This window comes from Kitasatospora terrestris (genome assembly GCF_039542905.1).
In the GTDB taxonomy this organism is placed as follows: domain Bacteria; phylum Actinomycetota; class Actinomycetes; order Streptomycetales; family Streptomycetaceae; genus Kitasatospora; species Kitasatospora terrestris.
This window is the reverse complement of the sequence record NZ_BAABIS010000001.1, coordinates 3,393,540-3,449,144: the sequence shown is the minus strand read 5'-3', so window position 1 is coordinate 3,449,144 and position 55,605 is coordinate 3,393,540. Positions and strand designations below refer to the sequence as shown.

56 protein-coding genes (2 of these 56 running past the window's edge) are annotated in these 55,605 nt (G+C 73.2%); 24 read left to right on the top strand and 32 right to left on the bottom strand.

The features are described 5' to 3' along the window. On the bottom strand, positions 1–238 hold the beginning of the coding sequence (locus ABEB06_RS15700; RefSeq protein WP_345697483.1) for a D-alanyl-D-alanine carboxypeptidase family protein. Its footprint begins 920 nt before the window's first position; only the first 238 of its 1,158 coding nucleotides appear in the window; the start codon lies at positions 236–238; its stop codon lies off the left edge, out of view. 107 nt (positions 239–345) lie between these two features. Here ABEB06_RS15700 and ABEB06_RS15695 point away from each other — a divergent pair, with 107 nt between their 5' ends. From ABEB06_RS15695 to ABEB06_RS15685, 3 genes are all read left to right on the top strand, one after another. Further along, complete coding sequence (locus ABEB06_RS15695) at positions 346–606, top strand: SCO4848 family membrane protein (protein WP_345697482.1); 261 nt, start codon at positions 346–348, stop codon at positions 604–606. Positions 607–674: 68 nt separating this feature from the next. Continuing rightward, positions 675–2,201: a hypothetical protein gene (locus tag ABEB06_RS15690; protein WP_345697481.1), complete on the top strand. Its 1,527-nt coding sequence runs from the start codon at positions 675–677 to the stop codon at positions 2,199–2,201. Positions 2,202–2,369: 168 nt separating this feature from the next. Beyond that, positions 2,370–3,704 carry a hypothetical protein gene (locus ABEB06_RS15685; protein ID WP_345697480.1) on the top strand — a complete coding sequence of 445 codons (1,335 nt, stop codon included), beginning with the start codon at positions 2,370–2,372 and terminating at the stop codon, positions 3,702–3,704. A gap of 45 nt (positions 3,705–3,749) precedes the next feature. On the opposite strand, the gene ABEB06_RS15680 is transcribed toward ABEB06_RS15685, so the two are convergent. Genes ABEB06_RS15680 through sdhC form a run of 4 tightly spaced genes read right to left on the bottom strand, consistent with a single transcriptional unit; the run spans position 3,750 to position 7,160 of the window. Further along, a complete protein-coding gene (locus ABEB06_RS15680; protein ID WP_345697479.1) occupies positions 3,750–4,523 on the bottom strand; it encodes a succinate dehydrogenase iron-sulfur subunit in 774 nt (257 codons plus the stop codon). Further along, entirely contained in the window at positions 4,523–6,265 is a 1,743-nt protein-coding gene (sdhA, locus tag ABEB06_RS15675; protein ID WP_345697478.1) for a succinate dehydrogenase flavoprotein subunit, read from the bottom strand. Before sdhA ends, ABEB06_RS15680 begins: the two co-directional genes overlap by 1 nt. A 23-nt stretch (positions 6,266–6,288) precedes the next feature. Next, positions 6,289–6,774 (bottom strand): succinate dehydrogenase, hydrophobic membrane anchor protein, encoded by a 486-nt coding sequence (sdhD, locus tag ABEB06_RS15670; RefSeq protein ID WP_345697477.1) that lies wholly within the window; start codon positions 6,772–6,774, stop codon positions 6,289–6,291. Positions 6,775–6,779: 5 nt separating this feature from the next. Then, positions 6,780–7,160, bottom strand: a complete 381-nt coding sequence (sdhC, locus tag ABEB06_RS15665; protein ID WP_345697476.1) for a succinate dehydrogenase, cytochrome b556 subunit — start codon at positions 7,158–7,160, stop codon at positions 6,780–6,782. A 211-nt stretch (positions 7,161–7,371) separates the two neighbouring features. Between sdhC and ABEB06_RS15660 the strand changes: the two genes are divergently transcribed. Further along, complete coding sequence (locus tag ABEB06_RS15660; RefSeq protein WP_345697475.1) at positions 7,372–8,067, top strand: hypothetical protein; 696 nt, start codon at positions 7,372–7,374, stop codon at positions 8,065–8,067. A gap of 56 nt (positions 8,068–8,123) precedes the next feature. Here ABEB06_RS15660 and ABEB06_RS15655 read toward each other — a convergent pair whose 3' ends face one another. The 3 genes from ABEB06_RS15655 to ABEB06_RS15645 form a co-directional block, all read right to left on the bottom strand. After that, the gene (locus ABEB06_RS15655) at positions 8,124–8,564 is read right to left on the bottom strand and encodes a 2-oxo-4-hydroxy-4-carboxy-5-ureidoimidazoline decarboxylase (RefSeq protein WP_425559777.1); all 441 of its coding nucleotides are present in this window, start codon (positions 8,562–8,564) and stop codon (positions 8,124–8,126) included. 327 nt (positions 8,565–8,891) lie between these two features. Continuing rightward, a complete protein-coding gene (locus ABEB06_RS15650; RefSeq protein WP_345697474.1) occupies positions 8,892–9,635 on the bottom strand; it encodes an SDR family oxidoreductase in 744 nt (247 codons plus the stop codon). 95 nt (positions 9,636–9,730) lie between these two features. After that, positions 9,731–11,770 carry a S53 family peptidase gene (locus tag ABEB06_RS15645; RefSeq protein ID WP_345697473.1) on the bottom strand — a complete coding sequence of 680 codons (2,040 nt, stop codon included), beginning with the start codon at positions 11,768–11,770 and terminating at the stop codon, positions 9,731–9,733. Positions 11,771–12,149: 379 nt separating this feature from the next. Between ABEB06_RS15645 and ABEB06_RS15640 the strand changes: the two genes are divergently transcribed. The 7 genes from ABEB06_RS15640 (at position 12,150) to ABEB06_RS15610 (ending at position 20,711) form a co-directional block, all read left to right on the top strand. After that, positions 12,150–13,340, top strand: coding sequence for an amidohydrolase (locus tag ABEB06_RS15640; protein ID WP_425559776.1), 1,191 nt, complete (start codon positions 12,150–12,152; stop codon positions 13,338–13,340). Positions 13,341–13,607: 267 nt separating this feature from the next. Beyond that, complete coding sequence (locus ABEB06_RS15635; RefSeq protein ID WP_345697471.1) at positions 13,608–14,678, top strand: BMP family lipoprotein; 1,071 nt, start codon at positions 13,608–13,610, stop codon at positions 14,676–14,678. Positions 14,679–14,722: 44 nt separating this feature from the next. Next, positions 14,723–16,528 (top strand): ABC transporter ATP-binding protein, encoded by a 1,806-nt coding sequence (locus tag ABEB06_RS15630; RefSeq protein WP_345697470.1) that lies wholly within the window; start codon positions 14,723–14,725, stop codon positions 16,526–16,528. Positions 16,529–16,532: 4 nt separating this feature from the next. After that, on the top strand, positions 16,533–17,687 hold the full coding sequence (locus ABEB06_RS15625) for an ABC transporter permease (RefSeq protein WP_345697469.1): 1,155 nt from the start codon (positions 16,533–16,535) through the stop codon (positions 17,685–17,687). Further along, positions 17,684–18,949: an ABC transporter permease gene (locus tag ABEB06_RS15620; protein ID WP_345697468.1), complete on the top strand. Its 1,266-nt coding sequence runs from the start codon at positions 17,684–17,686 to the stop codon at positions 18,947–18,949. The genes ABEB06_RS15625 and ABEB06_RS15620 overlap by 4 nt, the downstream gene beginning before the upstream one ends. Beyond that, positions 18,946–19,335 carry a cytidine deaminase gene (locus ABEB06_RS15615; protein WP_345697467.1) on the top strand — a complete coding sequence of 130 codons (390 nt, stop codon included), beginning with the start codon at positions 18,946–18,948 and terminating at the stop codon, positions 19,333–19,335. Before ABEB06_RS15620 ends, ABEB06_RS15615 begins: the two co-directional genes overlap by 4 nt. Positions 19,336–19,433: 98 nt before the next feature. Beyond that, positions 19,434–20,711: a thymidine phosphorylase gene (locus tag ABEB06_RS15610; RefSeq protein ID WP_345697466.1), complete on the top strand. Its 1,278-nt coding sequence runs from the start codon at positions 19,434–19,436 to the stop codon at positions 20,709–20,711. Here the strand turns inward: ABEB06_RS15610 and ABEB06_RS15605 are convergent. The 3 genes from ABEB06_RS15605 to ABEB06_RS15595 are packed head-to-tail and all read right to left on the bottom strand — an operon-like array spanning position 20,674 to position 23,010. Next, complete coding sequence (locus ABEB06_RS15605; RefSeq protein ID WP_345697465.1) at positions 20,674–21,156, bottom strand: hypothetical protein; 483 nt, start codon at positions 21,154–21,156, stop codon at positions 20,674–20,676. The two genes, ABEB06_RS15610 and ABEB06_RS15605, sit on opposite strands and share 38 nt — an antisense overlap. 3 nt (positions 21,157–21,159) lie before the next feature. Further along, positions 21,160–21,714: a Uma2 family endonuclease gene (locus tag ABEB06_RS15600; protein WP_345697464.1), complete on the bottom strand. Its 555-nt coding sequence runs from the start codon at positions 21,712–21,714 to the stop codon at positions 21,160–21,162. Positions 21,715–21,723: 9 nt separating this feature from the next. After that, positions 21,724–23,010 carry an MFS transporter gene (locus tag ABEB06_RS15595; protein WP_345697463.1) on the bottom strand — a complete coding sequence of 429 codons (1,287 nt, stop codon included), beginning with the start codon at positions 23,008–23,010 and terminating at the stop codon, positions 21,724–21,726. Positions 23,011–23,073: 63 nt separating this feature from the next. Here ABEB06_RS15595 and ABEB06_RS15590 point away from each other — a divergent pair, with 63 nt between their 5' ends. Continuing rightward, positions 23,074–24,030, top strand: a complete 957-nt coding sequence (locus ABEB06_RS15590) for a LysR family transcriptional regulator (protein WP_345697462.1) — start codon at positions 23,074–23,076, stop codon at positions 24,028–24,030. Positions 24,031–24,431: 401 nt separating this feature from the next. Here ABEB06_RS15590 and ABEB06_RS15585 read toward each other — a convergent pair whose 3' ends face one another. After that, entirely contained in the window at positions 24,432–24,839 is a 408-nt protein-coding gene (locus ABEB06_RS15585) for an SRPBCC family protein (protein ID WP_345697461.1), read from the bottom strand. Further along, a complete protein-coding gene (locus tag ABEB06_RS15580) occupies positions 24,836–25,171 on the bottom strand; it encodes an ArsR/SmtB family transcription factor (RefSeq protein WP_345697460.1) in 336 nt (111 codons plus the stop codon). Before ABEB06_RS15580 ends, ABEB06_RS15585 begins: the two co-directional genes overlap by 4 nt. A 113-nt stretch (positions 25,172–25,284) precedes the next feature. Between ABEB06_RS15580 and ABEB06_RS15575 the strand changes: the two genes are divergently transcribed. Together ABEB06_RS15575 and ABEB06_RS15570 are read left to right on the top strand one after the other, a co-directional pair. Then, complete coding sequence (locus ABEB06_RS15575; RefSeq protein ID WP_345697459.1) at positions 25,285–26,433, top strand: adenosine deaminase; 1,149 nt, start codon at positions 25,285–25,287, stop codon at positions 26,431–26,433. A 195-nt stretch (positions 26,434–26,628) separates the two neighbouring features. Next, a complete protein-coding gene (locus ABEB06_RS15570; RefSeq protein ID WP_345697458.1) occupies positions 26,629–27,201 on the top strand; it encodes a hypothetical protein in 573 nt (190 codons plus the stop codon). A 107-nt stretch (positions 27,202–27,308) separates the two neighbouring features. Here ABEB06_RS15570 and ABEB06_RS15565 read toward each other — a convergent pair whose 3' ends face one another. Beyond that, positions 27,309–27,491: a PspC domain-containing protein gene (locus ABEB06_RS15565; RefSeq protein ID WP_345697457.1), complete on the bottom strand. Its 183-nt coding sequence runs from the start codon at positions 27,489–27,491 to the stop codon at positions 27,309–27,311. Between the two features lie 309 nt (positions 27,492–27,800). On the opposite strand from ABEB06_RS15565, the gene ABEB06_RS15560 reads away from it, so the two are divergent. After that, on the top strand, positions 27,801–28,580 hold the full coding sequence (locus ABEB06_RS15560) for a hypothetical protein (RefSeq protein ID WP_345697456.1): 780 nt from the start codon (positions 27,801–27,803) through the stop codon (positions 28,578–28,580). On the opposite strand, the gene ABEB06_RS15555 is transcribed toward ABEB06_RS15560, so the two are convergent. The 4 genes from ABEB06_RS15555 to ABEB06_RS15540 form a co-directional block, all read right to left on the bottom strand. Beyond that, positions 28,549–29,205: a VanZ family protein gene (locus tag ABEB06_RS15555; RefSeq protein WP_345697455.1), complete on the bottom strand. Its 657-nt coding sequence runs from the start codon at positions 29,203–29,205 to the stop codon at positions 28,549–28,551. The two genes, ABEB06_RS15560 and ABEB06_RS15555, sit on opposite strands and share 32 nt — an antisense overlap. Positions 29,206–29,331: 126 nt before the next feature. Beyond that, complete coding sequence (locus ABEB06_RS15550) at positions 29,332–29,679, bottom strand: hypothetical protein (RefSeq protein ID WP_345697454.1); 348 nt, start codon at positions 29,677–29,679, stop codon at positions 29,332–29,334. After that, positions 29,676–31,184 carry an ATP-binding protein gene (locus tag ABEB06_RS15545; RefSeq protein WP_425559775.1) on the bottom strand — a complete coding sequence of 503 codons (1,509 nt, stop codon included), beginning with the start codon at positions 31,182–31,184 and terminating at the stop codon, positions 29,676–29,678. The genes ABEB06_RS15550 and ABEB06_RS15545 overlap by 4 nt, the downstream gene beginning before the upstream one ends. 33 nt (positions 31,185–31,217) lie before the next feature. Continuing rightward, the gene (locus ABEB06_RS15540) at positions 31,218–31,895 is read right to left on the bottom strand and encodes a response regulator (RefSeq protein ID WP_345697452.1); all 678 of its coding nucleotides are present in this window, start codon (positions 31,893–31,895) and stop codon (positions 31,218–31,220) included. A 261-nt stretch (positions 31,896–32,156) separates the two neighbouring features. Between ABEB06_RS15540 and ABEB06_RS15535 the strand changes: the two genes are divergently transcribed. Further along, entirely contained in the window at positions 32,157–32,912 is a 756-nt protein-coding gene (locus ABEB06_RS15535; protein ID WP_345697451.1) for a SigE family RNA polymerase sigma factor, read from the top strand. 177 nt (positions 32,913–33,089) lie between these two features. Here the strand turns inward: ABEB06_RS15535 and ABEB06_RS15530 are convergent, their stop codons facing one another. The 4 genes from ABEB06_RS15530 to deoC form a co-directional block, all read right to left on the bottom strand. Beyond that, positions 33,090–33,734 carry an ATP-binding protein gene (locus ABEB06_RS15530; RefSeq protein ID WP_345697450.1) on the bottom strand — a complete coding sequence of 215 codons (645 nt, stop codon included), beginning with the start codon at positions 33,732–33,734 and terminating at the stop codon, positions 33,090–33,092. A 190-nt stretch (positions 33,735–33,924) separates the two neighbouring features. Continuing rightward, positions 33,925–34,827, bottom strand: coding sequence for an aldehyde dehydrogenase family protein (locus tag ABEB06_RS15525; protein ID WP_345697449.1), 903 nt, complete (start codon positions 34,825–34,827; stop codon positions 33,925–33,927). Continuing rightward, entirely contained in the window at positions 34,820–36,298 is a 1,479-nt protein-coding gene (locus ABEB06_RS15520) for an aldehyde dehydrogenase family protein (RefSeq protein ID WP_345697448.1), read from the bottom strand. Before ABEB06_RS15520 ends, ABEB06_RS15525 begins: the two co-directional genes overlap by 8 nt. Positions 36,299–36,303: 5 nt before the next feature. Next, complete coding sequence (gene deoC, locus ABEB06_RS15515) at positions 36,304–37,290, bottom strand: deoxyribose-phosphate aldolase (protein WP_345697447.1); 987 nt, start codon at positions 37,288–37,290, stop codon at positions 36,304–36,306. 126 nt (positions 37,291–37,416) lie between these two features. On the opposite strand from deoC, the gene ABEB06_RS15510 reads away from it, so the two are divergent. Beyond that, complete coding sequence (locus ABEB06_RS15510; RefSeq protein WP_345697446.1) at positions 37,417–38,154, top strand: Clp protease N-terminal domain-containing protein; 738 nt, start codon at positions 37,417–37,419, stop codon at positions 38,152–38,154. Between the two features lie 60 nt (positions 38,155–38,214). On the opposite strand, the gene ABEB06_RS15505 is transcribed toward ABEB06_RS15510, so the two are convergent. Continuing rightward, on the bottom strand, positions 38,215–39,111 hold the full coding sequence (locus ABEB06_RS15505) for a LamG domain-containing protein (RefSeq protein ID WP_345697445.1): 897 nt from the start codon (positions 39,109–39,111) through the stop codon (positions 38,215–38,217). Between the two features lie 114 nt (positions 39,112–39,225). Between ABEB06_RS15505 and ABEB06_RS15500 the strand changes: the two genes are divergently transcribed. The 4 genes from ABEB06_RS15500 (at position 39,226) to ABEB06_RS15485 (ending at position 42,154) form a co-directional block, all read left to right on the top strand. Next, a complete protein-coding gene (locus ABEB06_RS15500) occupies positions 39,226–39,837 on the top strand; it encodes a TetR/AcrR family transcriptional regulator (protein WP_345697444.1) in 612 nt (203 codons plus the stop codon). A gap of 54 nt (positions 39,838–39,891) precedes the next feature. Next, positions 39,892–40,626 carry an ABC transporter ATP-binding protein gene (locus ABEB06_RS15495; RefSeq protein ID WP_345697443.1) on the top strand — a complete coding sequence of 245 codons (735 nt, stop codon included), beginning with the start codon at positions 39,892–39,894 and terminating at the stop codon, positions 40,624–40,626. Beyond that, positions 40,623–41,360, top strand: a complete 738-nt coding sequence (locus ABEB06_RS15490; RefSeq protein ID WP_345697442.1) for an ABC transporter permease — start codon at positions 40,623–40,625, stop codon at positions 41,358–41,360. Before ABEB06_RS15495 ends, ABEB06_RS15490 begins: the two co-directional genes overlap by 4 nt. A 122-nt stretch (positions 41,361–41,482) precedes the next feature. Next, a complete protein-coding gene (locus ABEB06_RS15485; protein WP_345697441.1) occupies positions 41,483–42,154 on the top strand; it encodes a PH domain-containing protein in 672 nt (223 codons plus the stop codon). A gap of 91 nt (positions 42,155–42,245) precedes the next feature. On the opposite strand, the gene ABEB06_RS15480 is transcribed toward ABEB06_RS15485, so the two are convergent. The 3 genes from ABEB06_RS15480 to ABEB06_RS15470 all read right to left on the bottom strand — a co-directional run bounded on the left by ABEB06_RS15480 (position 42,246) and on the right by ABEB06_RS15470 (position 45,467). Then, the gene (locus ABEB06_RS15480; RefSeq protein WP_345697440.1) at positions 42,246–43,946 is read right to left on the bottom strand and encodes a phospho-sugar mutase; all 1,701 of its coding nucleotides are present in this window, start codon (positions 43,944–43,946) and stop codon (positions 42,246–42,248) included. A gap of 123 nt (positions 43,947–44,069) precedes the next feature. After that, positions 44,070–44,900, bottom strand: coding sequence for a purine-nucleoside phosphorylase (locus tag ABEB06_RS15475; RefSeq protein ID WP_345697439.1), 831 nt, complete (start codon positions 44,898–44,900; stop codon positions 44,070–44,072). A gap of 129 nt (positions 44,901–45,029) precedes the next feature. After that, positions 45,030–45,467: a gamma-glutamylcyclotransferase family protein gene (locus tag ABEB06_RS15470; RefSeq protein ID WP_345697438.1), complete on the bottom strand. Its 438-nt coding sequence runs from the start codon at positions 45,465–45,467 to the stop codon at positions 45,030–45,032. Between the two features lie 106 nt (positions 45,468–45,573). Between ABEB06_RS15470 and ABEB06_RS15465 the strand changes: the two genes are divergently transcribed. The 3 genes from ABEB06_RS15465 (at position 45,574) to ABEB06_RS15455 (ending at position 49,477) form a co-directional block, all read left to right on the top strand. Then, the gene (locus ABEB06_RS15465) at positions 45,574–47,031 is read left to right on the top strand and encodes an NAD(P)H-quinone dehydrogenase (protein ID WP_345697437.1); all 1,458 of its coding nucleotides are present in this window, start codon (positions 45,574–45,576) and stop codon (positions 47,029–47,031) included. A gap of 172 nt (positions 47,032–47,203) precedes the next feature. Next, the gene (locus ABEB06_RS15460) at positions 47,204–48,112 is read left to right on the top strand and encodes a DeoR/GlpR family DNA-binding transcription regulator (RefSeq protein WP_345701867.1); all 909 of its coding nucleotides are present in this window, start codon (positions 47,204–47,206) and stop codon (positions 48,110–48,112) included. A gap of 45 nt (positions 48,113–48,157) precedes the next feature. Continuing rightward, the gene (locus ABEB06_RS15455; protein ID WP_345697436.1) at positions 48,158–49,477 is read left to right on the top strand and encodes a condensation domain-containing protein; all 1,320 of its coding nucleotides are present in this window, start codon (positions 48,158–48,160) and stop codon (positions 49,475–49,477) included. Positions 49,478–49,524: 47 nt separating this feature from the next. Here ABEB06_RS15455 and ABEB06_RS15450 read toward each other — a convergent pair whose 3' ends face one another. From ABEB06_RS15450 to ABEB06_RS15430, 6 genes are all read right to left on the bottom strand, one after another. Further along, on the bottom strand, positions 49,525–51,303 hold the full coding sequence (locus ABEB06_RS15450) for an acetyl/propionyl/methylcrotonyl-CoA carboxylase subunit alpha (protein WP_345697435.1): 1,779 nt from the start codon (positions 51,301–51,303) through the stop codon (positions 49,525–49,527). Between the two features lie 230 nt (positions 51,304–51,533). Further along, complete coding sequence (locus tag ABEB06_RS15445) at positions 51,534–52,277, bottom strand: hypothetical protein (RefSeq protein ID WP_345697434.1); 744 nt, start codon at positions 52,275–52,277, stop codon at positions 51,534–51,536. A gap of 1,009 nt (positions 52,278–53,286) precedes the next feature. Then, the gene (locus tag ABEB06_RS15440; RefSeq protein ID WP_345697433.1) at positions 53,287–53,886 is read right to left on the bottom strand and encodes a nucleoside triphosphate pyrophosphatase; all 600 of its coding nucleotides are present in this window, start codon (positions 53,884–53,886) and stop codon (positions 53,287–53,289) included. Positions 53,887–53,933: 47 nt separating this feature from the next. Continuing rightward, positions 53,934–54,059, bottom strand: a complete 126-nt coding sequence (mmpB, locus tag ABEB06_RS15435; RefSeq protein WP_345697432.1) for a morphogenic membrane protein MmpB — start codon at positions 54,057–54,059, stop codon at positions 53,934–53,936. 1 nt (position 54,060) lies between these two features. Continuing rightward, entirely contained in the window at positions 54,061–54,417 is a 357-nt protein-coding gene (locus ABEB06_RS39365; RefSeq protein ID WP_425559630.1) for an acyl-CoA carboxylase epsilon subunit, read from the bottom strand. 17 nt (positions 54,418–54,434) lie between these two features. After that, positions 54,435–55,605, bottom strand: partial view of an acyl-CoA carboxylase subunit beta gene (locus ABEB06_RS15430; protein WP_345697431.1) — the 3' portion only. 419 nt of this gene lie beyond the right edge of the window; the window shows 1,171 of its 1,590 coding nt (coding positions 420–1,590); the start codon falls outside the window, past its right edge; it ends in the stop codon at positions 54,435–54,437.

Sequence of the window (55,605 nt, the reverse complement as noted above, 5' to 3'; positions counted from 1 at the left end):
GCACCTCGCCGGAGTCCGCGTCCGCCACCACCCAGGACTTCCCGGTCAGGTCCGCGGGCAGCGCCGGCGCCCCCGGTCGCGGCGCCACCTGCACGCCCGAGGCGGCCAGCCGGGCCCCGCCGATCACCGGCCGGGCCGGCGGCGGTCCGTCGGCCGTCAGCGCGACGGCCGGGCCCGGGGCCAGCAGACCGATCACCGCGGCGGTCGGCAGGAGTCCGAAGCGACGGAGTAGCTGCATTGGGGGAAGGTACCCGCGGCCTCGGCCGATCCTTGGCATATAAGCGGATTTACCTCGTCCGGGTGCCCGCCGCTGGGCCGCTCGGCGCACCGTCCATACTGGGTGCCATGAAGCTCAGCCGCACCGTGTCCTGGTTCCTCACCGCCTTCGGCGTCTGGTCGCTGTTCATCTGGACCACCTTCGTGAAGAACCTCTGGAAGGACTCCGGCGGGCAGGCCTTCGTGGGCGGCGACCACTCCCAGCCCACCGCCTTCTTCTGGGTCCACCTGCTGCTCGCCGTCACCTCCCTCGCGCTGGGCCTGGCCATCGGCGCGATCGGCGTCCGCGGCCTGCGGGCCCTGCGCCGCCAGGCCGCGGAATCCCTTTGACGCGGCCTCCGGCGGGCTGGCAGAGTCTCCGCTCGTTCGAGTCCGGACGAGTCCGAGGGGGCCCTGTTTTGCCCGTCAACCGCCGTACGCCCGCCGCCGTGCTGGGCGCCGCAGCCGTGGTCCTGCTGACCGTCGCCGCGCCCACCGCCGCGGCCCAGGACGGCCGGTCCGCCACGACCGCCGACTGCCACAGCTGGCTGGCCGCCGGCCCGCCCGCGCTCACCGCGCACACCGACGCGCCCGCCGCCCGCTTCAAGGTCTGGGACGCCACCGGGCAGAAGGTCTTCGACGCCACCGCCGAGACCGGCCCCGACGGCACCGTCAAGGCGCTGCCGACCGGCCTCGCCGAGGCCGTCGGCTACACCTGGCAGGCCTGGCCCGAGTATGGCCCGGGCAGCGGGAAGCCCACCGACACCTGCGGGTTCGGCGTCGACACCACCGCCCCGCGGGTCGCCGTCGCCTCCACCGACTTCCCCGAGTCCGGCAGCGGGCAGATCCCGCAGAAGTACGCCGGCCAGCTCGGCACCTTCACCCTCACCGGCAGCGACACCGGCTCCGGCACCGCGTGCTTCCGGTACGTCCTCAACGGCACCTCGGACGTCGGCGGCGACTGCCAGGTCCAGGCCGGCCCGGACGGCACCGCCACCGTCCAACTGCGGCCGGCCCAGTGGGGCACCAACTTCCTCACCGTCCAGGCCGTCGACCGGGCGGGCAACGTCTCGCAGCCGGTCAGCTACACCTTCTACGCCCCGTGGAACCCCAACCCGCCCCAGGCCCCGGGCGACGTGGACGGCGACGCCGTCCCCGACATCCTGCTCCCGGACACCGCGGGTAACCTGCAGATCATCAGCGCCGCCGCCACGACCACCGTGCCGACCTCGGTGTCCCCCGCCGCGGCCGCGCCGCGCGGCAACGGCTGGGGCGCGCTCCAGGTGGCGCACCGCGGCTGGGACAACCACGCACCGGTCGACGACCTCTTCGCGCACGCGCCTGGGACCGCCTACCTCTACGCGATCCGCAACACCTCCCTGGGCGTCTTCAACGGGTCCGGCATCACGCTGGTCGACCGCCCGGACAGCTGCGGCGACACGGCCTGCCCGGCCGACTACGCCCCGACCTGGTCCAGGGTGGAACAGCTCGTCTCGCTCGGGTCGCTCGACCAGTACACCCAGCCCTCGCTGGCCACCGTGGAGAACGGCGACCTGTGGCTGTTCACCGACCCGGGTTTCCGCTTCCAGTTCTGGAACGTCAAGAAGCTCTCCACCGGCGGGGTCTGGGCCGGCTACGACCTGGTCGCCCCCGGCAAGGCCGCCGACGGGTCGGTCGCGCTCTGGGCGCGCGAGCGGGCCACCGGCACGCTGCGCGCGTACCCGATGCCGGTCGGCGCCGACGGGGTCCGCGACTTCTCGGCGCTCGCCGACCCGGCGTCCGGCACCGTGCTCGGCACCTTCCCGGTCGCCGACTACCCGACGCTGGGCAGCTCCGGCGACGGTGACGGCGACGGCCTGCCCGACCTGTACGCGGTGACCGCCGACCGACACCTGCTGACCTACCGCGGCACCACCGCGCCGAAGGACCTCGGCACGCTGCGCTGATCCCGCCTCCGGCGCGCCCGGGCCCGTCCGATCCCGCGATCGGACGGGCCCGTCCTGTCAGGAGCATGGACGGCGGGGCGGGGGCTGCTGCTAGCCTGCCGCACACACTCGGCCGAACTGGCGGTCGAGGCGCCCGTCCCGGGGTGTGGGGGACGCAGGGGAGGCCACATGTCCGGCAGCGCGACCCTCAGGCCCTCGACCGTGGCCGAACCGGTGCGCTCCCAGGGCCACCGGCGGCACCGGCGGGCCCGCTCACGGGTGCGGATGCCGCTCGCCGTGACCGCCGCCACCCAGGCGGTCTGGCTCTTCTGGTGGGCCGCCACCGATCACCGGGCGCCGGCCGCCGGCTACGGCGGCGCCGACCCGTACGGGCTGTACACGGCGGCGCTCCGCGGCTCCGTCCGGCTGGCCGGCGGCGCCGGGCCGCTCGCCCTCGCGCAGACCACCCTCGCGGCGCTCGCCCTCGGCTACACGGCGGCCGCCCTGGCCCGCCTGGGAACCCGGGCCCGCTGGACCGCCCCGACCGCGCTGCTGCTGGCCGCGGCCCCGCCCACCGGAGCGTTCGTGGTGGCGCTCGCCCCGGACGTGCCCTCCACCGTCTGCGCGGTGCTGGCGACCGCCGCCGCGCTGCGCCTGCTGGCCCGCCGTGCGGACGGCACGCTGGACGGCCGCGGCCCGGTCCTGCGGCTGGACCTGCTGGTGCTGGCCGCCGCCCTGCTGGGCCTGGGCACCCTCCACCCGCACGGCCCGCTGGTCGTCCTGCTGACCGCCGTGCCGCTGCTGCTCCTGCTCGGCGGGGCGCGCCGCCGGATCGCCCTCGCGACGGCGGTGGCCGTGGTGGTCCCGGTGGTGCTCGGCATCGTCCGGATCCCCGGCGTGCACCGCCCGCCCGCCCACACGGTCCACGCGCTGCGCCTCGGCGACCTCGCGGTGGCGTACCACCGCGACCCCGGCGCCTTCACCGCCGCCGAGCGGGCCGACCTGGCCGCCGCCGCGCCGCTCGCCGACTGGGACCTGGCCGGTGAACGCTGCTACCGGGCGCCGGAGTTCACCGGGCCGGCCGACCAGTGGACCACCCTGCTCGGCCGCCGCCCCGACCTGGTGCTGGCCGCCCGGCTGTGCCGCGGCCAGCTGGCCTGGTCGGTCGGACCCGGCCCGGCGGAGCTCGGCGGCGCCACCGGCGTGGCCGCCCCCGGCACCACCGGTGGGCCGCTCGGCCGCGCCGCCGCCTGGCTGCACACCGCGTTCCGCGTCCCGCAGCTGGACTGGCTGCTGTGGCGCGGCGCCACCTGGAGCTGGATCGCCTGCGCCGCCCTGCTGGTGCACGCCCGACGGCACCGGCTGCCCGCCGCCCTCCCGGTCGGGGCGGCCGTGCTGCTCGCCGTCCAGGCCGGCCTGCTGGCCACCGCCACCGGACAGGACCACCGGACGATGGCGCCCGCGCTCTTCCTCGGCCCGCTGCTGCTCACCCTGGTCACCGCACCGCGCCGCCGGAACGCCTGAGGGCCCGTCCGGAGCGAACTCCGGACGGGCCCTCAGGGCGGTGGACTAGAAGCGACGCGTGACGAGCGCGCGCTTCACCTCCTGGATCGCCTTGGTGACCTCGATGCCGCGCGGGCAGGCCTCCGAGCAGTTGAAGGTGGTGCGGCAGCGCCACACGCCCTCACGGTCGTTCAGGATCTCCAGGCGCTGCTCGCCGCCCTCGTCGCGCGAGTCGAAGATGAAGCGGTGCGCGTTGACGATCGCCGCCGGGCCGAAGTACTGGCCGTCGTTCCAGAACACCGGGCACGACGAGGTGCACGCGGCGCACAGGATGCACTTGGTGGTGTCGTCGAACCGCTCGCGGTCCTCCTGCGACTGCAGGCGCTCGCGGGTCGGGTCGTTCCCCTTGGTGATGAGGAACGGCATGACGTCCTTGTACGCCTGGAAGAACGGGTCCATGTCGACGATCAGGTCCTTGAGGACCGCGAGGCCCTTGATGGCCTCGATCGTGATCGGCTTCTCCGGGTTGACGTCCTTGATCAGGGTCTTGCAGGCCAGCCGGTTGCGGCCGTTGATCCGCATGGCGTCCGAGCCGCAGATGCCGTGGGCGCACGAGCGGCGGTACGTCAGGGTGCCGTCCTGCTCCCACTTGACCTTGTTGAGGGCGTCCAGGACGCGCTCCTTGGGGTCCATCAGCAGCTGGTAGTCGACCCACACCGGGTCCGGGTGCTCCTCCGGGTTGAACCGGCGGATCCGCAGGGTGACGTTGATCAGCTGGGTGGAGCCCGCCTCGGCCGCGTCCAGAGCGGCCGAGTGCTGCTCGACAGTCGGGGTGCTCATCAGTACTTACGCTCCATCGGCTGGTAGCGGGTCGTGACGACCGGCTTGTAGTCGAGGCGGATGGAGGTGGAGCCGTCGGCGGCGACCTCCTGGTACGCCATGGTGTGCTGCATGAACTTCACGTCGTCGCGCTTCGGGAAGTCCTCGCGGAAGTGACCGCCGCGGGACTCCTCGCGGGCCAGCGCGGAGACGGCCAGCACCTCGGCCAGGTCGAGCAGGTTGCCCAGCTCGATGGCCTCCAGCAGGTCGGTGTTGTACCGCATGCCCTTGTCCTGGATCGCCACGTTCTTGAAGCGCTCCTTGAGGGCGGCGATGTCCTGGACGGCCTGCTCCAGGGTCTTGCCGGTGCGGTACACGGACGCGTTGGTGTCCATGGACTCCTGCAGCTCCTTGCGGATCTGCGCGACCGACTCGGTACCGGTGGACTCGCGGAGCTGGTCGACCATGTTCTGGACCAGCGCGCCCGGGTCGGCCGGGAGCTCGACGAACTCGGCGCCCTCGGCGTACTCGGCGGCGGCGATGCCCGCGCGGCGGCCGAACACGTTGATGTCCAGCAGCGAGTTGGTGCCCAGGCGGTTGGCACCGTGCACCGACACGCAGGCGACCTCGCCGGCGGCGTACAGGCCGGGGACGATGTCGGTGTTGTTGGCCAGCACCTCGCCCTCGACGTTGGTCGGGATGCCGCCCATGGCGTAGTGCGCGGTCGGCTGGATCGGGATCGGGTCCGTGTAGGGCTCGATGCCGAGGTAGGTGCGCGCGAACTCGGTGATGTCCGGCAGCTTGGCGTCCAGCTGCTCCGGCTCGATGTGGGTGAGGTCCAGGTAGACGTGGTCGCCGTCCGGACCGCAGCCGCGACCCTCGCGGATCTCGGTGTAGATCGCGCGGGAGCAGACGTCACGGGACGCGAGGTCCTTCATGACGGGGGCGTAGCGCTCCATGAAGCGCTCGCCGTCCTTGTTGCGCAGGATGCCGCCCTCGCCGCGGGCGCCCTCGGTGAGCAGGATGCCCATCCGCCAGATGCCCGTCGGGTGGAACTGGAAGAACTCCATGTCCTCCAGCGGCAGGCCGCGGCGCAGCGCCACCGCCTGGCCGTCACCGGTCAGGGTGTGGGCGTTCGAGGTGACCTTGAACATCTTGCCGGTGCCGCCGGAGGCGAACACCACGGCCTTGGCCTGGAAGACGTGGATCTCGCCGGTGGCCAGCTCGTAGGCGACGACGCCCGCGGTCTTGCCCTCGTTGAGCAGCAGGTCGAGGACGTAGAACTCGTTGAAGAACTCCACGCCCTCCTTGACGCAGTTCTGGAACAGCGTCTGGAGGATCATGTGACCGGTGCGGTCGGCCGCGTAGCAGGACCGGCGGACCGGGGCCTCGCCGTGGTTGCGGGTGTGGCCGCCGAAGCGCCGCTGGTCGATCCGGCCCTGGTCGGTCCGGGAGAAGGGGAGACCCATCTTCTCCAGGTCGAGGACGGCGTCGATGGCCTCCTTGCACATGATCTCGGCGGCGTCCTGGTCGACCAGGTAGTCACCGCCCTTGACCGTGTCGAAGGTGTGCCACTCCCAGTTGTCCTCCTCGACGTTGGCGAGGGCGGCGCACATGCCGCCCTGGGCCGCGCCGGTGTGGGACCGGGTGGGGTAGAGCTTGGTCAGCACCGCCGTGCGGCTGCGCTTGGTCGACTCGATGGCCGCGCGCATGCCCGCGCCGCCGGCGCCGACGATGACAGTGTCGTACTGGTGAATCTGCATGGGGGTCAGTCGCCTCTGGCTCGTCAGATGTTCGGGTCGAAGGTGAAGATCACCAGGGTGCCGAGCAGGACCGTGAACACGGTCGCGACACCCAGGAGGCCCTTCAGCCACAGACGAGTGGAGTCCTTCTCCGCGTAGTCGTTGATGACGGTGCGCATGCCGTTGGCACCGTGCAGCATCGCCAGCCACAGCATCAGGAGGTCCCAGACCTGCCAGAACGGCGAGGCCCAGCGGCCGGCCACGAAGGCGAAGCTGATCTTGGAGACGCCGCCGTCGAGGACGAGGTTGATCAGCAGGTGGCCGAGGACCAGCACCACCAGGACGACACCCGACAGGCGCATGAACAGCCAGGCGAGCATCTCGAAGTTGGTGCGGGTGCGGCGCGGGGTCTTCTTGCTCCGCGTGCGGGCCGGCTCGACGACGAAGGCGTCGGCCGGGTTGCCCGTCCCCAGGCCCTGGCCCGTGTGGGCCTGCAGGGAGGGGACGATCACGTCCTTGGTCTCAGACATGGAGATCAGCCCCCGAACCAGGTGCGAAGGGTGTGCTGGAGGATCGGGTAGAAGGCGCCGGCCATCAGGACGACCCAGACACCCACGACGGTCCAGAGCATCTGCTTCTGGTACTTCGGGCCCTTGGCCCAGAAGTCGACCGCCACGACCCGCAGGCCGTTCAGTGCGTGGAACAGGATGGCGGCGCTCAGGCCGTACTCCATCAGGTTCACGTACCAGGTCTTGTAGGTCGCGATGACGGTGTCGTAATCCTCGGGCGACACCCGCACCAAGGCGGTGTCGAGGACGTGCGCGAAAAGGAAGAAGAAGATGAGGACGCCGGTGACTCGGTGAGCCACCCAGCTCCACATGCCTTCCCGGCCGCGGTACAGCGTTCCAGCCGGCACGGAAAACCCTCCGGAAGCGGGGTTGGGGGCTCGGCCGGCTTCGGTGTCGGTCAGCCCGGCCGGGTACGGTCCACCGGCCGCGAGCATCCTATCGACGCCATGTCCGCCGATGCCTCCGGGGGCCCCAGGTGTGATCAATCAGGCACGCACGGGCTAATCCAGGCGGGAACCGTGACGCAAAGTAGTCGATTCGTTGCGCTACGGTGCGCGCATGCCCCTCACCCGAACCGTCCGCGTCCTGGCGGTCGGCGCCCTCGCCCTGCTGGCCGGCTGCGGCTCCACCGCCCCCGCGCCGTCCGCCGACGGCGCCGCGCCGTCGGCGGCGCCGGACGCGGCCGCGCTGCGGGCCGCCGCCCTGACCGACGCCGACCTCGGGCCCGGCTGGACCGTCACCCTGATGAACCCCGGCCAGGGCGACCCCGCCGCGCCGGGGGAGAAGGCCGACCGCCCCGCCTGCCAGCCGATCCTGGACGCGGTCTCGCCCGGGGCCAGCGGCTCCGGCCCGCTCGCCGAGGTCGACCTGGACATCGCGCAGGCCGACGACGGGCGGCGCAGCGTCTACGCCGGGCTGCTCGCCTTCCGGGCCGGCCGGGCCGAGCGGATCCGGGCCGAGCTCGACCGGCTCCTCACCGTCTGTACCGCCTTCCACTCCGCGGCCGCGGGCGGTCCGACCACCACGCACCGGCTGCAGCGGATCGACACGCCCACCCCGGAGGGAGCGGACGCCGTCACCGCGTTCACCCTGACGAATGAATCCGAGGGCACCGCGCTGGTCCAGCGGGCCCTGATGGCCAGGACGGGCGAGGTGCTGGCGGTCTTCACCACGGTCGGCTCGCCGAAGGAGCCGACGCCCGAGCCCGACCGGCAGGTGGTCCGGGCGCAGCTGGCCAGGCTCACCCACCACTGACCGCCGGGCCCCGCTCCGGTGGAGCGGGGCCCGGCGGTGGGAGAGGGGCGGTGCGGTCAGCGCTTGCCGGCCGCCGCGTGGGTGGCCACCAGGTGCTCCAGGCGGGTCAGCGCGATCCGGCGCAGCTCCTCCGAGGCGACCAGGCGCTCCTCGTCCGGGTCGTTGGCGAGCCGGGTGCGGATCGAGGTGAGCACGCCGTCGAGCATCTCCTCCGGCTCCACCCCGTCGAGGGAGACCACGAAGACGTGGCCGAACCGGGCCTCGTACGCGGCGTGCGCGGCCCGCAGGGCGGTGTGCGCCGCCTGGCTCCCGGGGGCGCGCATGCCGAGCAGCGGCTGCGGCATCCAGCTCTCGTCGGCCAGCGCCTCGGCCAGGTCGGCCGGCCGCAGGTCGTACGACGCCTCGCTGGCGGCGGCGAGCAGGGACTCTATGTCGGGGTACGGCCGGTGTGCGGTGAGCCGCAGGGCCCACCGGTGACTGCCGCAGCAGGCGAGCAGGGCCTCCTCGGCGGCGCCGGAGTCGGCCTCGTTGAAGCGGTGAAGCCCGAGCAGGGACGGATCCGTCCGCGCGTCCAGACGCTGCGGCGGGATGTCGCTGGTCAGCGGGTCCTCCTCGTGAGGGCGGGAAGGGGGGATGCTCCAGAGACGAAAGTAGGTGCTGTGCGGTTGCGCGACGTACCTCGGCCCCAGGACCCGCTACGGGCCGCCCGGGCAGCGGCACCACGGTAGTTGAGCGCTCATCAGTTGTGGAGGCAGCGGACGGAATTCACTCGTACGAGCTATCAAGTTGTGATCCGCTGCCTCATGGCGTTCACCGGCGTCCGCTCAGCGCTCGCGGTGCACCTTGTGGTTGGCGGCCTGGGCGCGGGGGCGGACCACCAGCAGGTCGATGTTGACGTGGCTCGGCCGGGTCACTGCCCAGGAGACGGTGTCCGCGATGTCCTCGGAGGTGAGCGGCTCCGCCACGCCCGCGTAGACCGCCGCCGCCTTGTCCTCGTCGCCGCGGAAGCGGGTGACCGCGAAGCCCTCCGACTTCACCATGCCCGGGGCGATCTCGATCACCCGGATCGGCTCCCCGCACAGCTCCAGGCGCAGCGTCGCGGCGATGGTGTGCGCGGCGTGCTTCGCCGCCACGTACCCGCCGCCGCCCTCGTACGCGGCCAGCGCGGCGGTCGAGGACATCACCAGCACCGTGCCGTCGCCGGTCGCGCGCAGCGCCGGCAGCAGCGCCTGCGTCACGTGCAGCACGCCGAGCACGTTGACCTCGTACATGGCCAGCCAGTCCGCCGGGTCGCCCGCCTCCACGGTCTCCGCGCCGATCGCGCCGCCCGCGTTGTTGACCAGCACGTCCACCCGGCCGACCTCGGCGGCGAAGGCGTCCACCGCGGCCCGGTCGGTGACGTCCACGGTGTACGCGCGGCCGCCGATCTCCTTGGCCAGCGCCTCGATCCGCTCGGTCCGGCGGGCCGTCAGCACCACCTGGAAGCCGTCCGCCGCCAGCCGCCGCGCGGTCGCCGCGCCGATGCCGCTGCTGGCCCCGGTGACCACGGCCACCTTCTGCTCGCTCATTGCCCTGTCCCTCCGTGTCCGGTCGATCCGCACAGATCATCCCAGGAGGGCGACGAGCGGGGGCACGGGGAGCCGCGCCCCCGGCGGGGTGGACGTCAGCGGCGGAAGAAGGATCCGCCCGGGGTGCCGAGGCCGGTGGCGGTGTCGTAGCCGCGGGTCGCGGTCAGGCCGTAGTCGGAGGCGATCTTGTACAGGCGGACCTTGAGGACGCCGTTGACCTCGCCGAGGTCGACCACGTTGCCGAGCTTGGTGTGCACCTTGGCGTCGTCGACGTCGCGGAAGGCGCCGGTGCCGGCCCGGTCGTAGAGGTACGGGTTGGCGAAGCCGATCGCGCGGCCGCCGCGGGCGTCGATCGCGTCGGCGACCATCGCCGCGAACTCGGGCGCGGAGACCGAGGTGCCGCCGTAGCCGCCCTCGCTGTAGGTGCCGCCGGAGGTGTAGCCGACCAGGGTGGCGGCGACCAGGTCGCCGCTCATCGCGACGTCGGGGGTGGCGCGCAGCGGCGTGGCGGACGGGGTGCCGTCGGCCGCGGTGTGCGAGACGGAGTCGGGGACGACGCCGTGCTGGTACCAGGGCTGGGCGAAGTCCTTGGAGACGCCGCCGCCACCGCCGAAGTAGAAGTTGCCGGGGAAGGGCGTCCAGGACTTCTGGTCGGCGGAGAGGACCGAGCGCCGGTCGCCCATCGAGACCTCGTGGCCGTAGTGGCCGGCCTTGTCGGCGAGCTGCAGCGCGGTGCCGCCGACCGAGGTGACCCAGGGGGAGGCGGAGGGCCAGTCGGCCTGCGCCTGGCTGGTGTCGGCCTGGCAGTTGACGCCGGTGGCGGCGGCGCCGGGGGAGCTGTCGCCGCAGTCGCCGGAGGAGAAGGTGAAGCCGATGCCGGTGACCGCGCCGAGCTGGAAGAGCTGGTTGTCGGCGGCGACCACGGCGGGGTCGAGGTCCCCTCCGGTGCCGTGCATGATCTCGCCCCAGGAGTTGGAGACCACGTCGGCGAGGTGGCCGTCGACCACCTTGGCCATGGCGTCGTAGAGGTCGTCGTCGTAGCAGGAGTTGCCGCCGACGTAGACCACCTGGGCGTCGGGGGCGAGGCCGTGGGCCATCTCGACGTCGAGCGCCTCCTCGCCGGCCCAGCCGTCGGCGCCGCCGCACTCGTCCTGGTGGACCCACTTCTCCGGGGTGACGTACTCGGTGTACTGGCCCGGCGCGAACGGCCGGTCGCCGTGCAGGGTCGCGAAGCGGCCGGCGTCCTGCTCCATGGTGGGCAGGCCGTAGGCGTCGATGATCGCGATCCGGGCGCCCTTGCCGGAGACCTTGGCGTCGGTCACGCCGTAGGCCTTGCGGAGCTGGCTCGGGACGTACGAGCAGGGGGCGAAGGGCTCGTTCTTCTCGTAGCCCTCGGGCGCGCCCTTGGCGGTCTTCGAGCCGTAGCCGTCCTCGGAGCAGGTGGGGACGGTCGGCAGGGTGGCGGGCTGCTTGCGGTCCGGGCCGGCGGCCGCGGCCCGGGCGCGCTGCTCGGCCTCGCGGACCGGGACCGCGTGCGAGAGGTTCGGCCGGACCGCGTCGCTGAGCCCGCTGACGGCGAGCACCGCGCCGGCGGCGGCCGGGGGCACGGTGGCGTCCTGCGCCGGGGCGCGGTGCAGCCCGTCGGCGGTGCGGTAGCTGCGGAAGCCGGTGCCGAAGGCGCGGGACAGCGCTCCGGTGGTGCCGGAGACCTGCAGGTAGTGCGGGGTGCCGGCGTCCACGGTCAGGCCGGCGCCGGTCACCCAGGCGGTGACCGCCTCGACCTGCTCGGCGGTGGCGCCGAACCGGTCCTCGGCGTCGGCGTCGCCGAGGTACTTCCCGTACGCGGGGGAGGAGGGGTCGGAGACGGCGCGGGCGAGCGCGGCGAGCGCGTCCCGGTCGCGGCCGGCCAGGTAGATCCGGGCGCTGCCCGGGGCGGAGTCCGGTACGGCGCCCGCGTCGGCCTGGGCGGTGGCCCAGGCGGGGTGGGTGCCGGTGAGTTCCTTGGCGGTCGGCGCGGCGGTGGCGGCGCCGGCCGGGGCGGCGCCGGCCGGGGCGGCCAGCCCGATGGTTCCCAGGACCAGGGCCGCGGTCAGCGGCGCGGCCAGTCCGGCGAGCCGGTGGCGTGCGATGGGCACGACGGTTCCCCCCACGTGGTGAGTTGACGGAGTGTCATGCACGTCTGTTCGACTGTGCGGAAGCTGTCTATTCGCACGGTTGTGCCGGACTCAAGGGCGTGGGAGAAAGCTTTGCCCGCGCAGAGGGAACGTTTGACCTGGTTGGGGGCAGGCCGCGTGTCCGGAACGCGCCCGGGTCGTTGCACAGGGCAGCGATCGTCCGAAAGGCGGCTGAATCGAGATGTCATACCCATCCGCGCGGCCGGTATGCACCAATCCGGTGAGCTCTTCGACGGAAGCCGGGCAGAAAGCCCACCACCGGCCTACGATGGTTGAGGTGAACGATCCTCAGCCCGCCGCCCAAGCCGCCCTCGCGACCGACGTCCGCCCCGCCGCAGACCTGCGCGCCCGGGTACGCGCCCACGAGGCCGAGTTGATCGCCTTCCGCCGTGACCTGCACCGGCACCCGGAGCTGGGCCGTCAGGAGTTCCGCACCACCCGGCTGCTGCGCGAGCGGCTGCTCGCCGCCGGGCTGCAGCCCACCGTGCTCCCCGGCGGCACCGGCCTGCTGGTCGACATCGTCCCGGCGGGCACCCGCCCCGGCACGGAGCTGCTGGCGTTCCGCGCGGACATCGACGCGCTGCCGATCGACGACACCAAGACGGACGCGCCGTACCGCTCCACCCTGCCCGGCCGGGCCCACGCCTGCGGGCACGACGTGCACACCTCGGTGGTGCTCGGCACCGCCCTGGTGCTGGCCCGGGCCCGGGCGGCGGGCGAGCTGAAGCAGCCGGTCCGGCTGATCTTCCAGCCCGCCGAGGAGGTGATGCCCGGCGGCGCGCTGGACGTGATCAAGGCCGGCGGGATGGAGGGCGTCGGGCGGATCTTCGCCGTGCACTGCGACCCCAAGGTGCAGGTCGGCCGGGTCGGGCTGCGGGTCGGCGCGATCACCTCGGCCTGCGACCGGGTGCTGCTCACCCTGGACGGGCCCGGCGGCCACACCGCCCGCCCGCACCTGACCACCGACCTGGTCACCGCGGTCGCCAAGCTGGCCGCGGACCTGCCGTCCGCGTTCTCCCGGCGGATGGACCCGCGCTGGGGCGTCTCGCTGGTCTGGGGCCGGATCGCGGCCGGCTCCGCGCCGAACGTCATCCCGCTCCACGCCGAGCTGGAGGGCACCGTCCGCTGCCTGGAGCTGGCCGGCTGGCGGGAGGCGCCGGAGGTGATGGACGAGCTGGTCGCCCGGATCGCCGAGACCTACCGGGCCAAGTGGACCATCGACTACCACCGCGGGGTGCCGCCGGTGGTCAACGAGCAGGCGTCGATCGCCCAGCTGGAGGCGGCGATGACCGCCCGCTTCGCCGACGGCCGCGGCCCGGTGGTGGAGGACACCGAGCAGAGCCTCGGCGGCGAGGACTTCTCCTGGTACCTGGAGCACGCGCCGGGCGCGCTGGCCCGGCTCGGCGTCCGCGCCCCGCACGAGAAGGGCGTCCGGGACCTGCACCAGGGCGACTTCGACGTGGACGAGCGGGCCATCGCGGTGGGTGTGGAACTGTTCTCCTCGCTGGCCCTGGAGCACGGCCGGATCTGATCCCGGCGGGTGAACGCCGGGCCACCCCGGATTTCGGCGCGGTTACTGGCCCGGTGGGGCAAGATCGGCGTACCGTGGTGGCCCGATACCACTGGGTAGTGACATCGGGTTGAACATATGTGACGTTATGTCCGGATTTCTTCGGACGTCCGACCACATTTTGATAACAACCCGGATGGCCTCGCAGGCCGTAACACAACCGTGTTCTACGCGCGTTACGGTGGCGCTCGACCACGCCAAACGGGTGTGTGAGAAGGAGAAACTCCCTTGCGCCGTTCAATGAAGCTCGCCGCGGTTGTGCTCTCGGGTTCCCTGGGCATCGCCTCGCTCGCCGCTTGCGGCGCAAAGAGCGACTCGACCTCCGGTTCCTCTTCCGCCACCGCCGGCGCCGGTGCCTCCGGCCTCAAGGTCGGCATGGCCTACGACATCGGCGGCCGTGGCGACCAGTCGTTCAACGACTCCGCCGCCCGTGGTCTCGACAAGGCCAAGAACGAGCTGGGTGCCACGGTCTACGAGGCCGAGGCCAAGACCGGTGAGGCCGAGACCGACAAGGAGCAGCGTCTCAAGGACCTGGTCTCGTCGGGCTACAACCCGGTCATCGCCGTCGGCTTCGTCTACCAGGACGCGGTCAACAAGGTCGCGAAGGACAACCCGAACGTCAAGTTCGCGATCATCGACTCGGCGTCGGCCGACCAGCCGACCAACGTCACCTCGCTGACCTTCTCGGAGGAGCAGGGCTCCTACCTGGCCGGTGTCGCCGCCGCCCTGAAGTCCACCGCGAAGCACGTCGGCTTCATCGGTGGCGTCCAGTCCGAGCTGATCAAGAAGTTCGAGGCCGGCTACGTCGCGGGCGTCCACTCGGTCGACCCGAACATGAAGGTCGAGGTCACCTACCTCACCACCCCGCCGGACTTCTCGGGCTTCACCGACCCGGGCAAGGGCAAGCAGGCCGCCCAGGGCCAGCTCGACAAGGGCGCGGACGTCATCTACTCCGCCGCCGGCTCCTCCGGCAACGGCGCCATCGAGGCCGTCGCCGGCGCCAACAAGTGGGCCATCGGCGTCGACTCGGACCAGGCCGCCCAGCCGGCCCTGCAGAAGTACAGCGCCCGCATCCTCACCTCGATGGTGAAGAACGTCGACGTCGCGGTCTTCAAGTACATCGAGTCCGTGAAGAACGGCAACCCGATCACCGGTGTGAAGAACTTCGACCTGAAGGAGGGCGGCGTCTCGCTGGCCACCACCGGCGGTCACATCGACGACATCAAGAAGCAGCTGGACGAGGCGGCCGCGAAGATCACCTCCGGCCAGACCAAGATCCCGACCGCTCCGCAGGGCTGATCCAAGCCCCACCTCCACCGGCTGCCGTCCGGCAGCGGGTATGAATGACGGAGAGTCAGGGAGGGGCCCGGACGGATGCGCACCCCGCGCATCCCCCGGGCCCCATCCCGTTCCCCGTCCGTAGATCTCTCCAGCGCGACGATGCGCCAGACGACCACGAGGAGATCGCCATCACCGGCTCCGACCCCGCCCTCCCGGGCGGACTCCCCAGCGCGGGGACGGCGACACCGGCCGTCGAACTGCGCGGTATCACCAAGCGCTTCCCCGGCGTCGTGGCCAACCACGACATCGACATCACCGTGCAGCGCGGCACCGTGCACGCCCTGATGGGCGAGAACGGCGCGGGCAAGTCGACGCTGATGAAGATCCTCTACGGCATGCAGAAGCCGGACGAGGGCACCATCACCATCAACGGCGAGCAGGTCGAGTTCAACACCCCGGGCGACGCCATCGACCGCGGCATCGGCATGGTGCACCAGCACTTCATGCTCGCGGACAACCTCACCGTGTGGGAGAACGTCGTCCTCGGCGGCGAGAAGCTGCACGGGATAGGAGCCAAGGCCAAGGCGAAGATCCGCGAGATCTCCGACCAGTACGGCCTCGGGGTCAGGCCCGACGCCCTGGTCGAGGACCTCGGCGTGGCCGACCGCCAGCGCGTGGAGATCCTCAAGGTCCTCTACCGCGGGGCCCGGATCCTGATCCTGGACGAGCCCACCGCCGTCCTGGTGCCGCAGGAGGTCGACGCGCTCTTCGGCAACCTGCGCGACCTCAAGGCCGAGGGCGTCACCGTCATCTTCATCTCGCACAAGCTGCACGAGGTGCTCTCGGTCGCCGACGCGATCAGCGTGATCCGCCGCGGCACCACCGTCGGCGACGCCGACCCGCAGAGCGTCACCGCCCGCCAGCTGGCCGAGATGATGGTCGGCGCCGAGCTGCCCTCCCCGCAGACCCGCGAGTCGACCGTCACCACCACCGAGATGCTCACCGTCGACGCGCTGCGGATCGCCAAGCCGGACGCCGAGGGCATCGAGCGCGTGGTCCTCGACGACATCTCGCTGACCATCCACAAGGGCGAGATCCTCGGCATCGCCGGCGTCGAGGGCAACGGCCAGGCCGAACTGGTCGAGGCCATCATGGGCATGCTGCCGCTGGACGCCGGCCGCGTCTCGCTGGACGGCAAGGACCTCACCGGCGCCCTCACCCGGGCCCGCCGCGAGGCCGGCATCGGCTACATCCCCGAGGACCGCCACCGGCACGGCCTGCTGCTGGAGGCCCCGCTCTGGGAGAACCGGATCCTCGGCCACGTCTCCGAGACCCCCAACTCCAAGGGCCCGCTGCTCGACCCGGCCGGCGCCCGCAAGGACACCCTGCGGATCGTCGAGGAGTACGACGTCCGCACCCCCGGCATCGAGGTCACCGCGGCCTCCCTCTCCGGCGGCAACCAGCAGAAGCTGATCATCGGCCGCGAGATGAGCCACAGCCCCAAGCTGCTGATCGCCGCCCACCCGACCCGCGGCGTGGACGTCGGCGCGCAGGCGCAGATCTGGGAGCAGATCCGCTCCGCGCAGCGCGAGGGCCTCGCGGTGCTGCTGATCTCCGCCGACCTGGACGAGCTGATCGGCCTCTCCGACCGGATCCAGGTGATCTACCGCGGCCGCCTGGTCGCCGACGCCGACCCGGCCACCGTCACCGCGGAGGACCTGGGCACCGCGATGACCGGTGCGGCCCGCGGCCACATCGAGTCCGAGCCCGACGCGGTCGCCGAGGCCCAGGCCGTCGCCGCCGAGGGCACCGAGACCCAGTCCGACGGTCCGACCGACACCGCCGACGACCCGCAGGCGGGGGAGTAACCCGATGACCACTGAGAACCCCGCCGCGAAGGCGTCCTTCAAGGACCGCTTCGACGGCGAGCGCATCCTGCTGGCCCTGGCCGCGCCGGTGCTCGCGGTGCTGCTCTCCGCGGTGATCTGCGGCGTGCTGCTGGCGATCTCCGGCAAGGACCCGTTCAACGCCTTCCAGGTGATGTGGGACTACGGCACCGCCTCGGACGGCCAGGTGCTCACCCTGAACCGGGCCACCACGTACTACGTCGCCGGTTGCGCCGCCGCCTTCGGCTTCCGGATGAACCTGTTCAACATCGGCGTCGAGGGCCAGTACCGGCTCGGCATGCTGTTCGCCGCGTACGTCGGCAGCCAGGTCGACCTGCCGTCCGTGCTGCAGATCCCGCTGCTGCTGATCACCGCGATGCTGGTCGGCGGCCTGTGGGCCTCGATCGCCGCCCTGCTGAAGGTCTACCGCGGCGTCAGCGAGGTCATCTCGACCATCATGCTGAACGCCATCGCCACCGCGGTGGTCGGCCTGCTGCTCGTCCCGGGCGTCTTCGCCCCGGCGAAGGGCGGCAGCAGCAACGCGATCAACACCGCGCCGGTCTCGCAGTCCAGCCACTTCTTCACCATCCCGACCGCGGGCGGCGACCTGTACGGCTTCATCTTCGTCGCCATCGCGATCGGCGTGCTGTTCCACTTCACCCTCAGCCGCACCCGGTTCGGCTTCGACCTGCGCGCCACCGGCCGCTCGGAGACGGCCGCCAAGGCCTCGGGCGTCAACGTCAAGCGCATGATCATCACCAGCATGGTGGTGTCCGGCGCGCTGGCCGGCATGATCGGCCTGCCGGAGCTGCTGCAGCACTCGTACTACTTCGGCCAGAGCGTGCAGCTGAACCTCGGCTTCATCGGCATCTCGGTCGCCCTGCTCGGCCGCAACACGCCGATCGGCATCGTCTTCTCGGCGCTGCTGTTCGCCTTCCTCGACGTCGCGGGTACCCGTCTGCCGCTGCGCGGCGACTACCCGCAGGAGATCGTCGCGGTCATGCAGGGAACCATCGTCATCTGCGTCGTCGTCGCCTACGAGCTGGTCCGCCGCTACGGCCTGAAGCGCCAGCAGCAGAAGGTCGGCGCCGAGCTCGCCGCCCAGGCCGCCGCGGCCGCCAAGAAGGAGGTCTCGGCGTGAGTACGGCAATTGCCACCAAGCCGAAGTCGGGCGGGGCTCCCGCCAAGCGCGGGAAGATCACCTGGCCCGTCGTCCTGCTGCTGATCGCCGGTGCCCTGGTGCTGGTCTCCGCGGTCGAGGCGTACACCGGCAACTACGGCCTGACCTCCTCCGGGCAGGTCAGCGCGGCGCTCTCCTCGGCCGTGCCGATCGCGATGGCCGGTCTCGGCGGTCTGTGGTCGGAGCGGGCCGGCGTGGTCAACATCGGCCTCGAAGGCATGATGGTCGCCGGCACCTTCTGCGGCGCCTGGGCGGGCTACCTGGTCAACCCGTGGGTCGGCCTGCTGGCCGGCATGGCGGGCGGCGCGCTCGGCGGTCTGCTGCACGCGCTGGTCACCGTGACCTTCGGCGTCGACCACATCGTCTCCGGCGTCGGCATCAACCTGCTGATCCCCGGCATCTGCGCGTACGTCAACCGGATCTACTACAAGGACTACGTGGCGAACGGCGCGGGCGCCAACCAGTCGCCGCCGGCCGACCCGCTGCCCGAGATCACCGTTCCGGGCCTCTCCAGCTGGCTGGAGAGCATCGAGTCGCACCACTGGTTCCTGGTCTCCGACGTCGCCGGCATCCTCGCCGGCCTGGTCACCAACCTGTCGGTGGTCGTGGTGATCGCCGCCGTGCTGCTGGTCGTCACCTACTTCCTGCTCTGGCGCACGGTGTTCGGCCTGCGGCTGCGCTCCTGCGGCGAGAACCCCACCGCCTCGGAGTCGCTGGGCGTCAACGTCTACAAGTACAAGTACTACGCGGTGGTCGCCTCGGGCGCCTTCGCCGGCCTCGGCGGCGCGTACCTCTCGCTGGTCGCCGCGCACTTCTACAAGGACGGCCAGACCCAGGGCCGCGGCTTCATCGGCCTCGCCGCGATGATCTTCGGCAACTGGATGCCCGGCGGCCTCGCCATGGGCGCCGGCCTGTTCGGCTTCACCGACAGCCTCCAGCTGCGCGACGCGGACAACGTCCACGTCCTGCTGCTGGTCATCGCGATCGCCATGGCGCTGCTCGCGCTCTGGCAGCTCTACCGCCGCAAGTTCACCGGCGCGGTGATCAGCGCGGTCGTCGCCGTCGGCCTGGGCCTGTGGTACGCGCTCACCGACACCGTCCAGCGTCCGCTGATCGTCGCCACCCCGTACGTCATCACGCTGGTCGTGCTGGCCCTCGCCTCACAACGCCTGCGGATGCCCAAGGCGGACGGCCAGATCTACCGCAAGGGCGAGGGCAAGTGACGGCCGCCGTCGACTGGGCGCGGCTGCGCGAGGCCGCGCGGGAGGCGATGGCGCACGCCTACGCCCCGTACAGCAAGTTCCCGGTCGGGGCCGCGGCCCTGGTCGACGACGGGCGCACCGTCACCGGCTGCAACGTGGAGAACGCCTCGTACGGGCTCGGGCTGTGCGCCGAGTGCGGCCTGGTCTCCGCGCTGCACGCCGGCGGCGGCGGCCGACTGGTGGCGTTCACCTGCGTGGACGGCGCCGGCGAGCTGCTGATGCCGTGCGGCCGCTGCCGCCAGCTGCTGTTCGAGCACGGGGGCCCCGAGCTGCTGGTCCAGCTGCCCTCCGGGGTGCGGACGATGAGCGAACTGCTGCCCGACGCCTTCGGGCCGGAGCGGCTCTAGTCGCTGAGGTTGTTACGCGCGTAGAGTGTCGCGGGAGAGCAGGACATCCCGCGGCACTCTACGCATTTCTGACCCACCCTCCGGGAGAGAACAACACCATGGACGCCATCTCCGTCATCAGGACCAAGCGCGACCGCGGCGAACTGACCGATCCGCAGATCGACTGGGTGATCGACGCCTACACCCGCGGCGAGGTCGCCGACGAGCAGATGTCCGCCCTCGCCATGGCGATCCTGCTCAACGGCATGAACCCGCGCGAGATCAGCCGCTGGACCGACGCCATGATCCGCTCCGGCGAGCGGATGGACTTCACCGCCCTCGGCGTCCCCACCGCCGACAAGCACTCGACGGGCGGCGTCGGCGACAAGATCACCCTCCCGCTCGCCCCGCTCGTCGCCGCCTGCGGCGCCGCCGTCCCGCAGCTCTCCGGCCGCGGCCTCGGCCACACCGGCGGCACCCTCGACAAGCTCGAATCCATCCCCGGCTGGCGGGCCCTGCTCTCCAACGACGAGATGATGGACGTCCTGCGCACCACCGGCGCCGTCATCTGCGCCGCCGGCGACGGCCTCGCCCCCGCCGACAAGAAGCTCTACGCCCTCCGCGACGTCACCGGCACCGTCGAGGCCATCCCGCTGATCGCCTCCTCGATCATGTCCAAGAAGATCGCCGAGGGTACGGGCGCCCTCGTGCTGGACGTCAAGGTCGGCAGCGGCGCCTTCATGAAGAACCTCGACGACGCCCGCGAACTCGCCCGCACCATGGTCGGCCTCGGCAACAGCGCCGGCGTCAACACCGTCGCCCTGCTCACCGACATGTCCGTGCCGCTCGGCCTCACCGCCGGCAACGCGCTCGAAGTCCGCGAGTCCGTCGAGGTCCTCGCCGGCGGCGGCCCCGCCGACGTCGTCGAGCTCACCCTCGCGCTCGCCCGCGAGATGCTCGCCGCTGCCGGCGTCCACGGCAAGGACCCCGCCGACGCCCTGCGCGACGGCTCCGCCATGGACCACTGGCGCCGCATGATCGCCGCCCAGGGCGGCGACCCCGACGCCACCCTCCCCGTCGCCCGCGAGCAGCACGTCGTCACCGCCCCCGCGAGCGGCGTCCTCACCGAACTCGACGCCTACGCCGTCGGCGTCTGCGCCTGGCGCCTCGGCGCCGGCCGCGCCCGCAAGGAGGACCCCGTCCAGGCCGGCGCCGGCGTCGAGATCCACGCCAAGCCCGGTGCCGAGGTGACCGCCGGCCAGCCGCTGCTCACCCTGCACACCGACACCCCCGAGCGCTTCGACTACGCGCTGGAGGCGCTGACCACCGGCATCACCGTCAGCCCGGCCGGCACCGCCTTCACCGCCGACCCGATCGTCCTCGACCGCATCGCCTGACACGCCGCGTACGGACGGCCGTGCCCCCGGAGCGGGGGTGCGGCCGTCGGCGCGTGGATCGGACGGGCAGCAGGCGGTCCAGTAGGAACTCGTCGCCGGTGGCGGTGACCAGGGTGCGCGACTGCAGCCGGTACCGGCCGGGTGCGAGCTCGACGGTGCGGACGTCCTCCCACCCCGGCTCGTCCCGGAGCGGGTCGACGGCGGCCACCAGACCCCCGTCGTCGTCCGCCGAGTACCAGCGGGCGAACGCCGACACCCCGGGCAGCCAGGTGACCGACAGCGGCTCGCCACCGAGGGACACGACGTCGCCGTGCCCCGGCAGCTCGAACGCGGCCGCGTACTCGCCGGTCCACTCGTCGGCGGCCTCCCCGCCCCACGTGGGCACCGCGGCCTCGGGCAGCGGGACGTAGCGCCCGAAGTCGGTTCCGCCGATCCAGCTGTGCACGGCTCAGGCGTAGGTCAGCAGGACGCTGGTGTCGACGGTCCACGGGCCGACCGTGATCGTGTCACCGAAGGCGAACGGTGTCCGGAGGGTGTAGCCGGGCTGGTCGTGGATGATGCCGGTCCCCTTGCGGGGGTCGACCAAGAGGTAGAGCGGGATACCCATGGCGGCGTAGTCGCGGACCTTGTGCTCGTAGTCGTTCTCCGGGTTCGACTTCGACACCACCTCGACCACGAGCAGGACCTCGTGGGGCAGCAGCGCAGGTTTTTCGGCTTCGAGGGCTTCCTCCGCGAACACCATGAGGTCCGGATTGCGCAGCCTGCCGAGGCCGACATCCTCCAGATCGGCACCGCCGTGTGCGATGTGGCCCGGATGGGTCCTCTCGATCTGACTGTTGAGCTGTCGGGCGATCCGGACCACAGCGAGCTCGTGACGACTCACGGGCGACATCATCATGACGATCTCGCCCTCGGCGATCTCGATCTTCCCTATCCCGGGCACCTGCGGGAGCTGGTCGGCGATCTCGCGCAACCGGGCGTACACAGCAGGGTCGATGCTCATGTCCGGAGTCTAGCCACGGACGGGCCGGGGCCGGACGGTCGCGTGGTGGGCGCGGTGGGTGGCGTAGAGGGTGACGGCGGCGGCGAGGGTCATCGCGGTGAGGCCGACCGCGGCGGCGCCGTCCCAGCCGGAGGAGTGGTAGGCGTCGGCGCCGAGGGTGCCGCCGAGGCTGTTGCCGAGGTAGTAGGCGATCAGGTAGAGCGCGGAGGCCTGGGCGCGGCCGTGGGTGGCGGTGCGGCCGACGGCCGAGGAGGCGGTCGCGTGGCCGGCGAAGAATCCGGCGGTGATCAGGACCAGGCCGAGCAGCGCGGCGGCCAGCGAGCCGGCCAGCGAGAGCAGCAGGCCGGCGCCGGTGGTGCCGATGGCCACGTACAGGGTGCCGCGGCGGCCGAGCCGTGCGGTGAGGCGCCCGGCGGAGGCGGAGGACGCGGTGCCGACCAGGTAGACGACGAAGATCGAGGCGGCGAGCGACTGCGGCAGGTTGAAGGGCGCCGAGGTCAGCCGGTAGCCGACCGTGTTGTAGACGGCGCCGAAGACCGCCATGAAGAGCATCCCGAGGGCGTACAGGCGCAGCAGCAGCGGGTTGCGCAGGTGCGTGCCGACGGTGCGGGCGAGGGCGCGGGCGTCCACCGGGACGGGCCGGAAGTTGCGGGCGCGGGGGATGAGCAGCCGGAAGGCGAGCGCGGCGAGCAGGGCGAGCGCGGCGGAGACCGCGAGCCCCCAGCGCCAGCCCCAGGCGGCGGCCGCCCAGCCGGAGACCAGCCGGCCGCCCATGCCGCCGATCGAGTTGCCGGCCACGTACAGGCCCATCGCGGAGGCGAGCGCGCTCGGGTGGATCTCCTCGGCGAGGTACGCCATCGCGGTGGCGGGCAGTCCGGCGAGCGCGGCGCCCTGGACGGCGCGCAGCACCACCAGGGTGGTGAGGTTCGGCGCGAGGGGCAGCAGCAGCGCGATGCCGGAGGCGGCGACGGTGGAGGCGGTCATCACCGCGGTGCGGCCGTACCGGTCGGAGAGCGCGCTGGCCGGGAGCAGGGCGAGGGCGAGGCCGAGGGTGGCGGCGGAGGCGGTCCACGCGGCCTGGCCGGGCGTCAGGTCGAGGTCGGCCGAGAGGATCGGCAGCAGGCCCTGGGTGGAGTACAGCAGGACGAAGGTGGCCACACCGGCGGCGAACAGTGCCAGGTTGGCGCGGCGGAACGCGCGGTCGCCCGGACGGTGGCGCAGGTCGGTTTCCGAGGGCGGGGACGACGGGGTGGAGGCGCCCGCTCCGGCGGGCGCCCCGGTACTGGAGGGCTGCATGGATCGAACGTAGGACCCGCGTCGTTGATGCGTCCAATGCATGGATGATGGAAGATCCATACCGTGACGTATGAGAGCAGCTCGCAGCCGGTCCGCCTCGCCGAGCTCGGCCCGGAGGCCGACGTGACCCGCCTCGCACCGCTGTTGGCCGAGTTCGCGGCGGTCGCCCGACTGGAGCACGTGACGCAGGCGGCCCAGCTGCTCGGCATGCCGCAGCCCACCCTCTCCCGGGCGGTCGCCCGGCTGGAGGCCGAGCTCGGCGTCGACCTGCTGGCCCGTCAGGGGCGCACCGTACGGCTGACCCGGGCCGGCCGGCTGCTGCTCGGCTCGGTCGAGCGGGCCCTCGCCGAACTGGAACGCGGCGCGGACGCCGCCCGGGCGGAGGCCGACCCGGCGGCGGGGCGGGTGGCGTTCGGCTTCCTGCACACCATGGGGACGGACGCGGTGCCCGCGCTGCTGCGGGGCTTTCGCAGCGAGCACCCGCGGGTGAGGTTCCAGCTGGTGCAGGACTACGTCGCCGCGATGCTGGAACGGCTGCGCGCCGGGGAGCTGGACCTCTGCCTGGTCTCCCCGGTGCCGGACGCCCCCGACCTGGTCGCCCGACCGCTCGACGAGCAGCGGCTGCACCTGGTCGTCCCCGCCGACCACCGGCTCGCCGGTCGCCGCCGGATCCGGCTCGCGGAGGTCGCGCGGGAGCCGTGGGTCGCGGTGGAGGAGGGGTACGGGCTGCGGGTGATCACCGACGGCTTCTGCGCGGAGGCGGGGTTCGTGCCGCGGATCGCGTTCGAGGGGGAGGAGGCGGAGACCCTGCGGGGCCTGGTGGCGGCCGGGCTGGGGGTGGCGCTGCTGCCGCCCGCGCTGGTGCCGCGGCCGGGCGTGGTGGAACTGGAGGTCACCGCCCCGCGCACCCGCCGCGCGATCGGCCTGGCCTGGGTGGCCGGCCGCCCGCTCACGCCTCCGGCGACGGCCTTCCGCGACTTCGTCCTCTCCCGCCGCGGCCGCCTCCTCGACCACGACTGACCGGCGGCCGCGCGAAGGCAACCGCGCTGCGCGCGGGCCCGGCGGGACGCCTTTTGCGCTGCGCGCCGTGGGGCCGTCGTGCTGCGCGTTGCCCGGCGGGTTACTTCTGCGCTGCGCGCTGCCTGGCGGGAGGGTGTCCGTCGCGCTGCGTGCGGGCTCGGTGGGGGCGCTTTTGTGCTGCGCGCTGCCTGGCGGGAGGGTGTCCGTCGCGCTGCGTGCGGGCCCGGGGGTGGCTCCTTGCGCGCGGGCCCGGCCGGAGGCGACTACCGCGCTGCGGGGTGTCGGGTTCACCGGCGCGCCGGCCGGGGCGTGCGGACGGCGGCGGGGAGGTCGGGCTGTACCGGCCGAGGCGCCGCACCGTATACGGGCTCCGACCCTGTGCGGGGAGGGCGCCCGGGGCGTCACTCGGCGAGGGTCGCGGCCAGCCGGTCGAGGACGTGCGGCCAGCCGTGGCCCATGCCGTCGAGGGCGCTGCGGCCCAGCGGGGAGTCCAGGTCGAAGCCGGCGTGTTCGAGCAGCAGGCGGGTGCCGGTGCCTTCGGGGACGAGCCGCCAGGTGAGGGTGGTGTCGAGGGTGCCCTCGGCGAAGGAGTAGCGGAGCAGGCGCTCGGGTTCGACGGCGAGCACCTCGCAGGGCTGTTCGCCCCACGGTCCCATGTCGAGGGTGAAGCGGTGGCCGACCTCGGCGCGGACGTCGCCTGCGGCCCACCAGCGGGCGTGCGTCCCGGGGTCGGTGAGGGCGCGCCAGACCTTGGCGGGCGGGTGCGGGAGGAAGCGGTCGAGCTCGATGGTGGGGCGGGGCCCGGTCATGCGGGGGTGTCCTTCTCGGTGGGGGTCGGTTCGGCGTCGAGCAGGTCGGCGAGGGCGGTGAGCCGGCCGCGCCAGTAGTGCTCGAAGGGGTGCAGCCAGGCGCCGACCTGGGCGAGTGGCGCGGGGTCGAGGTGGTAGTAGCGCTGCCGTCCGCGGGGCTCCTCGCGGACCAGGCCGGCCTGGCGGAGGACCTGGAGGTGTTCGGAGACGGCGGGGCGGCTGAGCTCGAAGCGTCCGGCCAGGTCGCCGGCGGCGCGCGGCCCGTCGAGCAGGGCGTCGAGCAGGCGGCGGCGGACGGGGTTGGCGAGGGCGCTGAAGACGTCGGTGGCCACGGCCCGACGATACGTCGGAGATTTCCGACAGGTCAAGCGTCGGAATTTTCCGACATGAGGCGAGGGTGGTGTGGCGAGTGGGAATCTACGCGCGTAGGAGCTACACTCTCGCAATGGAGAAGCAGATCCCTGCCACCGCGGGCACCGCAGCCCCGCGCATTCCCACCCCCGAGCAGATCGTCCGCGCCCCCAAGGTGCTCCTGCACGACCACCTGGACGGCGGGCTCCGCCCCGAGACCATCGTCGAACTGGCCGCGGCCTGCGGCTACGAGGGCCTGCCCACCACCGACCCGAAGGAGCTCGGCGTCTGGTTCCGGGAGGCCGCCGACTCCGGCTCGCTGGTCCGCTACCTGGAGACCTTCGCGCACACCTGTGCCGTGATGCAGACCCGCGAGGCACTGGTCAAGGTCGCCGCCGACTGCGCCGAGGACCTGGCCGCCGACGGCGTGGTCTACGCCGAGGTGCGGTACGCCCCCGAGCAGCACCTGGAGGGCGGCCTCACCCTCGACCAGGTGGTGGAGGCGGTCAACGAGGGCTTCCGCCTCGGCGAGGCCAACGCCCGGGCCCAGGGCAACCGGATCCGGGTCGGCACCCTGCTGACCGCGATGCGGCACGCCGCCCGCTCCCAGGAGATCGCCGAGCTCGCCAACCGCCACCGCGACCAGGGTGTGGTCGGCTTCGACATCGCCGGCGCCGAGGCGGGCTACCCCCCCACCCGCCACCAGGCCGCCTTCGACTACCTCAAGGGCGAGAACAACCACTTCACCATCCACGCGGGCGAGGCGTTCGGCCTGCCGTCGATCTGGGAGGCCCTGCAGTGCTGCGGCGCCGACCGGCTCGGCCACGGCGTGCGGATCGTCGACGACATCACGGTCGCCGAGGACGGCACCGTCCGGCTCGGCCGGCTGGCCGCGTACGTGCGCGACAAGCGGATCCCGCTGGAGATGTGCCCGACCTCCAACCTGCAGACCGGCGCCGCGAGTTCGTACGCCGAGCACCCGATCGGGATGCTCAGCCGGCTGAAGTTCCGAGTCACCGTCAACACCGACAACCGGCTGATGAGCGGCACCAGCGTGAGCCAGGAGTTCCAGCACCTGGTGGACGCCTTCGGCTACACCCTGGGCGACATGGAGTGGTTCACGGTGAACGCAATGAAGTCCGCGTTCCTGCCCTTCGACGAGCGGCTCGCGATGATCAGCGACGTGATCAAGCCCGGCTACGCCGAACTCAAGGCGGAGTGGCTCTTCAGCCCGCGCGCCTGACCCGGACCGGAGGGGCGTCGGGCTGTCGCCGAGAGCCCGACGCTCATCCGACTATTCAGTCCTGGGAGTGACGCGTCTTTGATCCGCGTGCTCGCTTGTCACTACGGTGGGCCAGTCATTGATGACTCGGCGTGACGGCGGCGTCCCAGGCGCCGTCCGAACGCCGGGGCCCGACCAGGACTCGAGGACGCACACATGAAGCAGGCCACTCTGAAGGCCGCCGGTACGGCTGCGCTGGGCGCCGCGATCGCCGTCGTTGCCGCGGGTTCCGCCTCGGCCGCCGCCCCGGGCGGTCTCGGACTGCCGACCAGCGCGCTGACCAACCCCGGCCTGACCGGTGCCGCGACCGGCGCGGTCGCCAAGGTCCCCGGCGGCGACCAGGTCACCCAGGTGGCCGGCACGCTCAACCCGGACGTGGCCGCTCCGCTGGCCCCGGCGCCGGCCGCCCAGGCACCGGCTGCCCAGGCCCCGGCCGCGCAGGCCCCGGCCGCGCAGGCTCCCGCTGCCCAGGCCCCCGCCGCCGAGGCGCCGGCCGCGCAGGCTCCCGTCGAGCAGGCCCCGGCCGCGCAGGCGCAGCTCGCCGACCCGGCCGCCGCGATGCCCGCCATGCCGGACGCTCCCGCCGCCGCCAACCGCGTCGGCGGCCTGGACTCGGTCCCCGGCGGCCAGGGCCTGGCCAAGACCCCGGTCGGCGGCGTGGTCGGCACCCTCAGCGGGCTGAGCCCGACCGGCGGCGGCGCCCCGTCGCTGCCGGGCCTCGGCGGCTGACGCCCGCTCCCCGCACAACGGGCCGAGGGCCGCTGCCGCGCGACGTGCGCGGCAGCGGCCCTCGACCCGTTCCCGGCCACTCCCGGGCGGACCGCCTCCCGGGCGGGTCACGGCTCCTGGGGGAGGAGCAGCCACAGCGCGAGGTAGATCAGGAACTGCGGGCCGGGCAGCAGGCAGGAGAGCAGGAACAGGATCCGGACGGTCCACGGCGTCATGCCGAAGCGCTTGGCGAGCCCGGCGCAGACGCCGGCGATGACGCGGTTGTGGCGGGGGCGGGCAAGCGAACTCATCGGTCACTCCGAGGTGTTGGCCCCGTCCGGACTCTCCGGTGGGCATGACTCCATACTCCCGGCGGCGGCCCGCGCGATCGTCAGCCCACATGCCGATCCGCACCCCCGAGGTATCACCGGGCAGGCCGACCCCGCCCTCAGGGACGAGTCAGGGACGGTCCCTGACACTCCGCCCCGCACCCCGGCCCGAGGGCAAAGGCTTCGTAAAGCGGCGGGCCCCGGCGACCGGCGGGGCACCCCCGGACTGCCAGACTCCGCCTGCCCCGCACCCCCGGGGCACCAGGTACCACCGCAAGGACACCCCGCACCATGCACGCACCCCGGCTCCTCGCCGCCACCCTCGTCTGCTCCGCCGCCCTGGCCGGCCTCACCGCCTGCGGCCCGACCGACGCGAAGAAGAGCACCGACGCCGCCGCCCAGAGCGCCGCCGCGGCCCCGAGCAAGGCCCCCGCGCTCGGCGACCTCACCGCCGCCGAGATCATCAAGAAGGGCCAGGAGGCCAGCGCCAGGGCCACCTCGGTGAAGCTCACCTTCGATCTCACCAGCGAGGGCCTCCACCTCACCGGCGCGGTCGCCCAGGACGCCACCGGCAACTGCGTCGGCCAGGTCACCTACGGCGACAAGGGCAGCTTCGACCTGCTGCGCACCGGCGGCAAGATCTGGCTGAAGCCCGACGCCAAGTTCTGGCAGGTCATCGCTCCGGAGGCGGCCAAGGCCGGGGCCGGCAAGTACCTGGCGGGCGACGCGAACGGCCCGCGCCTCAAGGACCTCGCCACCTTCTGCGACCTCGGCCTGGAGTCGCTGAAGAAGGTCGGCAAGAACGACGACGGCACCGACGACACCGCCGGTGCGGTCAAGGGCGCGCCGAAGCAGGTCGGCTCCCTCAAGGCGGTCGTGGTCACCGACGCGGCCGACGGCGAGAAGTCCGAGGTCGCCTTCGCCGCCGAGGGCGAGCCCTACCTGCTGCAGCTCTCCATCACCGGCAAGGAGCCCAGCACGATGACGTTCTCCGACTTCCAGCAGCCGGTCACCGTCACCGCTCCCGCGGCCGCGCAGGTCATCGACGCGGCGAAGTACCTGAAGGGCTGAGCCCGGTGAACGACGGGGCCGGTCCCGCGGGCAGTGCCGAGCGCCGCCCGCGGGACCGGCCCCGGCCGTCTGCCGGGGCGTCCGCCACCGGGACGGGGGCCGCCGGGACGTGGGCCGCGCGTCCGCGGCGGTGCAGCAGCGCGGCCCGGACCGCCGGGACCAGCGCCAGGTGGGCGAGGGCCGCGCCGAGGGTGCCCAGCAGGATGTCGTCCACGTTCAGGACGTGGCCGGGCACCGAGCCGCCGAGGATCTCCAGCCCGGTGGCCAGCAGCGCCGCCGTGCCCGTGGTGCGCAGCAGGGACGGGAACCAGGACACCCGCAGCCGCCCGCCGGCCAGCGGCAGCAGCACCCCGACCGGGGCCAGCGGCAGCAGTCCGGAGGCGAGCTGGACGGCACCGGCGAGACCGCGGGTGGCCAGCGCCTGCTCGACCGAGGCGAGCGGGGTCAGGTTGGCCGGGTAGGTCCAGCTCACCGACAGCGGGCGGAGCGTCAGCCAGCCGAGCAGCAGCAGGTGGAGCGCCAGCAGGACCCGTGCCGTCGTTCGCAGCGGTCGGGACGCTCCCGGTCCCGCTGGTCGGTCGCCGGTCGGAACGCCGGTACGCGCGGTGGTGCCATGTCGGTGCACGTACCGGAGGACGCGGTCCGCTTCCGGCCGGTTCCCACCGGTGACCGCGTCACCCGGATGCCGGTCGCCCGGCCACCGGGCGCCGTCGCGCACCGGGGCACGGGCGCGCCGGTCGGTGCGCGCCGGTCAGGGGCAGCGGCTGCCGGACGGGCTGGGGGAGGCGCTGAACACCGGAGCCGGGGACTTCGGCGGGCCGGGCGTCTTGCCGGCCGGCGTGGTGGCGGCGGTGACCGCGGGGTCGGCGGACGGGACGCCGCCGCTCTCGCCGGGCGCGGCCGTCCCGGGCGGCGCCACGGACGGGACCGGGGTCGGCGCCGCGCTGGTGGCCACGCTGGGGACCTGGACCGGGTTGGGGCAGGCCGTCCGGCTGGCGGGGGCGCCCGCGTCCACCGGCACGGCGGTCGGGCGGATCCCGCAGCCGGCCAGGGCCAGCAGGGCGAGGACGGCGATCGGGAGGGCGCGGCCGGGGGTCACTGGGTGCCCTCCTTCGGGTTCTCGGCCCGGTCCGGGTCGGTGGTGGGCGGGGTGAGCGGCAGGACCAGGGTGAACACCGCGCCGCCCTGCGGCCCGTTGGCGGCGGTGATGGTGCCGCCGTGTATCTGCGCGTTGGCCATCGCGATGGACAGGCCCAGGCCGCTGCCCTCGGAGCGGGCCCGGCCCTTGTCGGCCTTGTAGAACCGGTCGAAGACGTGCGGCAGCACGTCCTCCGGGATGCCGGGTCCGCTGTCGGAGACCTGGACCACCACCGAGCCGTCGGCCTCCCGGACCCTCACCCGCACCGGCGAGCCGCCGTGCTTGAGCGCGTTGCCGATCAGGTTGGCGAAGACCACGTCCAGGCGGCGCGGGTCGACCACGGCGAGGACCCCGCGGGGCGCGTCCACCTCCACCGCGTCGTACCAGGCGCGCCCGTCGATGCAGGACATGATCAGGTCGGCGATGTCCACCTCGTCGGCGACCAGCTTGGCGGTGCCCGCGTCGAAGCGGGTGACCTCCATCAGGTTCTCCACCAGGTCGGACAGCCGCCGGGTCTCGCTGACCACCAGCCGGACGGCCGGCTCGATCATCGGGTCCAGCGCGTCGGCCTCGTCCTCCAGGATGTCGGTGACGGCCGTCATCGCGGTCAGCGGGGTGCGCAGCTCGTGCGACATGTCGGCGACGAACCGCCGGGACTGCGCCTCGCGCGCGCTCAACTCCGCGACCTGCTCCGACAGCGACTCCGCGGCCCGGTTGAAGGTCCTTGCCAGGTCGGCGAGTTCGTCGCCGCCCTCGACCTCCAGCCGGGTGTCCAGCTCGCCCTCGCCGAGCCGTCGGGCGGCCTCGCCCAGCCGCTTGACCGGCCGCAGCACGGTGGCCGACGCGGCCTGCGCCAGCAGCGCCGAGCCGATCAGCGCGAGCAGGGTGGCGATCGCCAACGACCAGCCCAGGGTGTTGAGATCGGCCCGCTCGTTCTGCAGCGACTTGAACATGTAGGCGGTCGGCCCGGTCGGCACCACCTTCGTCCCGCCGACCACGTACGGGCCGTCCAGGTTCACCCGCTGCCAGTACAGGTGGTAGACGTACGGGTTGCCCGGACCGATCTCCCGCGGCCGACCCACCTGGGTGGCCAGCGGGCCGGGGACCTGCGCGGTGGTGAAGCGGCCCGGGTCGGAGGAGGCCACGCACTCCGGGTGCGCCTCGTCGACCACCACCACGTCGTAGTTCAGGCCCGAACTCGCGACCTGCACGGCGAGGTTGGCCAGCTCCTGGCAGGAGGCGTCGAGCGGCAGCGCGGAGACGTTCCGGGTGAGCGACACCCGGAAGTCGTTCAACGCGGTGTCCTGGGCGCGCTTGAGGACCGCGTCCCGGTTCAGCCAGTACGCGATCCCGGACGCGGACACCGCGGTGACCAGCGCCACCACGGCGAACACCGCGATCAGGCGCACCCGCAGGGAGCGCAGCCGACGGCGCGCCCCGGCGCGCGGACGGTGCGGAGCAGACAGGTCGGTCACCAACAACTCGCAGGGCTCGGAAAGTTACGCGGGCGGGTCCAGACGGTACCCCACGCCGCGCACGGTGCGGATCAGAGTCGGCGCCGAGGGCACCTCCTCGACCTTCGCCCGCAGCCGCTGCACGCACGCGTCGACCAGCCGGGAGTCGCCCAGGTAGTCGTGCTCCCAGACCAGCCGCAGCAGTTGCTGCCGGGAGAGCGCCTGCCCCGGGCGGCGGCTCAGCTCCAGCAGCAGCCGCAGCTCGGTCGGGGTCAGCTGCAGGTCCTGGCCGTCCTTGGTGACCGTCATCGCCGAACGGTCGATCACCAGGCTGCCGTAGGCGGCGGAGTCGGAGCTCTCCCGCTCGCCGCGGCGCAGCACCGCGCGGATCCGGGCGTCCAGCACACGCGGCTGCACCGGCTTGACCACGTAGTCGTCCGCCCCGGACTCCAGGCCGACCACCACGTCGATGTCGTCCGAGCGCGCGGTCAGCAGGATGATCGGCAGCTGGTCGGTGCGGCGGATCCGCCGGCACACCTCGAAGCCGTCGATGCCGGGCAGCATCACGTCGAGCACGATCAGGTCCGGACGCTGCTCCTTGAAGAGCTTCAGGCCGTCCTCGCCCGAGGCGGCGGCGGCCACGCGGTGGCCCTGGCGGGTGAGGGCGAGTTCGAGGCCGGTCCGGATGGCGTCGTCGTCCTCGATCAGAAGCAGGAAAGGCACGGGCTCATTCTGACCCAAGCGGAGCTCCGGAGCACCCACCCGGAGCAACCCGGGAACCGGACGGTTCCCGTCGTGCGTCCGCGCCAGTGGCAGCGGTGTGGACGAAAGTCCCGGGCCTTGTGACAGCGCTGTGACAGTCGGCGGACACCGCCATGACGTCGACCGGGCAGGATTTTCCTTGTCGCCGGAACAACGCACCAGGTCACCACCGGTGCGACGGGGACCGGAAGATACCGCTCGTACCGATCATGGGGGTGCACGATGACCGCAACGCTGATGAACCGCACCGCGACGCGTTCAGCCATCGGCTCGGCCCGGACCCGGTTCGAGGTGCGCACCGACCGGGCCTCCGGTTCGGTCGTCGTGCGGGGCTGCACCCACACCAACCGCACCCGCCGCCCCGGCCTCGCCGTGGTCGAGCCGGTCGCGGAGCCGGTGGCGCAGCCGGTCGTCGAGTCCTTCGCCGCGCCGGTCGAGACCGCCCGCGGGACCGACAACATCGTCGAGTTCACCGCCTACGTGCGGGAGCGCCGCGCCGCGCTCTACGCCACCGCCTACCACCTGACCGGCGACCGGTACGAGGCCGAGGACCTGCTGCAGAGCGCCCTGTTCTCCACCTACCGCGCCTGGGACCGGATCACCGACAAGGCGGCCGTCGGCGGCTACCTCCGCCGCACCATGACCAACCTGCACATCTCCGCCTGGCGGCGCCGCAAGCTCAACGAGTACCCGACCGAGGAGCTGCCGGAGACCGCCGGCGACACCGACGCGATGGGCGGCACCGAGCTGCGCGCCGTGCTCTGGCAGGCGCTGGCCAAGCTGCCGGAGAACCAGCGGACCATGCTCGTCCTGCGCTACTACGAGGGCCGCACCGACCCGGAGATCGCCGACATCCTCGGCATCAGCGTCGGCACGGTGAAGAGCTCCATCTGGCGCGCGCTGCGCCGGCTGCGCGAGGACGAGCAGCTCAACCGCACCGGTGACACGGTGCACGCCTTCGGCGAGCTGGTCGCCTGACGGCCGGCACGGGACTCCCGTCGGGGGACGGGTGAAGAAGGGCTCGGGCGGCACCCGGTTCGGGGGGACCGGCAGCCGCGGGGGGAACCCGGCCCGAACAAACGGAACGGACCCGGTGCGGGGGAGAAGCACCGGGTCCGTTCCGTCGTCGTGCTGCCGCGGGACGGCGCGGGGGCCTCAGACGCGCAGCGCGCGGGCCTCCTGGCGGGCGACGGCGTGCACCCGGCGCTCGGCCTCCAGGCCGTCGCAGGCGTAGGCGCCGAGCTCGACCTGGCGGGCGACGATGCCCCGCTCGGCGCGCATCAGGCGGACGCCGCGGCGGACCAGGTAGGGGACGGACTTGCGGCCCTCCCGGACATCGCGGCGGAAGCGGCGCCAGGCGGTGGTGAGCGGGCGGTTGCGCAGGCACAGCGCGTCGCCGAGCAGGTGCTCGGCCCGGCACTGCTCGGCTATCTCGGCGGCGAAGATGCCCTCCGCGATGAACGCGGGGGCCTCGCCCAGCTCCAGGGTGTGGGTGCCGACCCGGCCGTTGTCCGGGATCGAGTAGACCGGGACCTCGGCGCGGCCGGTGTCCACCAGCTGCCGGATGGCGGCGAGCGCGTCCTCGCGGTGCCAGGAGAGCGGGGAGTCCCAGTCCGTGCCGCCGTCCTCCGGGAACTGCGGGAGGGTGGGGTCGTCGCCGTCCTTGTAGAAGTCGTCGAGCTGGAGGACCGGCAGGCCGGTCCGCTCGGCCAGCGAGGACTTCCCCGAGCCGGACGGACCCGAGAGCAGGATGACGCGGGCACGTGCGGCGGTACGGCGGTTCAGCGGGAGGTCACTCACGAGACACCAGTCTGACGTATCGCCCGGCCCGTGCGATACCGGGCGGACCGAGATGTTCGCGACAGCGGCCGGACGACGCTGCCCGGACAGGGGGACGGACCCGCACCAGGGGGGAGGGCGCGGGTCCGTCAGACCGTCCGGGCCCCCGGGGGGGGGTAGGGGCACGTGGGACGGCCGGTCTGTGGTCGGGTCAGATACCCATCGGGTGCCAGACCGTCTTGGTCTCCAGGAAGGAGAGCAGGCGCTCGGTGCCGGGCGCGTCCGTCCAGTCCGCGGCGGACGGGTCCACCGGGGGCCGGACGACTCGCTTCAGCGTATCCGCGGCGGACGCCTCCAGCTGCGCCGCCGCGCCGGGCCCGTCGGCGGCGATCGCCCCGGCCAGGTCGAGCGCGTTGACGTCCTGGTGGGAGGCGAGCGTCGGGGCGATGTCGGCGGTCTTCCCGGAGAGGATGTTCACCACGCCGCCGGGCACGTCCGAGGTGGCCAGCACCTCGCCCAGCGACAGCGCCGGCAGCGGCGCGCCGGCGGCGGCCGCGACCACGACGGTGTTGCCGGTGGCGATCGCCGGGGCGACCACCGACACCAGGCCGAGCAGCGAGTACCCGTAGCCGGCCTGCGGCGCCACGATGCCGACCACGCCGGTCGGCTCCGGGGTGGACAGGTTGAAGAACGGCCCGGCGACCGGGTTGGCGCCGCCCGCGATCTGCGCGACCTTGTCGGTCCAGCCCGCGTACCAGACCCAGCGGTCGATCGCGGCGTCCACCAGCGCGGCCGCCTTCTTGGCGCCCAGGCCCTCGGCCGTCGCCACCTCGGCGGTGAACTGCTCGCGGCGGCCCTGCAGCATCTCGGCGACCCGGTACAGCACCTGGCCGCGGTTGTACGCGGTGGTGCCGGCCCAGCCCTTGACCGCGGCGCGGGCGGCCAGGACGGCGTCCCGGGTGTCCTTGCGGGTGCCGAGCGGGGCGTTGGCCAGCCACTGGCCCTTTGCGTCGGTCACCTCGTACACCCGCCCGCTCTCGGAGCGCGGGAACTTCCCGCCGACGTACAGCTTGTAGGTCTTGAAGACATCGAGGCGCGGCATGACATCAGACATCGAGGTAGGCCTCCAGACCGTGGCGGCCACCCTCGCGGCCGTAACCCGACTCCTTGTAGCCGCCGAACGGCGAGGTCGGGTCGAACTTGTTGAAGGTGTTCGCCCAGACCACACCGGCCTTGAGCTTGTTGGCCATCCAGAGGATGCGCGAGCCCTTCTCCGTCCAGATGCCGGCGGAGAGGCCGTACGGCGTGTTGTTGGCCTTCTCGACCGCCTCGGCGGGGGTGCGGAAGGTCAGCACCGACAGCACCGGGCCGAAGATCTCCTCCTGGGCGATCCGGTGCGCCTGGGAGACGCCGGTGAACAGCGTCGGCTTGAACCAGAAGCCGGTGCCCGGCAGCTCGCAGGCCGGCGACCAGCGCTCGGCGCCCTCGGACTCGCCGATCTCGGTGAGCGCGGTGATCCGGGCCAGCTGCTCGGCGGAGTTGATCGCGCCGATGTCGGTGTTCTTGTCCAGCGGGTCGCCGACCCGCAGGGTGCCCATCCGGCGCTTCAGCGCGTCCAGCAGCTCGTCCTGGATCGACTCCTGGACCAGCAGGCGCGAGCCCGCGCAGCAGACGTGGCCCTGGTTGAAGAAGATGCCGTTGACGATGCCCTCGACCGCCTGGTCGAGCGGCGCGTCGTCGAAGACGATGTTGGCGGCCTTGCCGCCGAGCTCCAGCGAGAGCTTCTTGCGGGTGCCGGCGAGCTGCTTGGCGATCGCCCGGCCGACCGGCGTGGAGCCGGTGAAGGCGACCTTGTTGACGTCCGGGTGCGCGGTCAGCGCCGCGCCCGTCCGGCCGTCACCGGTGACGATGTTGACGACGCCCTTCGGCAGACCGGCCTGGCGGCAGATCTCGGCGAAGCGCAGCGCGGTCAGCGGGGTGGTCTCGGCCGGCTTGAGGACGACCGTGTTGCCGGTGGCCAGCGCCGGGGCGATCTTCCACGCCAGCATCAGCAGCGGGAAGTTCCACGGGATGACCTGGCCGGCCACGCCCAGCGGCTTCGGGGCGGCGCCGTAGCCGGCGTAGTCCAGCTTGTCGGCCCAGCCCGCGTAGTAGAAGAAGTGCGCGGCGACCAGCGGCAGGTCCACGTCGCGGGTCTCGCGGATCGGCTTGCCGTTGTCGATCGACTCCAGCACCGCCAGCTCGCGCGAACGCTCCTGGATGATCCGGGCGATCCGGAACAGGTACTTGGCGCGCTCGCTGCCCGGCAGCGCCGACCAGTCGGCGAACGCCTTGCGGGCGGCGGCGACGGCGCGGTCCACGTCCTCGTCGGTGCCCTGCGCGAAGGACGCCAGCACCTGCTCGGTGGCCGGGTTGACGGTCTTCAGCGCCTCGCTGCCGGAGGAGTCGACGAACTCGCCGCCGATGAAGTGCCCGTAGGAGGTCGCGATGTCACCCGCGGCGGCCGGCGACTCGGGCGCCGGGGCGTACTCGAAGAGGCCGGACTTCGCCGGCTGCTCGTCGACCGTGTTCTTGTTCTTGGCCATGTTCCTCAGTCCACCGTCACGTAGTCGGGACCGGAGTACCGTCCGGTGGTCAGCTTCTGGCGCTGCATCAGCAGGTCGTTGAGCAGGCTGGAGGCTCCGAAGCGGAACCAGTGCGGGCTCAGCCAGTCGTCGCCCAGGGTCTCGTTGACCATCACCAGGTACTTCATCGCGTCCTTGGTGGTGCGGATACCGCCGGCCGGCTTCACGCCCACCTGGATCCCAGTCTGCGCCTTGAAGTCGCGGACGGCCTCGAGCATCAGCAGGGTCACCGGGGGAGTCGCGTTCACCGCGACCTTGCCCGTGGAGGTCTTGATGAAGTCGGCGCCGGCCAGCATCGCCAGCCAGGAAACCCGGCGGACGTTGTCGTACGTCTGCAGCTCGCCCGTCTCGAAGATCACCTTGAGGTGGGCGGCGGTGCCGTCCGGGCGCTTGCACGCCTCCTTGACCGCGACGATCTCGTGGAAGACGTCCAGGTAGCGGCCGGAGAGGAAGGCGCCCCGGTCGATCACCATGTCGATCTCGTCGGCGCCGGCGGCCACCGCGTCGGCGGTGTCGGCCAGCTTCACCGGCAGCGCGGCCCGGCCGGCCGGGAAGGCGGTGGCGACCGAGGCGACCTGGATCGGCGTGCCGCGCAGGGCCTCCTTCGCGGTGGCGACCATGTCCGGGTAGACGCAGATCGCGGCCACCTGCGGGGTGGTCGGGTCGGTCGGGTCGGGCGTCCTGCCCTTGGTGCACAGGGCGCGCACCTTGCCGACCGTGTCCGCGCCTTCCAGCGTGGTCAGGTCGATCATCGAAATGGCCAGGTCGATGGCGTACGCCTTGGCCGTGGTCTTGATCGAACGGGTGCCGAGGGTCGCCGCGCGGGCCTCCAGGCCCACCTGGTCGACGCCGGGCAGACCGTGCAGGAAGCGGCGGAGCGAGGCCTCGGACGCCGCGACGTCCTCGAGACCGCTGCCCGCTGCGCCGGGGGCGTTGGCTGCAAGAGTGGACATAGTCACCAGACCAGCATATCTACGCGCGTAGCCGAGGGCTAGGGGCGGGCGGTTTCGATGCCTGACCGAAATGCGGGGGTGCAACCCGGGGTTGACAGTCGCAGGGTGTCAACCTACGGTTGACACATGACGAATCCGGCCGGCATCAACCCGCAGATCAGCCTCGACGACCTCATCAGCGGCATCCGCAAGGCCCATCCCGACACCCTCGACCAGCTCACCAACGCCGTCCTCGTCGGCGAGCACCTCGGCGACGTCGCCGACCACCTGATCGGCCACTTCGTCGACCAGGCCCGCCGCTCCGGCGCCTCCTGGACCGACATCGGCCGCTCCATGGGCGTCACCCGACAGGCCGCCCAGAAGCGCTTCGTCCCCAAGGACCCGGCCGCCGGCTCCGAGGAGCTCGACCCCAGTCAGGGCTTCAACCGCTACACCACCGCCGCCCGCAAGGTCGTGATCGCCGCCCAGGAGGCCGCCCGCGCCGCCGGCAACCCCGAGATCCGCCCCGAGCACCTCCTGCTCGGCCTCGCCGCCGAACCCGACGCGCTCGCCGCCCTCACCCTCGACGCGCTCGGCGCCACGCCCGACGCGGTCCGCGAGGCGGCCACCGCCGCCCTCCCGCCCGCCGTCGACGAGCTCCCGGCGCTCATCCCCTTCGACGCCGGCGCCAAGAAGGCCCTCGAACTCACCTTCCGCGAGGCGCTCCGCCTCGGCCACAACTACGTCGGCACCGAGCACATCCTGCTCGCCCTGCTCGAACAGCAGGACGGCACCGGCCCGCTCGCCGACCTCGGCGTCACCAAGCCCGCCGCCGAGGCCCGCATCGTCGCCGCGGTCACTGCCGTCCTCGACACCGACGCCTGAGCCGGGCGGCGGGAGCCACCCGCCGCCGGCGGCCGAGCGGCGCCGGCGGCGGGTGCGCGATCAGGGGGCGTACGGGTGCTCGTAGACCATGTTGGGGTCCGCCAGTTGCGCGACCTGGGACTCGGTCAGCGCGCCCCGGTAGAGCCAGACGGCGTCGAGCTCCCCGGCGAAGTGGTCGGTCCACTCCCGGTCGGTCAGCGACCGCCCGAACTGGAGGGCGTCCACCTTCGGGAACGGCCGGACCGACGGCACGGTCGACACGTGGGGGACGCAGGACTCGTCGCCCGGGGCGCACTGCTGGTTCTCCGGTGCTCCGTTGACGTACAGCCTGAGCTCGCCCGCGTCGGCGTCGTACACGACCGCCAGGTGGTCCCACCGCAGCTCGGGCCCGTACGGGAAGGCGGGGGTGTGCGGTGCCACCGAGCGCGTCGCGTCCGGGCGGTCCGAGTCGCGGATCTCCACCTCCCAGCGGTCGATCGGGCTCGGGGTGCCGGGGGCGCCCTCGTGCTTCCAGCGCAGGGTCAGCGCGCTGCCGCGCCGGCCGGTCAGCGCCAGCACCGTCATGTCCCGGCTCGGCTCGGCGACCGGGCTGGCCCACAGCGCGAGCGAGAAGCTGCCGGTGACGTCCACCGCCACCGGGGCCTCGGCGTGGGCGGCGACACCGTCGAGGACCAGACTGCCCGGGACCGGCAGCAGCCCGCCGGCCGGGTCGATCGTCGCACCGCCGCCCAGGCGCGCGTCCAGATGGTCCTGCCAGTCGTCCGGGGTGACTGCCGGCGAACCGGAGGCGGTGTCCAGCCGCCACTGCGCCACCGGCGTGGCCTTCTCCGCCGGCAGCCCGGTGCCCCTCGGGCGGTTCGTCGCGGCGCCGGCCGGGCCCGCGGACAGCGGGCCGAGCGCCCCGGCGGCCGCCAGGAGCCCTGCCGCCAGACCGAATGATCTCCTACTGATCGTCATGTGCGGTGAGGTTTCCGCACGACCGGTCCGTGCGGCAAGGCCTTTTCGAGCCGTCGGCCGCGCAGCGGGGCGCAATCGGCCGGGCCGGGGTGGGGAGGAAGTCAAAATGGCGGGGTGAGCGACGAGATGCAGGCCGCGGAGAAGAAGCGGACCGGGCGGCGGCCCGGAGGGGAGGACACCCGGGGGGCGGTGCTGGCGGCGGCCCGGGCGGAGTTCGGGGCGAAGGGGTACCAGAAGGCGAGCATGCGGGCGATCGCCCGGTCGGCCGGGGTGGACGCGGCGCTGCTGCACCACTACTTCGGCAGCAAGGACCGGCTGTTCATGGCGGCGCTGGAGTTTCCGATCGACCCGCGGGCGGTGGTGGAGCGGGTGGTGCTCGCGGGGGACCGCGCTTCGGTGGGCGAGCGCCTGGCGGCGTTCGTGCTGGAGCTGTGGGAGCAGCCGGCGATCCGCGACCGGCTGCTGGCGCTGCTGCGCACGGCGGCGGCGTCGGAGGAGGTCGCGGCGCTGGTGCGCGGCTTCATGGTGACGGAACTGGTGGGCCGGCTGGCCGCGGTGCTGGACGGGGAGCGGCCGGAGCTGCGGGTGGAGTTGGCGATGTCGCAGATCGTCGGCCTGGCGATGGCCCGGTACGTGATCGGGGTGGAGCCGCTGGCCTCGGCGCCGCCCGAGGAACTGGTCCCGCTGCTCGGCCGGACGGTGCAGTCGTACTTCGACGCATCGTGAGCTGACCTCACGCGCCCCCTTGACGGGGTGCGTCGGCGCCGCAAAACTCATCACATGATGAATTCTTCGCCGGGGTCCGCCGCCCCCGCGATCCGGATCGCCGGGCTCACCGTCGACCGCGGCGGCCGCACCGTCCTGCACGGCCTCGACCTGGAGCTCGAGCGCGGATCGATCACCGGCCTGCTCGGCCCGAGCGGCTGCGGCAAGACCACGCTGCTGCGCTCGGTCGTCGGCGTGCAGCGGATCACCGCCGGCACGGTCGAGGTGCTCGGCGAACCCGCGGGCGGCGCCGGCCTGCGCCACCGCGTCGGGTACGTCACCCAGGCGCCGTCGGTCTACGCCGACCTGACCGTCGCCGAGAACCTCGACTACTTCGCCGCCGTGCTCGGCGCCCCGCGCACCGACCCCGCCCGGGTGGTCGCCCGGGTCGGCCTGGCCGGGCACGAGCGCGACGCGGTCGGCCGGCTCTCCGGCGGCCAGCGGGCCCGGGTCTCGCTCGCCGCGGCCCTGCTCGGCACGCCCGAGCTGCTGATCCTGGACGAGCCGACGGTCGGCCTCGACCCGGTGCTTCGGCAGGACCTGTGGCGGCTGTTCCGCGAGCTCGCGGACGGCGGCGCCACCCTGCTGGTCTCCAGCCACGTGATGGACGAGGCCACCCGCTGCGACCGGCTGCTGCTGATGCGCGAGGGCCGACTCCTCGCCCACGACAGCCCGGACGAGCTGCTCAGGTCCACCGGCGCGGCCGACATCGACAGCGCCTTCCTGGAACTCGTGGAGAGCGCCCGATGAACCCGACCCGTACCCTCGCCACCGCCCGGCGCGTCCTCGCCCAGCTGCGCCACGACCCGCGCACGATCGCGCTGCTGCTGGTGGTGCCCTGCCTGCTGCTGGTCCTGCTGAAGTACATGTTCGACGCCCAGCCGGGCACCTTCGACCGGATCGGCCCCGCGCTGCTCGGCGTCTTCCCGCTGATGGTGATGTTCCTGGTCACCTCGGTGGCGATGCTGCGGGAGCGGACCACCGGCACCCTGGAGCGGCTGCTCACCATGCCGCTCGGCAAGCTCGACCTGCTGCTGGGCTACGCGCTGGCGTTCGGCGCGGTCGCCCTGGTGCAGGCGGCGCTCGCCTCCGCGCTGACCATCGGCGTGCTCGGCCTGGACATCGCCGGGCCGACCTGGCTGGTCTTCTCCGTCGCGGTCGCGGACGGGCTGCTCGGGATGGCGCTCGGCCTGCTGGTCTCCGCCTTCGCCGCCACCGAGTTCCAGGCCGTGCAGTTCCTGCCGGCGGTGCTGCTGCCGCAACTGCTGCTCTGCGGGCTGTTCGTGCCGCGCGAGGACATGGCACCCCTGCTGCGCTGGATCTCCGACGTGCTGCCGCTCTCGTACGCGGTGGACGCGATGGCCCGGCTCACCACCTCCGCCGGCGTCCAGGGCCGGACCCTGCTCGACCTCGGCGTGGTCGCCGTGTGCGGGCTGCTCTCGCTCGCCCTCGGCGCCGCCACCCTGCGGCGGCGCACCGCCTGACCCGTTCCGTCCGACGTCCGCCCGTCGCCGCTGGTGGCGGGCGCTCTTCGTGGCCGTCCCGTGGCCTGGTCGTGCTCCGGAGGCTCTGGGAAGCACGGGAGGGATGGGGCAGAATCGACGGCATGACCGATTCCGACGGCACGCCCGACCAGGGCTCCGCCGCCCCCGAGCAGAAGTACGCCGACCGCGTGCAGCGCTCCGTTCCCGGCATCATCGCCGGCGTGATGCTGCTGGCCATCGCCGGCTGGCTGATCATCGACGCGGTGATCAACGGCACCGGCCGCACCCCGTGGATCGCCCTCGCGGCGGCCCCGGTCTTCGCCTTCCCGGTGATCGCGTACACCCTGCGTCCGGCCGTGCTCTCCAACGACCGCCGGCTGCTGGTCCGCAACCCGCTGCGGACGATCGACGTCCCGTGGGCGTCGGTGGAGGGGCTGAAGGCCGGCTACTCGGTCGAGCTGTTCGCCGGCGGCAAGAAGTACCAGGTCTGGGCCGTCCCGGTGTCGCTGCGCCAGCGCAAGCGGGCCAACCGGACGGCCGCCCGCGCCGCCGCCTCCGGCGACACCACCAGCAGCCGGTGGAGCGTCCCGGCCGGCCGCACCGCCCGGCCCGGCCAGTCGGATCCGACGCGTGCCTGGTCCGACCAGGTGGTGAGCGAGCTGCAGGAACTGGCCGACACCAACGCGGCCAACCCGCTGGCCGCCGGCGAGGCCCGGGTCACCTGGTGCTGGTGGATCATCGCCCCGACCCTGGTCGGCCTGGTCGCCCTGGTCGCCCTGATCGCCGCCACCTGACCGCAGCACCACTGACCGCAGCGCTTCCCGCACGGGGCGCCGGACCGCCGAGCAGGCGGACCGGCGCCCCGTCGGACTCTCCGGGGCGGCCTCAGATGCCCGCCGCGCCCGCCAGGTCGCGCTTGATCGCGGCGAGGACCTCCGCCGCGCGGTCGCGGGTGGCGGCGAGGTCGGCCGCGGTGGGCACCGGGAGGACGACTTCGAGGTAGCACTTGAGCTTGGGCTCGGTGCCGGACGGCCGGACCACGATGCGGGCGGAGGTGACGCCCTCGCCGGCCAGGTAGTAGCGCAGGCCGTCGGTGGGCGGCAGGTCGGCGGAGCCGGCGGTGAGGTCGTCGGCGCGGGTGACGCGCAGTCCGGCGAGCTCGGTGGGCGGCTGCTCGCGCAGCCGTCGCATCGCGTCGGCGATCACCGTCAGGTCGTCCACCCGGACCGACAGCTGGTCGGTGGCGTGCAGCCCGTGTTCGAGGGCGAGGTCGTCGAGCAGGTCGGTGAGGGTGCGCCCGGTCCGCTTGAGGCCGGCGGCGAGTTCGGCGACCAGCAGGGCGGCGGTGATGCCGTCCTTGTCGCGGACGCCGGACGGGTCGACGCAGTAGCCGAGCGCCTCCTCGTAGCCGTAGCGCAGGCCGTCCGCCCGGGAGATCCACTTGAAGCCGGTGAGGGTCTCCGCGTAGCCGAGGCCGGCGGCGGAGGCGATCCGGCCGAGCAGGGTGGAGGAGACGATGGTGGTGGCGAAGGTGCCGGTGGCCTGCTTGTCGACCAGCGCGGCGCCCAGCAGCGCGCCGACCTCGTCGCCGCGCAGCATCCGCCAGCCGCCGCTGCCGCCGCCCGCCGGGACGGCGACGGCGCAGCGGTCGGCGTCCGGGTCGTTGGCGATGACGATGTCGGGGCCGACGGCGGCGGCGGTGCGGAAGGCGAGGTCCATCGCGCCGGGCTCTTCCGGGTTGGGGAAGGCGACGGTCGGGAAGTCGGGGTCGGGCTCGCCCTGTTCGGCGACGACGGTGGGGGCGGGGAAGCCGGCCGCCTTGAAGGCGGCGAGCAGGACGTCCCGGCCGACGCCGTGCATCGGGGTGTAGACGACGTCGAGGTCGCGGGCGCCGTCCGGGGCGACGACGGTGACGGCGCGTCGCAGGTACGCCTCGACGACGTCGTCGCCGAGCACCTCCCAGCCGTCCGAGGCGCGCGGGACGTCGGCCAGCGAGCCGATCGCGTCGATCTCGGCGGCGATCTCGATGTCGGCGGGCGGGACGATCTGCGAGCCGTCGCCCAGGTACACCTTGTAGCCGTTGTCCTGCGGCGGGTTGTGGCTGGCCGTGACGGTGACGCCGGCGGCCGCGCCGAGGTGGCGGACGGCGAAGGCGAGCACGGGGGTGGGCAGCGGCCGGGGCAGCAGGGCGGCGCGCAGGCCGGCGCCGACCACGACGGCGGCGGTGTCGCGGGCGAAGTCCCAGGACTTGTGCCGGGCGTCGTAGCCGATCACCACGAGGTCGCCGAGCGAGGGGTTCTTGCGGACGTACGCGGCGAGGCCGGCGGCGGCGCGGATGACCACGGCGCGGTTCATCCGCATCGGGCCGGCGCCGAGTTCGCCGCGCAGGCCGGCGGTGCCGAACTGGAGCCGGTCGGCGAAGCGTTCGGCCAGCCGGGACCAGGCGATCCGCTCCTCGCCCTCGGCCTCGGGGCCTTCGGCGGCGGCCAGCAGGGAGGTCAGCTCCTCGCGGGTCTGCGGGTCGGGGTCCTCGGCGAGCCAGGCGCGGGCCCGGGTGAGGAGGTCGGTGGTGGAGGCCTGCGGCATGGGTGCCCTGCTCCCTCGTGAGGTTGTCGTCGCCAAAGGGACCGGGCCGCCGGTCGGAGCGTGGGGGCAGCCCCACACCCCGGCCGACGGCCCGTCCGTTACCGATTCTGCGTCAGGTGCGGATCAGATCCGCTCAAGCACCTTCGCCAGCAGCGCGCCCATCCGCTCGGCCGAGGCCTTGCCGGCCTCCAGGACCTCCGCGTGGTTGAGCGGCTCGCCGGTGATGCCGGCGGCGAGGTTGGTGACCAGGGAGATGCCGAGCACCTCGGCGCCGGCCTCGCGGGCGGCGATGGCCTCCAGGGTGGTGGACATGCCGACCAGCTCGCCGCCGATGACCCGGGCCATGTGGACCTCGGCCGGGGTCTCGTAGTGCGGGCCGCGGAACTGGACGTAGACCGCCTCGTCGAGGCTCGGGTCGACCTCGCGGCACAGCGCGCGCAGGCGCTTGGAGTACAGGTCGGTGAGGTCGACGAAGTTGGCGCCGACGATCGGGGAGTCCGCGGTCAGGTTGATGTGGTCGCTGATCAGGACCGGCTGGCCGGGCACCCAGCCCTCGCGCAGGCCGCCGCAGCCGTTGGTCAGCACGACGGTCCGGCAGCCGGCCGCGGCGGCGGTGCGCACGCCGTGCACCACGGTGGCCACGCCGTGGCCCTCGTAGTAGTGGTTGCGGCCGAGGAAGACCAGGGCGCGGCGGTCGCCCCCGCCCGGGATCCGGACCGAGCGGATGGTGCCGGCGTGGCCGGCCACGGCGGGCGCGGGGAAGCCGGGCAGCTCGGTGACCGGGAACTCGGCCAGCGTCTCGCCGAGGGCGTCGGCTGCCGGCACCCAGCCGGAGCCCATCACCAGGGCGACGTCGTGGTGCTCGGCGCCGGTGAGCTCGCGCAGGCGATCGGCGGCGGCCCGGGCGGCGGCGTAGGGGTCGGCGGAGACGACCGACTGAGGAGAAGCGTTCACGTCGCCGAGGATAGTCAAGAAACCACTACGCGCGTAGACAGATCGTGGAAGCCATGCCGGATCGTTACCCGGATTGCGTAGAACGACAGCTTTCGACCCGCTATGGTCCGCCGCGCCTGGAGGTACCTCTCAACAGGGTCGGCGGCGCAGGTCCAGCACGTAGTCGTCCGGGGCGCCGGCGCTCTCCGCGGCGTCCGCGATCAGCCCGAGGTAGCGCGCGGCCGGCAGCCCGCCCTCGTAGTCGTTCAGCACGTACGTCCAGACCGACACCTCGCCGTCCAGGGTCTGCGCGCGCAGCCGGACCTTGCGGTAGATGCCGAGCTGCACGCCCTCCCAGCGGTCCAGGCCCTCCTCGTCCATCGGCGCCACGTCGTAGAGCGAGACGAAGACCTGCTCCTTCTCGTCCTCCACCACCGTGGCCAGCGAGCCCTCCCAGCCCAGCTGCTCGCCGCCGAAGGTCAGCCGCCAGCCGGGCAGCCAGCCGGTGCCGCGCAGCGGGGAGTGCGGGGCGCGCCGGCTCATCTGCCGGGCGTCGAGGTTGGTGGCGTAGGCGGCGTAGAGCGACATGGTCGCCAGCCTACGGGAGATCACCGCGGGAACCTGAGACCCGATCACGGCGCAGGACCCCCGGAACGACGCCCCCGGCGTGGATTCCGTTCCGGCATGCGGGAGAATGGGGCACGTGACTCGGATCGTGATCATCGGTGGCGGACCCGGCGGATACGAGGCGGCCCTGGTGGCCGCCCAGCTCGGCGCGGAGGTGACCGTCGTCGACCGCGACGGCCTGGGCGGATCGGCGGTGCTCACGGACTGCGTGCCGTCCAAGACCCTGATCGCGACCGCCGAGGTGATGACGACCTTCGACTCCTCGTACGAGGAGCTCGGCATCATCGTCGCCGACGACACCCCGCCGCTGGAGCAGCAGGCCCGGGTGGTCGGCGTGGACCTCGGCAAGGTCAACCGCCGTGTGAAGCGCCTGGCGATCGCCCAGTCGCACGACATCACCCAGGCGGTCACCCGGGCCGGCGTCACCGTGCTGCGCGGCAAGGGCCGGCTCGGCGCCGGCGGCCAGGCGGTCGACGGCTCCCGCGAGGTGCTGGTGGACCGCGAGGACGGCAGCACCGAGTCGCTGCGCGCCGACGTGGTGCTGATCGCCACCGGTGTCCACCCGCGCGAGCTGCCCGACGCCCAGCCGGACGGCGAGCGGATCCTGACCTGGACCCAGGTGTACGACCTGGAGGAGCTGCCCCGCGAGCTGATCGTGGTCGGCTCCGGCGTCACCGGCGCCGAGTTCGCCGGCGCGTACCAGGCGCTCGGCTCCAACGTCACCCTGGTCTCCTCGCGCGACCGGGTGCTGCCCGGCGAGGACCCGGACGCCGCCGAGGTGCTGGAGGACGTCTTCCGCCGCCGCGGCATGAACGTGATGGGCCGTTCGCGCGCCGAGAGCGCCAAGCGGATCGGCGACCGGGTCGAGGTCACGCTGTCCGACGGCACGGTGATCGAGGGCACCCACTGCCTGATGGCGGTCGGCTCGATCCCGAACACCGCGGAGATGGGCCTGGAGGAGGCCGGCGTCCAGCTCAACGACTGGGGCCAGATCAAGGTCGACCGGGTCTCCCGCACCACCGCCCCCGGCGTCTACGCGGCCGGCGACTGCACCGGCGTCTTCATGCTCGCCTCGGTGGCCGCCATGCAGGGCCGGATCGCGGTGTACCACGCGCTCGGCGACGCGGTGCAGCCGCTCAACCTGAAGACCGTCGCCTCCAACGTCTTCACCGACCCGGAGATCGCCACGGTCGGCTACACCGCCGCCGACGTCTCCTGCGGGAAGATGGACGCGGTCGAGATCAAGCTGCCGCTGCGCGGCAACCCGCGGGCCAAGATGCAGGGCATCCGGGACGGCTTCGTGAAGCTCTTCGCCCGCCCCGGCACCGGCATCGTGGTCGGCGGCGTGGTGGTCGCCCCGCGCGCCAGCGAGCTGATCCACTCCATCTCGCTCGCGGTGGACAACAACCTGACGGTCGAACAGGTGGCCAGTGCCTTCACGGTCTACCCGTCGCTCTCCGGTTCCACCGCCGAGGCCGCGCGCCAGCTGCACATCCGCAAGCGCGAGGGCTCCTCGGACGCCTGAGTCCCACTGCTCCACCGGCGTCACTCGGTCAGCGGAGCGTGCATTGTACGGTCGCGCGCCGCACCGAGGTGAGCAATTCCGACTACCGGCTGCAAACGCCTGAAAGCAGACGGTCACTCAGGTTACCGTCGGTCCTGTGTTTGCAGCAGAACGTCGCCAGTTGATCCTCGAAATGGTGCGCGCCAACGGAGCCGTGTCGCTCCGTGAGCTCGCCCGCGTCGTCCAGACCTCCGAAGTCACCGTACGCAGAGACGTGCGGGCGCTGGAGGCCGAAGGGCTGCTCGACCGCCGGCACGGCGGTGCGGTGCTGCCCGGCGGCTTCAGCCGGGAGCCGGGATACCCGCAGAAGACCCACCTCGCCGCCGCCGAGAAGAGCGCGATCGCCGACCTGGCGGCCGGGCTCGTCGAGGAGGGCGACGCGGTGGTGGTCGGCGCGGGCACCACGACCCAGGAGCTGGCCCGCCGGCTCGCCCGCATCCCCGGCCTGACCGTGGTCACCAACTCGCTGCTGGTCGCCCAGGCGCTGGCCCATGCCAACCGGGTCGAGGTGGTGATGACCGGCGGCACCCTGCGCGGCTCCAACTACGCCCTGGTGGGCAGCGGGGCCGAGCAGTCGCTGCACGGCCTGCGGGTCGCCAAGGCGTTCATCTCCGGCAGCGGGCTGACCGCCGAGCGCGGCCTGTCCACCACCAACATGCTCTCCGCCAGCGTCGACCGGGCGCTGGTGCAGGCGGCGGCGGAGGTGATCGTGCTCGCCGACCACACCAAGCTCGGCACCGACACCATGTTCCAGACCGTGCCGACCGAGGCGATCACCCGGCTGGTCACCGACGAGCACACCGCCGCCGAGGACCCGACCGCCCGGGAGCTGGACGCGCTGGCCGACTGCGGCGTGCAGATCGCGGTCGCCCCGCTGGGCCTGGCCGCCGAGCAGCCCGCCCACCCGGTGCCGGGCGCCGCGACCGGCCCGCGCCGACCCAGCCCCCCGCCGGCCGGCGCCCCGCTCCCCGGCCAGCGCCGCCCCGGCACCCACAACGGCCCGCCCGGCCAGCTCCCGACCCGGCTGGCGAGCATCCGCTGAGCAACCCCCTGACGGCCGGCCCCCGGGTGCCCTAGGCTGCCGCGCGTGAGCGCTGAGCAGCAGGTGGGAATCGTCGTACACGGTGCCAGTTCCGGTGCCGGGGAGGCGACTTGGGGGCAGCGGGCGATCTCGGACAAGGTGGCCGGGCTCGGCGCCGACGCGCCCCGGTACAACCTGCGGCTGGCCGCTCCGGTGGACCCGGGCATGCCCGTCGCCGCGGTGCTCGACGCCCTGACCCGCCTGCTGCACCTGCACGAGGCGCTGCGGACCCGGCTGCTGCCCGCCCCGGACGGCCTGCGCCAGCAGGTCGACGCCGAGGGCGGACTCGCCGTCGCCGTCCGGGTGTCCACGCCCGACCGGGCGGCCGACGAGGCCGCCGCGCTCCTCGCCGAGCTGGGCGACCGCCCCTTCGACTGCGCCGTCCAGTGGCCGCTGCGGGTGGGCCTGGTGGAGGTCGCCGGGCTGGTCCGGCAGCTGGTGCTGGTGCTCTCGCACACCGCCTGCGACGGCTGGGGCATGCGCCGGCTGGTCCGCGACCTGACCGAGCTCTCGCTGGGCCGCGGCGTCGAGGAGCTGCGCGCCGAGCGGCCGAGCCGGCAGCCGCTCCAGGAGGCCGCGCTGCAGCACTCCGAGCGCGGGGCGAAGCGCGACGCGGCCGCCCGCCGGCACTGGCGGGACAAGCTCGCCGCGGGCCCGCGCCGGCTCTTCCCCGCACCGGACGGCGCCGCCCCCGACCGGCCCTTCCCGAACGCGGTGCTGCGCTCGCCGCGGCTCGCGCGGGCGGTGGCCCGGGTGGCGGCCGCGCACCGGGTGAGCGAGCCGACGGTGCTGCTGGCGGCCGGCGCGACCATGCTCTGCCGGCTCTCCGGGGCGCCGGACGCGATGTTCCAGGTGGTGGTGGCCAACCGGTTCACCGCCGGGACGGCCGACGCGGTGACCACCATGGCCCAGCAGGGGCTGTTCCACCTGCCCGGCCCCGGGCCGGACTTCGCCGACACCGTGCGCCGCACCCAGGGCGCCTCGCTGGCCGCGTACCGGCACGCCGGCTACGACGCCGCGGCCCTGGAGCGGGACATCGCCGGGCTGGACGCCGCCGACCACTCCTGCTGGTGGAACGACACCCGCGACCCGCTGGCCGCCCTGATGGACGGCCCCACCGCCCCGGCCGACGGCCCGACCGAGCTGCTCTGGCCGCAGGTCTTCCCGCCGCGGGAGAACACCACCCTCGCGGTGGACGTCAACGCCGCGCCGGGCGCCCTGGAGCTGGCGATGACCGCCGACAGCGCGCTGCTCTCCCGCCGGGACATGGCGGACTTCCTCCACGGCATCGAGGAGCTGGTGCTGGCCGAGGCCGGAAAGGCCTGACGGCCCGCACCCCGGGCGGGGTGCGGGCCGTCGGGTCACGACCGGACTCAGACGTCCTTGATCTCGCAGAGCGCGGCGCCGCTGCTCACCGACGCGCCCACCTCGGCCTTGAGGCCGACGACGGTGCCCGCCTTGTGGGCGTTGAGCGGCTGCTCCATCTTCATCGCCTCCAGGACGACGATCAGCTCGCCCTCGGCGACGACCTGGCCCTCCTCCACGGCGACCTTGACGATGGTGCCCTGCATCGGCGAGGCGAGGGTGTCACCGGAGACCGCGGCACCGGCCTTCTTGGTGCCGACCCGGCGCTTGGCCTTCGCGGAGCCCGCGGCGGCGGCCGCCGGGGCGGCGGAGACGCCGAGCGAGGACGGCAGCGAGACCTCGATCCGCTTGCCGCCGACCTCGACCACGACGGTCTCGCGGCCCTCGGCCTCCTCACCCTCGGCGCCCGCACCCGCGAACGCCGGGATGGTGTTGTCGAACTCGGTCTCGATCCAGCGGGTGTAGACCGTGAACGGGTCGTCGCTGCCGTGCACCTCCGGCGCGAACGCCGGGTCGGTGACGACCGCCCGGTGGAACGGGATGGCCGTGGCCATGCCCTCCACCTTGAACTCCGCCAGCGCGCGGGCGGCACGCTGGAGGGCCTGCTGCCGGGTGCTGCCGGTGACGATCAGCTTGGCGAGCAGCGAGTCCCAGGCGGGGCCGATGACCGAACCGGTCTCGACGCCGGCGTCCAGGCGGACGCCCGGGCCGGACGGCGGGGCGAACAGCGACACCGTGCCCGGGGCGGGCAGGAAGTTGCGGCCCGGGTCCTCGCCGTTGATGCGGAACTCGATCGAGTGGCCGCGGATCTCCGGGTCGTCGTAGCCGAGCGCCTCGCCGTCGGCGATCCGGAACATCTCGCGGACCAGGTCGATGCCGGTGACCTCCTCGGACACCGGGTGCTCGACCTGCAGGCGGGTGTTGACCTCCAGGAAGGAGATCAGGCCGTCCTGGGAGACCAGGAACTCGCAGGTGCCGGCGCCGACGTAGCCCGCCTCGCGCAGGATCGCCTTGGAGGCGCGGTAGAGCTCGGCGTTCTGCTCGGCGGTGAGGAACGGCGCGGGCGCCTCCTCGACCAGCTTCTGGTGCCGGCGCTGCAGCGAGCAGTCACGGGTGGAGACGATCACCACGTTGCCGTGCTGGTCGGCCAGGCACTGGGTCTCGACGTGGCGCGGCTTGTCGAGGTACTGCTCGACGAAGCACTCGCCGCGACCGAAGGCGGCGACCGCCTCGCGGACCGCCGACTCGTACAGCTCGGGGATCTCCTCGAGCGTGCGGGCGACCTTCAGGCCGCGGCCGCCGCCGCCGTACGCCGCCTTGATGGCGACCGGCAGGCCGTGCTCGGTGGCGAACGCGACGACCTCGTCGGCGCCGGAGACCGGCTCGGGGGTGCCGGCGACCAGCGGGGCACCGGCGCGCTGGGCGACGTGCCGGGCGGTGACCTTGTCGCCGAGGTCGCGGATGGCCTGCGGCGGCGGGCCGATCCAGATCAGGCCCGCGTCCAGCACGGCCTGGGCGAAGTCGGCGTTCTCGGACAGGAAGCCGTAGCCGGGGTGGACGGCGTCCGCACCCGAGTCGGCGGCCGCCTTGAGCACCTTGGCGATGTCCAGGTAGCTGGTGGCGGGGGTGTCGCCGCCGAGCGCGTAGGCCTCGTCGGCCGCGCGGACGTGCAGCGCGTCCCGGTCCGGCTCGGCGTACACGGCGACGCTGGCGATACCGGCGTCCCTGCAGGCCCGGGCGACGCGGACGGCGATTTCTCCGCGGTTGGCGATGAGCACCTTGCGCACTGTGGCTCCCTTCTTGAACCTCGTTGAGTCTAGGGATCGAGAGGTCCTACCGGCGAGTAGAACCAGGTGGTGAGCATGCTCACACGGAGCGTGACGCTTCTGCGTGACCATGCGGGCACGGAGCGGGATGCTCCGCTGGTGGTGACGGTACGCGCCGTACGTCGAAGCTGGCTCGTGCGGCGGGCGCGCCCGTCAGGTCGCCGCGTGGCCTTCGCCACACGGACGGTGCCTCAACCCGCCACCGGGGCGGGCGCGGCGGCCACCAGGTCGCTGACGTCCGCCGCCAGGTCGACCACGTCGGGCCCGTAGGCGCCGGAGTCGACCACCCGCAGCACCACGGCGAACGCGCCGTCCGACCCGTAACGGCGGGCCAGCGCCCGGTGGTTGGCGAGCAGGTAGCGGACCGCCGCGTGGTTGGAGACCGCGGTCTGCCCGGCGACCAGGAAGACCGGCCGGGCGTCCGGCCCGACCCGCAGCCGGGCGAGCACCGCGAACACCTCCCGGCCCGGCCGACCGGGCTCGTGCAGGTACGCGAACTCCCGCTCGCCCGCCCGTATGGTCAGGTCGTACGGCGGCCCGTCGGAGTCGAGCGCGAACTCGACCCCGGGCAGCCAGGAGCGCAGGTGGGCGGCCGTCCGGTCGTTGCTGGCCGGGCCGCCCAGGCAGAACTCCGCCTTGGCGCCCAGGCCTTGGCGGACCTGGTCGTGCGCCACCAGCTCGGGGCGCGCGCCGCACTCCTTGACCAGCGCGGACAGCTCCATCAGCGCGTACACGTCGTTGCGCGAGACGCTGCCGCCGGAGCCGGCCTTCCGGTTCACCACGAGCAGGCAGTCGGAGCCGGCCGGCATTCCGAAGAACGCCTGGATCCGGCCGAGCCGCCGCCGGCGCCGCACCGTCTGGGCGAGCCAGCCGAGCCCGGCGCTGATGCCGGTGGCGACCAGCCCGAGCACCACGTTGAGCACGCTGTCGGTCATTGCTCCGTGGTCCCCTTCCCGGCCGGTCGGCTGCGCCAGCCTAGCCGGGGCCGGTGGGGTGCGGGGTGGTTCCCTGCAACAGATGTGCGGCCCCGGTTCTGTCCGGATCGGCACCCCGGAAGCGGAGGTCGAGGTGCCGCTTCCGTCGCCGGCCGTAACGTCTTGGACCAGATTGGTTCAGACCATTGACGCTCGATCGTCGGCCTCCCTAGCGTGCGGGGCGGCTGTTGCAGTCCATGTCGACGGGGGAGAGATGAAGCGAACCGCCCTGCCGGTGACCCTGGTCGCCGCGACCCTGCTCCTCGCCGGGTGCTCCGGCTCCGATCCGGGCGGCGACGCCGCCCCGGCGCCGGGTCCGAGCGCGAAGACGTACGGCTGCCTCACCAAGGAGCAGGCCGCCAAGGGCTCCTTCGGGCTGGAGGCCGGCACCGCCGCGGGCGGCACGCTCGACGCCTACTACCGCGACTCCGACGCCGGCGGCGCCAAGGTCGCCGTCGTCCTCTCCCACCAGCTGGACGGCTCGCTCTGCGAGTGGGCCCCCCACCTGGACGCCTTCACCAGGGCCGGGTACGCGGTCCTCCCCTTCACCTGCAGCGGGGACGTCACCGACGGCATCAAGGCCGCCGCCGCCCACCTCAAGGGCAAGGGCGTCACCAGGATGGTGCTGATCGGCGCCTCCAAGGGCGGCGCCGCCTCACTGGTCGCGGGCAAGCTCGACAACCCGCTGCCCGTCGCCGCCATCGTCACCCTCAGCTCGCCCGAGGCGTACGGCCAGTTCAACGCCGCGCTCGCGGTGAAGGCCGTCGAGGCGCCGACCTTCTTCGCCGCCGAGGAGGGCGACGCGCCCTTCAGCGCCGACGCCAAGTCGCTCTACGCCGCCGCCACCGCCACCGGGAAGCGGCTCAAGCTCTACCCCGGCTCGAACCACGGCGCCCCGCTGCTCACCGACGGCGCGCTGCCCGACGTGCTGGCCTTCCTCGCCGCGAACGCCCCGGCGACCGGCTGGCCCTCAGGCCCAGAGGTCGGTGATCCGCACGTCCAGGTCGGCGAGCAGGCGGCGCAGCAGCGGCAGGGACAGGCCGATCACGTTGCCCGGGTCGCCGTCGATGCCCTCGACGAACGGCGCCGACCGGCCGTCCAGGGTGAACGCGCCCGCCACGTGCAGCGGTTCGCCGGAGGCGATGTACGCCGCCAGCTCCTCGTCGTCCGGCGTGCCGAAGCGCACCGTGGTCGACGCGGTCGCCGACACCTGCCGGCCGGTGACCGTGTCGATCACGCAGTGGCCGGTCTGCAGCACGCCCGCGCGGCCGCGCATCGCCCGCCAGCGCTCCAGCGCGTCGGCGGCGTCCTTCGGCTTGCCGAGCGCCTGCCCGTCCAGCTCCAGCACCGAGTCGCAGCCGACCACCAGCTCGCCGCCGGAGAGCCCGGCCGCCACCGCCTTCGCCTTCGCCTCCGCCAGCACCCGGGCCAGCTCGCCCGGCGTCGGCGCCGAGATCGCGTCCTCGTCCACCCCGCTGACCTGGACCCGGGGATCCAGCCCCGCCTGCCGCAGCAGACCCAGCCGGGCGGGGGAGGCGGACGCGAGCACGAGAACACGGCGGTTGGTCATGCGCCCCAGCCTAGAGGGCCGGGTGCCGCCCACGGGCCCGCTCGGGGTCAGGCGACGAGCAGGATCGCCGCCAGGACCGCGAGCACCGCCAGCAGCCGGCTCGCGCGGAGCAGCATCTGCTGCGCGCGGCGGGCTTCGGGCGACGGCTCGTCGCGGGGGTCTGACCAGAGCACATCACCAGCGTGCGCCCGGTGCCTCGACTCGCGCCTGAGTACGCGTACTCAGTTCCCGCACGACCGCTGCCGTTCGGATCCGGGGCGCGCTCGCCCGGCCGCCGGGGGCGATCGACGCCCCCGGCGGCCGGCTCCGCGTCAGCGGGCCCAGGCGCTGGTGCGCCAGGCGCCCGGCCCGGGCCGCAGGGCCGGGCGGAGCCGCTTCGCGTGGTCGTTCCACGGGTTGACCGGGCCGCCGGCCCCGGGGGGCCGCCAGGGCGGCGGCCTGCGCGGCGGCGGCCCGGGCTTGGACCACCGCCAGGACGGTGGCCAGCTCCTCGGGGGTCGGCTGCCCGTGCAGTACCTGAATGGGGGACATCCTCACGAACCCTTCTGCTACAGCGGGATGTTGCCGTGCTTCTTGGGCGGCAGCACCTCGCGCTTGCCGCGCAGGGCCCGCAGGCCCCGCACGATGTGCCGCCGGGTCTCGCTGGGCGCGACGACCGCGTCCACGTAGCCCCGCTCGGCGGCGAGGTACGGGTTGAGCAGGGTGTCCTCGTAGGACGCGAGCAGCTCGGCCCGCTTCTCCTCCAGGATGCCCTCCTGCTCGGCCGCGGCGAGCTCGCGCCGGTGCAGGATGTTGACCGCGCCCTGCGCGCCCATGACCGCGATCTGCGCGGTCGGCCACGCCAGGTTGAGGTCGGCGCCGAGGTGCTTGGAGCCCATGACGTCGTACGCGCCGCCGAAGGCCTTGCGGGTGATGACGGTGATCAGCGGCACGGTGGCCTCGGCGTAGGCGTAGATCAGCTTGGCGCCGCGGCGGATGATGCCGTCCCACTCCTGGCCGGTGCCGGGCAGGAAGCCCGGGACGTCCACGAAGGTCAGCACCGGGATGTTGAACGCGTCGCAGGTCCGCACGAAGCGCGCGGCCTTCTCGCTGGCCGCGATGTCGAGGCAGCCGGCCAGGTCCATCGGCTGGTTGCCGACCACGCCCACCGGGTGGCCCTCGACCCGGCCGAAGCCGGTGATGATGTTGCCCGCGTACAGCGGCTGGACCTCGAGGAACTCGGCGTCGTCGAGGACGTGCTCGATGACCTTGTGCATGTCGTACGGCTGGTTGGCGGAGTCCGGCACGATGGTGTCGAGCTCCAGGTCCTCGTCCGTGACGGAGAGGTCGGCCTGCTCGGGGTGGACCGGCGGGTCGGAGAGGTTGTTGGAGGGCAGGTACGAGAGCAGGCTCTTGACGTACTCGATCGCCTCCTTCTCGTCGGCCGCGAGGTAGTGGGCGTTGCCGGACTTGGTGTTGTGGGTCCGGGCGCCGCCCAGCTCCTCCATGTCGACGGTCTCGCCGGTGACGGTCTTGATCACGTCGGGGCCGGTGATGAACATGTGCGAGGTCTTGTCGGCCATCACCACGAAGTCGGTCACCGCGGGGGAGTAGACCGCGCCGCCGGCGCACGGGCCCATGATCAGCGAGATCTGCGGGATGACGCCCGAGGCGTGCACGTTGCGGCGGAAGATCTCGCCGTACAGGCCGAGCGAGACCACGCCCTCCTGGATCCGGGCG

Coding starts and splice junctions, on each gene's coding strand:
- sdhD (WP_345697477.1), bottom strand. CDS start 6,774: ATGTCTGAGACCAAGGACGTGATCGTCCCCTCCCTGCAGGCCCACACG.
- sdhA (WP_345697478.1), bottom strand. CDS start 6,265: ATGCAGATTCACCAGTACGACACTGTCATCGTCGGCGCCGGCGGCGCG.
- ABEB06_RS39365 (WP_425559630.1), bottom strand. CDS start 54,417: ATGTCCCCCATTCAGGTACTGCACGGGCAGCCGACCCCCGAGGAGCTG.
- ABEB06_RS15650 (WP_345697474.1), bottom strand. CDS start 9,635: ATGAGCGAGCAGAAGGTGGCCGTGGTCACCGGGGCCAGCAGCGGCATC.
- ABEB06_RS15460 (WP_345701867.1), top strand. CDS start 47,204: ATGGTGCGCGCCAACGGAGCCGTGTCGCTCCGTGAGCTCGCCCGCGTC.
- ABEB06_RS15445 (WP_345697434.1), bottom strand. CDS start 52,277: ATGACCGACAGCGTGCTCAACGTGGTGCTCGGGCTGGTCGCCACCGGC.
- ABEB06_RS15660 (WP_345697475.1), top strand. CDS start 7,372: ATGCCCCTCACCCGAACCGTCCGCGTCCTGGCGGTCGGCGCCCTCGCC.
- ABEB06_RS15695 (WP_345697482.1), top strand. CDS start 346: ATGAAGCTCAGCCGCACCGTGTCCTGGTTCCTCACCGCCTTCGGCGTC.
- ABEB06_RS15625 (WP_345697469.1), top strand. CDS start 16,533: ATGACCACTGAGAACCCCGCCGCGAAGGCGTCCTTCAAGGACCGCTTC.
- ABEB06_RS15610 (WP_345697466.1), top strand. CDS start 19,434: ATGGACGCCATCTCCGTCATCAGGACCAAGCGCGACCGCGGCGAACTG.
- ABEB06_RS15560 (WP_345697456.1), top strand. CDS start 27,801: ATGCACGCACCCCGGCTCCTCGCCGCCACCCTCGTCTGCTCCGCCGCC.
- ABEB06_RS15495 (WP_345697443.1), top strand. CDS start 39,892: ATGATGAATTCTTCGCCGGGGTCCGCCGCCCCCGCGATCCGGATCGCC.
- ABEB06_RS15575 (WP_345697459.1), top strand. CDS start 25,285: ATGGAGAAGCAGATCCCTGCCACCGCGGGCACCGCAGCCCCGCGCATT.
- ABEB06_RS15520 (WP_345697448.1), bottom strand. CDS start 36,298: ATGGCCAAGAACAAGAACACGGTCGACGAGCAGCCGGCGAAGTCCGGC.
- ABEB06_RS15595 (WP_345697463.1), bottom strand. CDS start 23,010: ATGCAGCCCTCCAGTACCGGGGCGCCCGCCGGAGCGGGCGCCTCCACC.
- ABEB06_RS15510 (WP_345697446.1), top strand. CDS start 37,417: ATGACGAATCCGGCCGGCATCAACCCGCAGATCAGCCTCGACGACCTC.
- ABEB06_RS15485 (WP_345697441.1), top strand. CDS start 41,483: ATGACCGATTCCGACGGCACGCCCGACCAGGGCTCCGCCGCCCCCGAG.
- ABEB06_RS15440 (WP_345697433.1), bottom strand. CDS start 53,886: ATGACCAACCGCCGTGTTCTCGTGCTCGCGTCCGCCTCCCCCGCCCGG.
- ABEB06_RS15565 (WP_345697457.1), bottom strand. CDS start 27,491: ATGAGTTCGCTTGCCCGCCCCCGCCACAACCGCGTCATCGCCGGCGTC.
- ABEB06_RS15630 (WP_345697470.1), top strand. CDS start 14,723: ATGACGGAGAGTCAGGGAGGGGCCCGGACGGATGCGCACCCCGCGCAT.
- ABEB06_RS15535 (WP_345697451.1), top strand. CDS start 32,157: ATGACCGCAACGCTGATGAACCGCACCGCGACGCGTTCAGCCATCGGC.
- ABEB06_RS15470 (WP_345697438.1), bottom strand. CDS start 45,467: ATGTCGCTCTACGCCGCCTACGCCACCAACCTCGACGCCCGGCAGATG.
- ABEB06_RS15465 (WP_345697437.1), top strand. CDS start 45,574: ATGGGGCACGTGACTCGGATCGTGATCATCGGTGGCGGACCCGGCGGA.
- ABEB06_RS15570 (WP_345697458.1), top strand. CDS start 26,629: ATGAAGCAGGCCACTCTGAAGGCCGCCGGTACGGCTGCGCTGGGCGCC.
- deoC (WP_345697447.1), bottom strand. CDS start 37,290: ATGTCCACTCTTGCAGCCAACGCCCCCGGCGCAGCGGGCAGCGGTCTC.
- ABEB06_RS15525 (WP_345697449.1), bottom strand. CDS start 34,827: ATGTCTGATGTCATGCCGCGCCTCGATGTCTTCAAGACCTACAAGCTG.
- ABEB06_RS15480 (WP_345697440.1), bottom strand. CDS start 43,946: ATGCCGCAGGCCTCCACCACCGACCTCCTCACCCGGGCCCGCGCCTGG.
- ABEB06_RS15685 (WP_345697480.1), top strand. CDS start 2,370: ATGTCCGGCAGCGCGACCCTCAGGCCCTCGACCGTGGCCGAACCGGTG.
- ABEB06_RS15600 (WP_345697464.1), bottom strand. CDS start 21,714: ATGAGCATCGACCCTGCTGTGTACGCCCGGTTGCGCGAGATCGCCGAC.
- ABEB06_RS15505 (WP_345697445.1), bottom strand. CDS start 39,111: ATGACGATCAGTAGGAGATCATTCGGTCTGGCGGCAGGGCTCCTGGCG.
- ABEB06_RS15585 (WP_345697461.1), bottom strand. CDS start 24,839: ATGACCGGGCCCCGCCCCACCATCGAGCTCGACCGCTTCCTCCCGCAC.
- ABEB06_RS15490 (WP_345697442.1), top strand. CDS start 40,623: ATGAACCCGACCCGTACCCTCGCCACCGCCCGGCGCGTCCTCGCCCAG.
- ABEB06_RS15680 (WP_345697479.1), bottom strand. CDS start 4,523: ATGAGCACCCCGACTGTCGAGCAGCACTCGGCCGCTCTGGACGCGGCC.